A 40,448-nucleotide genomic window follows, 5' to 3' on the forward strand; every position below is an offset into this window, starting at 1 on the left:
GCGTAATACTTTCATCGCTTTTTCTTTATTCTTAATTTGTGATTTCTCATCCTGACACGATACAACTACACCAGTCGGTAAATGCGTTAAACGTACCGCTGACATCGTTGTATTAACACTTTGTCCACCAGGACCACTAGAAGCAAACGTATCTACACGAACATCTTTTTCATGAATACTAATCTCTACTTCTTCTGCCTCTGGTAATACAGCTACAGTTGCTGTAGATGTATGAATACGTCCACCAGATTCCGTTTCAGGAACACGTTGTACACGGTGAGCACCATTCTCGAATTTTAGCTTCGCGAACGCACCTTTACCGTTAATCATAAAGATAATCTCTTTATATCCACCTAACTCTGTATAGCTCGCTTCGATAATTTCAGTTCTCCAACCTTGTACCTCAGCATAACGGCTATACATACGATATAAATCACCAGCAAATAAAGCTGCCTCATCACCACCAGCAGCACCACGAACCTCAACGATAACGTTTTTATCATCATTAGGGTCTTTTGGAACAAGTAAAATTTTCAGACGCTCTGACAATTCTTTATCTTGTCCTTCTAATTCAGAAACCTCTTCTTTTACCATTTCACGCATATCAGCGTCTAACTTATCTTCTAACATTGCTTTTGCATCTCTTAATTGCTCACGAACATCTTTATACTCACGGTACACCTCTACCGTTTCCTGCATATCAGATTGTTCTTTTGAATACTCACGAAGCTTATTCGTATCACTAATAACCTCTGGGTCACTTAACAATTCATTTAACTTCTCATAACGATCTTCTACAGCTTGCAAACGATCTAACACACCATTCACCTCTACATCCTAGTATCTAATACAAATAGTATATGGTACTTAATAAAAAAAACGCAAATTATATTTAAAAGTGGAGGTGGCTCGCTCAGCTCTGACTGCCTAACGTTCTTAGCTGTACGAAGAGCCGACCACCAATCTTCATCTATTTTGAAAAAAACCCGCTCTACATAGCGAGTTTCATTTATCTTTGTTTTGTAGGTACTGCATGACAATGACGACAACGTGGTTCATACGATTCTGAAGCCCCAACTAAAATAATCGGATCATCAAATGCCGCTGGTTCTCCATCGATTAAACGTTGCGTACGACTTGCAGGAGATCCACATGCAGAACAAACTGCCTGCAATTTAGTTACATGTTCAGCAATCGCCATCAGCTGAGGAACTTGTCCAAATGGTAGACCACGGAAATCTTGGTCTAATCCAGCTACAATGACACGATAGCCACGATTTGCCAATACTTGCACCACTTCCACAATGTCCCCATCAAAAAATTGTACCTCATCGATTGCAATAACATCCATTTCTTCTGTTACATGGCTAAATATATCTTTTGACGCTGAAACAGGAACTGCTTTAACCTTTAATCCATTATGTGATACAACATCTTCTTCACTATAACGATTATCAATACACGGTTTAAATACAATCGCATGTTGCTTCGCAAATTGCGTACGGCGTATACGGCGGATGAGCTCTTCTGATTTCCCAGAAAACATACTCCCGCAAATCACTTCAATCCAACCATTTTGATTCATTAAGTACATTGAGCTCTCCTTTCATCTACTTTCCTAATCCAAAGTAGGGTAAAGGTTTAATATTTTTGCAAAAAAAACAGACAAGCGAATACATACACTTGCCTGTTTTATGTTCTTTATTACTTGATACCGTACTTCTTATTGAAGCGGTCAACACGTCCGTCTGCAGTAGCAAACTTCTGACGTCCAGTGTAGAATGGGTGAGAATCAGAACTGATCTCAATTTTTAGTAATGGATAAGTGTTACCATCTTCCCACTCAACAGTTTCGCTAGAGCCTTTAGTAGACCCGCTTAAGAATTTGAAGCCTGTGTTCGTGTCCATAAATACAACTTTATTGTAATTTGGATGGATTCCTGCTTTCATTCTTTTCATCTCCTTCCGCCCTGAATCATTTTCGAAACAGAGTTTTTCATCTTCAGCTGCTTACACAACTATATTGATGAAACACATATGATGAAATTATAACAAGGCTAACTCCATTTTGCAACTACCTGTTTTTGTCTTTTTGAATTTAAAAGCAAAAGCGGCTCGTTTAGAATCGCAGGACATTGGAACTCTCGACCTTGAAGCGCTTTTTGCTTCGAGTGAGAGAGTGAAATGACCGGAGATTCTAGCCGCTGGAGCTGGATATAATTTAAAGCGCAAGCGGCTCGCTCAGAATGGGAGGAGGATGGAGCTTCTGACAAAGAGGCGCTTTTTGCCTCGTAGGAAGACGCGAAGCCACCGACCATTCTAGCCGCTGGAGCTGGATCACCACCTTGCAGTGAAGGCGGCTCGCTCAGAATCGCAGAACACTTCAAGCTCTCGACCCAAATATGATTTTTATCTCAAAAAACAAAATTTTTTCCATATATTGCTCTCTCTAATATTCCCTTAAAAAACATAAAAAACTCGCTTACTACGAAATAAGCGAGTCCCAATCTTTTCCCTTTACTTAGTTGTTACATATCGTTTCGAATCTGCAACAATGTTTTGTAAAAATTCTTCATTTGTCTTTGTTTGACGAAGTTTACGTAAGAAACCTTCAACAAAGTCTGGTGTATCGCGCATTGTTTTGCGAATACCCCATAGCTTGTCTAAATGTTCTTTCGGAATTAATAGATCTTCTTTACGTGTACCAGAACGGCGAATATCAATTGCCGGGAAGATACGACGCTCAGCTAATGAACGATCTAAATGAAGTTCCATATTTCCAGTTCCTTTAAATTCTTCGTAAATTACATCGTCCATACGAGATCCTGTATCAACCAGCGCTGTTGCTAAAATCGTTAAGCTACCGCCTTCTTCAATATTACGTGCAGCTCCAAAGAAACGCTTCGGTCTATGGAAGGCAGCTGGGTCGATACCACCCGATAATGTTCTACCACTTGGCGGAATAACAAGGTTGTAAGCTCGCGCTAAACGGGTAATACTATCCATTAAAATGATAACATCTTTTTTGTGCTCTACAAGACGCATTGCACGTTCTAACACAAGTTCCGCTACTTTAATATGATTTTCTGGTACTTCATCAAAAGTAGAGCTTACAACATCACCCTTAACAGAACGTTCAATGTCTGTTACTTCCTCTGGACGCTCATCAATTAAAAGTACAATTAATTCAGCTTCCGGATGATTTGTTGTAACACTGTGTGCGATTTCTTTTAATAGACTAGTTTTACCAGCCTTTGGAGGCGCGACAATTAAACCACGTTGTCCAAATCCAACTGGTGCGATTAAATCCATGATGCGTGTCGGTAACTTTTTCGGTTCCGTTTCCAATTTCATTTGGCGATCTGGGTATAATGGTGTTAATGCAGGGAAATGCACACGCTCTTTTGCTGACTCTGGATCATCTCCGTTTACAGCTTCAACTTGTAATAATCCAAAATAGCGTTCATTTTCTTTCGGAGGTCGTACTTTACCAGAAACCTTGTCTCCATTACGTAAATCGAAACGACGAATTTGCGAAGCTGAGATATAAATATCTTCTGAGCTTGGAGAATAGTTGATAGGACGTAGGAATCCAAATCCTTCTGATTGAATAATTTCTAATACGCCTTCCATGAAGAAGAAACCTTCTTTTTCTGCTCGAGCTTTTAGGATAGCGAAGATTAACTCTTTTTTCGTTAATTTGCTATAATACGAAATCTTAAATTCTTTCGCAAGCTCGTATAACTCTTTTAATTTCATGTTTTCTAATGCTGCAATTGACAAATTCATTCAGACACCACACTTTAACGTTATTCTCTTTTCACATGGGTAAAGGGAAAAAATACGGAAGGCAAATAATTAATAATGAAAGGCAATAAGTTCAAGTAGGGTAATATTCACTATTGTAACCCTTTTATCTAGTTTTAATCAATACGTTGAAACACAAATACAAGAAGCGAAGACAAGAAAATTTGTCTTCGCTTTTATTTAACCTAGTTCCAGTAGCCAGAATGGCCGAGAGCTCCAATGCCCTGCGATTCTGAACGAGCTGCTTACGCTTTTTATTTAATCCAGTTCCAGCGGCTAGAATCTCCGGTCATTTCACTCTCTCGCTCGAAGCAAAAAGCGCTTCAAGGTCGAGAGTTCCAATGCCCTGCGATTCTGAACGAGCCGCTTGCACTTTTTATTTAATCCAGCTCCAGCAGCTAGAATGGTCGGTGGCTTCACTTCTTCCTGCGAGGCAAAAAGCGCCTCTACGTCAGAAGCTCCATCCCCCTCCCATTCTGAACGAGCTGCTTACGCTTTTTATTTAATAACCAAGTTCGGTTTTTTATTCAAGCTATGACGTCCGTCTACGAAGCGTACTGTGCCTGATTTTGCACGCATAACAAGGGATTGAGTTGTTCCTACGCTGCCTTTAAATTGAACGCCGCGTAATAGTTCTCCGTCTGTTACGCCTGTTGCTGCAAAGATTGCATCGTCACCTTTTACTAAGTCTTCCATGCGAAGGATACGATTTATATCTTCAATGCCCATTTTTTTACAACGAGCTAATTCAGCTTCATTTTGAGGCAGAAGCTTTCCGTGGATTTCTCCACCTAAGCATTTTAATGCAACTGCTGCTAATACACCCTCAGGTGCTCCACCAGAGCCGAATAAAATGTCTACACCTGTACGATCGAATGCAGTATTAATTGCTCCAGCCACATCTCCATCGTTAATTAATTTAATACGAGCTCCAGCTTTACGAATTTCTTCGATAATCGCTTGATGACGTGGACGATTTAAAACTGTCGCTACAACATCTTCAATATCTTTATTTTTCGCTTTCGCAACCGCACGTAAGTTATCGATAATAGGCGCATCAATATCGACCGCCCCAACCGCTTCTGGGCCAACCGCGATTTTATCCATGTACATGTCAGGAGCATGTAACAAATTACCATGATCTGCAATTGCAATAACAGCAAGAGCATTCCATCCACCAGCTGCTACAATGTTTGTCCCTTCTAAAGGATCAACTGCAACGTCTACACGTGGTCCATATCCCGTACCTAATTTCTCTCCGATATACAACATTGGTGCTTCGTCCATCTCACCTTCACCAATGACAACTGTACCTTTCATCGGGATTGTATCAAATACGTCACGCATAGCTGATGTTGCTGCACCGTCTGCCTCATCCTTTTTCCCGCGCCCCATCCAACGCGCTGATGATAATGCTGCAGCCTCTGTTACACGTACTAACTCCATAGATAAACTTCTTTCCACGATAATCCCTCTCCTTTAAGTCTTTATATATTCTGCCGTATTTTGTGAACCGTGTTTCTCTACAAAGTATACTTCCGCAAGTAGTGATGCTTCGCTTCCCCCTTGCGGAAGTATCACTTATGCGTTCTTCATCTCTTCAATTTCTTGACTTGTCATTTGTTCTCGCCAAATGTTTGCGCCAAGACCTTTAAGCTTGTCTACTATATTTTCATACCCTCGATCAATATGCTCAAGTCCGGTTACTTCTGTAATTCCATCCGCCATTAATCCTGCAATAACAAGGGCCGCTCCAGCTCGCAAATCACTCGCTTTCACTTTTGCACCTTGCAATAAAACAGGACCAGTTACAATTGCCGAACGACCTTCTACTTTAATTTGTGCATTCATACGACGTAACTCATCAATGTGTTTAAAGCGTGCGCCGTAAATCGTATCCGTTACAACACCTGTTCCGTGTGCCTTTGTTAAAAGTGTCGTAAATGGTTGTTGTAAATCTGTTGGGAATCCTGGATATACAAGCGTTTTTATATCAACTACTTTTAACCTTCTATTACCGTTCACTGTAATTTGGTCATCGTTCGTTTCAACTTGGACACCAGCTTCTCTTAACTTCGCTGTAACTGACTCTAAATGTTGAGGAATAACATTATCAACCGTTACTTCTCCTCCTGATGCAGCTCCTAAAATCATATACGTACCCGCTTCAATACGATCCGGAATGATCGTGTGATGACAACCGTGCAGTGAATCCACACCATCAATCCGGATTACATCTGTGCCAGCACCTTTAATACGTGCACCCATGCTTGTTAACAATGTAGCTACATCAATAATCTCTGGTTCTTTCGCTGCATTTTCAATAACAGTTCTACCCTTCGCTCGCACAGCTGCCAGCATAATATTAATCGTAGCTCCTACACTAACAACATCTAAATAAATACGTGCACCACGCAATTCATCTGCTCTTAAATAAATCGCACCCTGTTCATTCGTAACATGTGCACCTAACGCTTCAAATCCTTTAATATGCTGATCAATCGGCCTCGGTCCTAAATGGCATCCACCTGGAAGCCCAATAACAGCTTTTTTAAAACGGCCAAGCATCGCACCCATTAAATAATAAGAAGCACGCAATTTTTTCACTTTTCCATTTGGTAAAGGCATTGCAACCATGTTAGAAGGATCGACTACCATCTCTTCCTCCTGTCCATAAGTTACCCTTCCTCCAATTTCCTCTAGCAAGTCTCCTAACATTTTCACGTCCGAAATATTAGGGACACCACCAATAGTTACTGGAGTATCTGCTAAAATTGTCGCTGGAATTAGTGCAACGGCGCTGTTCTTTGCACCACTCACTCGAATTGTTCCATTTAAAGCTCTTCCGCCTTCAATTAGCAATTTTTCCATATTGAGCTCCCTTCTTGTGAATGTACTTACTTTCTATATCTTTATAGAAAGCTCCCCTTAAGAATCTCAATCACTCTTTCCACCCTAACACTCAATAAATAGGAAACCATTATCTTCATTTCTCCTGTAGTACGACTAGATAAAGATTAACTATTCATCGAATTTACTTTATCAATTTAGATACGTTATCACATTTATTTAATAGGACTATGCACATTATTTTCTACTTCAAAAACAAAATGATAAAAATCTTTAGACTTGTTCACGCTTTCATTATACAACGAAAGGAAACCGTCTAAAAGACTAGACGGTTTCCAAAACGGAATTTTATTCTTACGCTTTACCGTTAGAACCGAATTCACGCATTTTACCAGCAACAGTTGCTTTAATAGCGTCGCGGCCAGGTCCAATAAATTTACGAGGATCGTAAACTTCTTGGTCTTTGCTTAATACTTCACGAACAGCTTTTGTAAACTCGATTTGGTTCTCAGTGTTTACGTTAATTTTTGAAGTACCTAAAGAGATAGCTTTTACGATATCAGCAGTTGGGATACCAGTACCACCGTGTAATACTAAAGGTACGCCAGTGAAGTCACGAACTTGTTCCATTTCAGCGAATCCTAAGTTAGGCTCACCTTTGTAAGGACCGTGTACAGAACCTAAAGCTGGAGCTAGGCAATCGATACCTGTTGCTTCAACAAGGTGCTTACACTCTGCTGGGTCAGCGTAAATTACGCCTTCAGCGATGATGTCGTCTTCTTGTCCGCCAACTGTTCCAAGCTCAGCTTCAACAGATACGTTACGAGCGTGTGCGTATTCTACTACTTTTTTAGTAGTTTCAACGTTTTCTTCGAATGGGTGGTGAGAAGCGTCGATCATTACAGATGTGAAACCTGCATCGATTGCTTCTTTACATTTTTCGAAGCTTGAACCATGGTCAAGGTGAATCGCTACAGGAACAGTGATGTTCATTTCTTCGATTAAAGCTTTAACCATAGCTACAACTGTTTTGAAACCAGTCATATGACGAGCTGCACCCTCAGATACACCTAGGATTACAGGAGATTTTTCTTCTTCCGCAGCAGCTAAGATAGCTTGAGTCCACTCTAAGTTGTTCATGTTGAATTGACCAACTGCGTATTTTCCTTCTAGTGCTGTGTTTAGCATTTCTTTCATAGAAACTAAAGGCATGGTGAATCCTCCTAAAAAACGTTTTTTGTATCCGATAAGTTCTTATCGCTGGTAGTATGACCAGAATAAGGTAAAATATGTATATTTACATACCGGACTTTTTTCTACACTCAATAGGATAACAACTTGTACTCAAAAACTCAACCGTATTCACCTGCTCAATAGTCCATGTAAACGCTTTTTTCCATATTTTTTATAAAAAATTCATTTTTTACGCCTCTACAGCAAGCTGATCTCTTACTGCTTGACGAATTTCATCAATATCAAACGGTTTAGCAAAGTGCATTAAAGCTCCTAAATCTTTTGCTTCTTGGATCATATCAAGCTCTCCATAAGCAGTCATTAAAATTACTTTAATACTCTCATCAATTTCCTTTACATGTTTTAAAATCTCTATACCATCCATACCTGGAATTTTCATATCTAACACTACTAAATCTGGATTATCTTTTTTCACGATATCTAAAGCTTGAAATCCATTTGCTGCTTGGAATGTCTGATAACCTTCTTTTTGGAACACTTCATGTAATAACACACGAATGCCATATTGATCATCAACGATTAAAATTTTCCCTTCCATAACTCCCAACCTTTCTGTGTAAGTACAAGATTTAAAGCTTCTTATATCTTAACGATTAATTTTCGCTATTCTTTGGCAAATTCCTTCCTATTCTTTCTTATTTTACCGTTTCCTATTTTGTTACGCCACCTTCGATTTCACCTTTCTAAAAAAATACACTATAATGAAAGCCGGTAAACACGTACGAAGGGAGTAACATTATGTTAAAAATTTTTTCAACTCAATTAAGTGGTTATTTCTCCAGGGTTTCTCAAAAAGAGGAAATGAATATAGAAGATAGCGCCCGTCTACTTGCTCAAGCATTAGTTGGCGATGGTTTCATTTATTTACATGGTACAAATGAAATGGAGGGCGTTGTTGCCGAAGCTTTATCCGGTGCTGAACCAATGAAGCAAGCAAAACGATTATTTGAAAATGGTAAAGAAGTAGAAGTAACTTCTGCAGATCGTGTACTTCTTATTAGCCGTTTTTCAACAGATGAAGAAGTTGTCGCAATGGCAAAAAAACTTCAAGCAAATGGACACTCTATTGTCGGTATCTCTGCTATTCAAGAAGGTACTGAATCGCTAGAACAATATACAGATGTACATATTGATACAAAGCTGTTAAAAGGTCTTATTCCAGATGATGAAGGCAATCGCTACGGATTCCCAAGTTTAATGATAGCTTTATTTGCATATCATGGGATCAAATTTACAATCGATGAAATGTTAAATGAATATTAAAAAAAGCGCCCTATTTCAGGCGCTTTTTTTTATTACTTGCTCTCTTTATTCGTAATAGAAGCTCTTACGAAGTCATGGAACAATGGTTGTGGACGGTTTGGACGAGAAACTAGTTCTGGGTGGAACTGTGCTGCCACGAACCAAGGGTGATCTTTTAATTCAATGATTTCAACTAGACGGCCGTCTGGGCTTGTACCAGAGAATACAAATCCTTCTTTTTCCATATCCGGACGGAATTGATTGTTGAACTCATAACGATGACGATGACGCTCATATACAACCGGCTCATTGTAAGCACTGTAAGCATTTGTTTCTTCAGCAAGCTTACATGGGTATAGGCCAAGACGAAGTGTACCACCTAAGTCTTCTACATCTTTTTGTTCTGGTAATAAGTCAATGATTGCATAAGGTGTGTCAGGATTAATTTCAGAAGAGTTAGCTCCCTCTAATCCTAATACGTTACGTGCAAATTCGATTGATGCAAGTTGCATACCTAAGCAAATTCCTAAGAATGGTACTTTGTTTTCACGAGCATATTGAATTGCAACGATTTTACCTTCTACACCACGATCTCCGAATCCACCAGGTACAAGGATACCATCTGTGTCGCCAACTAATTCTTGTACGTTCTCTGGTGTTACGTGTTCAGCATTTACCCATTTCACTTCTACATCTGTGTCGAATGAATAACCCGCATGACGAAGTGCTTCTACAACAGAAATGTATGCATCTTGAAGCTCTACGTATTTACCAACAAGAGCAATTTTTGTTTTCTTAGAAAGGTTACGTACTTTATCAACTAGCGCAGTCCACTCTGTCATATCTGCAGCTGGATTGTCTAATTTTAAGTGATCGCAAACGATTTGATCCATATTTTGCTCTTGAAGAGATAATGGAACCGCATATAAAGTATCTGCATCGCGTGCTTCGATAACTGCTTTTGTATCAATGTCACAGAATAATGCAAGCTTGTCTTTCATATCTTGAGAAACAGGCAATTCTGTACGAACAACGATAATATTTGGTTGAATACCTAAGCTACGAAGCTCTTTAACGCTATGTTGCGTTGGTTTTGTTTTCATTTCACCCGCTGCTTTTAAGTACGGGATTAACGTACAGTGAATGTACATTACATTGTCACGACCGATGTCGCTCTTAATTTGACGGATTGCTTCTAAGAATGGTAGAGACTCGATGTCACCAACAGTTCCACCAATTTCTGTAATAACAACGTCCGCGTTTGTTTCGCGACCAGAACGGTATACACGCTCTTTAATTTCGTTAGTAATGTGAGGAATAACTTGAACTGTTCCTCCTAGGTATTCACCACGACGCTCTTTTTGAAGAACTGAAGAGTAAATTTTACCTGTTGTTACGTTGCTGTATTTGTTTAAGTTGATGTCGATGAAACGCTCATAGTGACCAAGGTCTAAGTCAGTTTCTGCACCATCATCTGTTACGAATACCTCACCGTGTTGGTATGGGCTCATAGTCCCTGGGTCTACGTTAATGTATGGATCAAACTTTTGAATCGTTACGTTTAAACCACGATTTTTTAAAAGTCTTCCTAGAGATGCTGCTGTAATACCTTTTCCTAAAGACGATACTACACCGCCTGTTACAAAAATATACTTAGTCATGAAAAAGCTCCCTCCTATTTTGCTGTTATATAATCACCGTTGCAAAGCGCAACGTATGTAGATAACACTGTATCCATCTTATTGTTAGACTCTTTTTATTTTCTAAACAAAAAACAAAAAAGAAAATTGCTCCCCTCATCACAAAAAGTAATAAGTAGGGAGCAATTTTCTTTTATATTTACACTTTAAAAGTATTATCGTCCTTTTTTAAAGAGCCCAAAAATGATTCTACATGGACGATAATGAAAAGTCAAGAACTACAGTTCTTCCTCTTCTTCTTCTTCAGTTTCATCGTACTCAAGTTCTTCTTCGGCGAAGTCATCGTCATCATCTTCATCTAAATCATCAAGATCTTCGTCATCTCCGTCTTCTTCTTCAAGAACCTTGTCCAAATCTTCTACCTCTTCGTCTTCTTCATTTCCGTCTGCATCGTCGAAGTCTTCATCTTCTTCAATGTAGTCGTCAAAACCGTCTTCTTCAACTTTACGTTTCTTCTTCGGTTTTGGTTGAGGCAAGATTTCTTCATCAATTTGCTCATATGGGTACCAGCTGCGTAGCCCCCAACGATTTTCTCCTAAATTAATGAAACGTCCATCGATGTTTAAATCTGTATAAAATTGTGCGAGTTTCGCATTAACTTGCTCTTGAGATAGTCCCAGCACTTGAGCGATTTCTTGAACCAACTCGTTGAATGTCGTTGCTTGTCTTTTATCCCCTAAAACGCTATGTACAACTTCAATCATTGAACATTCTTTTAGCTCTTCTGGTGAATATTGCTTAAAATTCACTTATGCGGCACTTCCTTTCTTCAAATATAACCTTATATATAACGGTCTGCTTAAAAAAATCCATACTATTCATTATAAACAAAAGTCGCACAAATATGCTACAAAAAAAACGGGAAACTTTAATATGGTAATAAAATTATAATTTGTCTATTCTTTATTTCGGAAACATATGCGCTCCTTGCAGTACATACCTAATTTGCATTTCTGTATATTCTTCAAGCGTATACAGTTTTTGCAGGGCCCAACGTCTAAATCCCCACATTTGTCCTTGTATGAAAATGTTATGTGCAAGAAGCTGTATCTCTTTTTTATTTAATGTAAATGTCCCATTTTCTGTACACTGCTCTAAAATATTCTCAAACATTCCGACCATTTGAAACTCTTTTTCTAATACGTACGGGAGTGATTCTTTCGGTAAAAAACGTACCTCTTGATACATTATTAATACTTCTTCCTGCAATTCGTCCATCACTTTAAAGTAATTCGTTATTGCTATCTTTAAACTTTCTATACTCCCTTTTTCTGTACACACTACTTCCTCTAATCTTTCTTTTACATGCTCATAAATACTATCACAAACTAAATATAAAACATCATCTTTTGTACGAATGTACTCATAAAGTGTTCCAATACTAAACCCAGCCGCCTTCGCAATCTCTCTCGTTGTTGTACGTGGGAACCCTTTTTGCTTAAATAATTGCACCGCACCTTTAATCATTTGTTCACGTCTTAACGCAACTAATTTTTCATCTTTCACGGACGCATGCACATTATGTTTAACCATCCCCTTCACCTCTCTCTATTATTTTTTGGAAGGAAAAAGCGTAGGAAAATACCTACGCTTTCGTTCCTACTTCGTTAACATACGAGAAATTACAAGCCTTTGGATTTCTTGTGTTCCCTCATATATTTGTGTAATCTTTGCATCGCGCATATAACGCTCTACTGGATAATCTTTCGTATAACCGTAACCACCAAATACTTGTACCGCTTCAGTCGTCACCTTCATCGCTGTATCGCCTGCAAATACTTTTGACATCGCTGACTCTTTCCCGTACGGAAGCCCTTCCGATTCAAGCCAAGCCGCTTGGTATGTTAGAAGACGCGCCGCCTCCACATCCGTTGCCATATCTGCAAGTTTAAAACCAATTCCTTGCTGCGCCGCAATTGGTTTCCCAAACTGATGACGCTCTCTTGCATATTCTACAGAAGCATCTAAAGCCCCTTGCGCAATACCGACTGCTTGCGCGGCAATACCATTACGGCCGCCATCTAATGTTTGCATCGCAACTTTAAATCCTTGGCCCTCTTCCCCTAGTAAATTCTCTACAGGAATACGGCAATCTTCGAACATAATTTCAGTTGTTGGTGAAGAGCGAATCCCTAACTTGCTTTCCTTCTTCCCAACTGAAAATCCTGGTGTATCACTTTCCACAATAAACGCGCTCGTACCACGCTGCTTCGATTCAGGATCAGTTAACGCAAAAACAACATAAATATCAGCAATACCGCCATTTGTAATAAAGATTTTCGATCCATTTAAAATGTAATGGTCTCCATCTCGTTTCGCAGTTGTCCTCATTCCGCCAGCATCCGAACCGGAACTTGGCTCTGTTAAGCCGTATGCACCAATTTTCGTTCCTTCAGCCATCGGTCGTAAAAACTTTTGCTTTTGTTCTTCCGTTCCAAATTTAAAAATTGGCCAACCAGCAAGTGAAGTGTGTGCAGACAGTGTTACACCTGTTGAAGCACAAACACGAGATAATTCTTCAATAGCAATTACATACGCTAAGTAATCGCTTCCAATTCCGCCGTATTCTTCAGGCCATGGAATGCCGGTTAAACCAAGCTCTGCCATTTGATCAAATAGCGCGCGATCAAATCTCTCTTCTTCATCGCGCTCAGCTGCAGTCGGTGCTACTTCGTTCTTAGCAAAATCCCGAACCATTTTTCTTATCATTTCATGTTCTTCTGATAGTTTAAAATGCATGCCCGTCTCCCCCTTGTCCTTTTATAAAGCTCGACTAATAACAAGCTTCTGTATCTCACTCGTTCCTTCATATATTTGCGTGATTTTCGCATCACGGAAAAATCGTTCTACTGGATAGTCTTTCGTATAACCGTAACCACCAAATACTTGCACCGCTTCAATCGCAACTTCAACAGCCGTCTTAGAAGCGAATAATTTCGCAATAGATGCCTCTTTACCACATGGTAATCCTTGTGCTCTTAGCGATGCCGCTCTATATACGAGTAATCGCGCTGCCTCTACACTAGTTGCCATATCTGCAAGTTTGAATCCGATTCCTTGCTGCGCCGCAATTGGCTTTCCGAATTGCTCACGTTCTTTCGCGTAATCAATTGCACATGCAAGCGCTGCTTCCGCAATTCCTAAAGCCTGTGCACCAATTCCAATTCGTCCAACATCTAAATTCGCCATCGCTACCTTAAATCCTTGTCCTTCTTCACCAAGTAAATTCTCAGCCGGCACTTTCATATCTTCGAACGTAAGTTGTACTGTGCGAGAACCGAGAAGTCCCATTTTGTGCTCATCTTTTCCAATAATTAAGCCCGGTGTATCTTTCTCTACTATAAATGCAGAAATCCCACTTTTTCCTGCCTCTGGATTTGTAGAAGCGAATACAATGTATGTACTTGCTTCACCACCATTTGTAATAAATACTTTCGATCCGTTAATAATGTAGTGATCGTCTTTCTTTACAGCTCTTGATTTCAAACTCCCTGCATCTGATCCTGCATTTGGTTCTGTTAATGCAAATGCACCTAAATACTCACCAGTCGCAAGTTTAGAAACATATTTCTGCTTCTGGTCTTCTGTTCCGAAGTATAAAATCGGATTCATTCCAACTGACGTATGTACAGCTAAAATTACACCAACCGTTGCACTTACCTTTGAAATTTCCTCAATTGCTAAAATGTAAGAAATAAAATCCATTTCTGCCCCGCCATATTTTGCAGGCGCTGGAATACCCATTAGTCCAAGCTCACCCATCTTTTGCAAAATCTCTTTCGGGAACACCCCTTGTTCCATACTAGGAACAAAGGGAGCTATTTCCTTCTGCGCAAAATCTCGAACCATTTTCCTCATCATTTGTTGCTCTTCAGTAAAATGAAAATTCATGTACTTCGCCTCCGTTTGCTATATATCTTTTTAACAATTTGGTAAGACCACTATTTTAATAAAGGGAGGAGTTTATTCGTAAACGTAGAAGCCACGACCCGTTTTACGTCCTAACCATCCTGCATTCACATACTTGCGTAATAATGGACATGGGCGATATTTACTATCACCTAAACCTTCATGCAACACTTCCATAATGTATAAACATGTATCTAAACCGATAAAATCAGCGAGCGTTAAAGGCCCCATCGGATGATTCATACCGAGTTTCATTACTTCATCAATCGCTTCTTTCGTCGCTACACCTTCATATAACGTATAGATTGCTTCGTTAATCATCGGTAATAAAATACGGTTCGATACAAACCCTGGGAAATCATTTACTTCAACTGGTACTTTCCCAATTTTCTTCGTAATATCTTCAATCGTTTCATAGACTGCATCATCTGTAGCCAATCCACGAATAATTTCAACAAGCTTCATAACCGGAACTGGATTCATAAAGTGCATACCAATTACTTTCTCCGGACGTTTCGTTACCGCTGCAATTTCTGTAATTGGTAGAGATGACGTATTCGTCGCTAAAATTGCGTGTTCCGGAGCGATTTCATCTAGATTCGCAAAGATTTTCTTTTTAATATCCATTTTCTCAACAGCTGCTTCAATAATAAGATCCGCTTCCTTCACACAATCTAAATCAAGCGTTACTGTAAGACGATTTAGCGCAGCTTCCTTCTCTTCTTCCTTCATGCGCCCTTTTTCTACTTGGCGTGCTAAGTTTTTCGTAATAATAGCCAATCCTCTGTCTAATTGCTCTTGTTTTAAATCTTGTACCTTCACATCATATCCTGCCATTGCACATACTTGTGCAATTCCCGATCCCATTTGTCCCGCACCAATTACAACTATTTTTTGTACACCCATTCTTTTTTCCCCCTTAATATAAATTGTTAATAAATCAAAAATCACCTACACATAAATTAACGAACTTCAATCATAATTGCGTCACCTTGACCGCCACCACTACAAATCGAAGCAATTCCAATTCCGCCGCCGCGCTGCTTCAGTGCGTGAATAAGTGTAACGATAATTCGCGCTCCACTTGCTCCAATCGGATGTCCCATTGCCACTGCGCCGCCATTTACATTCAATTTGTCTGGGTCAATTCCTGCAATCTCTGTACTTGCAATTGCTACCGCTGCAAATGCTTCATTAATCTCGAATAAATCGATATCTTCAATTGTCTTGCCTGTTTTTTTCAACAATTCGTTAATTGCATAACCTGGCGTTCTTGGGAAATCTTTAGACTCCACTGCAATTGCCGTATGTGCCAAAATTGTCGCTAATGGCTTTCTTCCTTCTTGCTTCGCTCTGTCTTCGCTCATTAGTACAAGTGCAGCACCACCATCATTTAGTCCTGGTGCATTACCCGCTGTCACTGCTGACGTCTTATCAAATACAGGTTTTAATTTCGCTAATTTTTCAATCGTTGTATCCGCGCGTGGCGCCTCATCTTTTGCAACGACAATAGGATCGCCTTTTCTTTGCTGAATCGTTACTGGTACGATTTCCTCTTCAAAACGTCCTTCTTTATGCGCTGAAACCGCACGTTGATGGCTACGGTACGCCCATTCATCTTGCGCTTCACGAGAGATTCCATCTTCCTTCGCAACTTCTCCACCATAAACACCCATGTGTATACCTGAAAATGCGCATGTTAAACCGTCAGCAACGTTTAAATCTATCACTTCGTTGTTGCCCATTCTGTATCCCCATCTTGCTCCGCGTAAAATGTAAGGACTATTACTCATCGACTCCATACCGCCAGCTACAATAAGTGATTGATCACCAGTACGAATAATTTGATCCGCTAATGTAACCGCACGAAGCCCTGATGCACAAACTTTATTCACCGTTTCCGTCTGCACTTCCCAAGGGATTCCAGCAGCCCTCGCAGCTTGGCGTGATGGAATTTGTCCCTGTCCACCTTGAATAACTGTTCCGAATATAACTTCTTCCACATCATTAGCAGAAACATTTGCTCTTTCAAGCGCTGCTTTAATTGCAATTCCCCCAAGTTCTGTTGCTTTCACGTCTTTTAAAGATCCTCCAAATTTCCCAACCGGTGTTCTTGCAGCACTTAAAATAACTGTTTTACTCATATCTATTTCCCCCATCTCTTTTTTTAGCACCGAGCGCTCGCTCGGTGTTCTTACGTTGAGAAGAGGTGCAATGATTGCACCTCTCTCTAAAGTTGTATTCATTCCTATAAATTAAATCGCTTCTTTCTTCTGTCCGATAACAGAGCGTTCTAAAATCTCTGTTACATCAAGAGTTTGAACATTCTCTTCTACTTCTTTCGCTTTCGTCCCATCACTAATCATGGTTAAGCAATATGGACAACCTGTACCGATAATAGATGGCTCTACAGCTAGTGCTTGTTCTGTACGAGCAACGTTAATACGTGAACCTGCTGTTTCTTCCATCCACATTAGGCCACCACCTGCGCCACAACACATTCCTGTTTCACGGTTTCGTGCCATTTCTACAAGGTTCACACCAGGAATTGCTTTCAAAATGTCGCGCGGTGCTTCATATACTTCGTTGTATCTTCCTAAATAACAGGAATCATGGTACGTAACTGTTTCCTCAATAGCGTGAACAGGTTTTAATCGTCCTTCTTTCACCCACTGAGCTAACAATTCTGTATGATGATAGACTTCTGCTTGCAAGCCAAAGTCTGGATACTCATTTTTAAATGTGTTATAAGCGTGAGGATCAATCGTAACGATTTTCTTCACTCCTGCTTTTTCAAATTCCTCGATATTCTTTGTCGCCATCTCTTGGAAGACAAATTCATTTCCAAGACGTCGCGGTGTATCCCCAGAATTCTTTTCTTTATTACCAAGTATCGCGAATGAAATGCCTGCTTCGTTCATTAACTTCGCAAATGATATTGCAATCTTCTGACTACGATTATCATATGATCCCATTGAACCAACCCAGAATAAATATTCGAACTCCTCGCCAGCTTTCGATTTTTCTTTTACAGTTGGAACCGTTACTTCATCATCACCTTGGCGCCAAGTTTCACGCTCTTTACGGTTCAGTCCCCATGGATTCCCTTGACGCTCGATGTTTGTCATCGCACGCTGCGCTTCCGCGTCCATCTTTCCTTCTGTTAAAACGAGATAGCGGCGTAAATCAATAATTTTGTCAACGTGCTCATTCATAACCGGACACTGGTCTTCACAGTTACGGCACGTTGTACAAGCCCAAATCTCTTCCTCTGTAATAACATCTCCGATTAAACTCGGATCGTAAGCTAGCGTTGTAGCTGCTGATTCTTGTTGCCCTTTCCCAGCTGCCATCATCGCTAACTGATTTCCTTGTGTATTATTAAAAGCCACTACTGGAACCCACGGTGCCTTTGATGTCACTGCTGCTCCTTTATCAGTTAAATGATCGCGAAGTTTTAAAATTAAATCCATCGGCGATAACATTTTCCCTGTTCCAGTTGCTGGGCACATATTTGTACAGCGACCACACTCTACGCAAGCGTATAAATCAATAAGCTGATTTTGTCTAAAGTCTTCGATTTTACCAACACCAAATGTTTCTTGCGTTTCATCTTCAAAGTCAATCTTTTCAAGTTTCCCTGGATTTGAAAGACGACCGAAGAAAACGTTGGCTGGTCCCGCAATTAAATGCGCGTGTTTTGATTGTGGAACATACACTAAAAACGTTAACAAAATTAGTAGATGCACCCACCAAGAGAAATAGAACACAGAAATGGCTACGGTTTCATTTATTCCCGAGAAAACGTAAGCGATTGCAGAAGCGATTGGTTCACTCCATGAAAGCTCCTCGCCGTGCCATATAATTCCCATCCCATTACCGAGTAGCACAGAAACCATTAAGCCACCAATAAAGATAAGAACAAGGCCTGATTTGAAATTACGTTTTAAACGAACTAGCTTCTCAACATAACGTCTATGAAAAGCCCAAAAGACTGCAATTAAAATAACAAGTGTGACAATTTCCTGGAAGAATGTAAATGCAGGGTATAGTGGTCCAAGTGGAAGATGTGATCCTGGTGCGAGTCCTTTCCAAACGAAGTCAATTGCTCCAAATTGGACAAGAATAAATCCGTAAAAGAACATAACGTGAATAATGCCGCTCTTCTTATCTTTCAGCAGCTTTTTCTGACCGAAAACATTGACCTTAAGGAGGTCCCAACGCTCTTTAAAACGACGGTCAAATTCAATCTTTTTTCCTAACTGTATGTAGGCCATCCTCGTTCGTATAAGATACACAAACAAATATCCCGCATAAGCAATAACAGCAATGGCAGCCAGCCAATTCATGATCAGTAAGCTATTCATTTTTATGCTACCCCTCTCTTTGTAAGCCCTCTTTCTTTTTTAGAATCTTCAAAAACATATAATTTTCTGAATTTTTCCCCTATCTTCATTATATAATGAGTGAGCATTCAGTCAACAGTTTTTTGTTATACAACAACATATTTTTTCATAAAGCTGTTTATTTCGGTGAAACTATAAAGTGAAACTTTAATCAGTAGAGAGCTGTTTATTCCCTACTGACTATTAGCCTCACCAATCGGGCTTTACCAGGTAACCAGCAAAATGAAGGTGAAAAGAATGCAAAGGAGGGAATTCACTTATGTTCTTCTTATCTCTCTTGTTACTATGCGTTACTCTTTGGATCACAATTGACCTTTTATATGGGAGAATTCTTCATTTAAAGCGTGTGCGCTCTCGTACCTTCCCTTTACGTCAAAGTAATTTTCACCTTTATACATACGGGCAAGATTTATATGATGCTTTATTTACTGATATACAACAAGCACGGCACCATGTGCACGTTTTATTCTTCATTGTAAAAAACGATAAAATCAGTCGTGAATTTTTAAATTTACTTATCGATAAAGCACAGGAAGGAATTGAAGTAAGACTTTTACTCGATCGATTGGGAAGCCATCATTTATCAAACGAGGCAATTCGCTCCCTACAAAAACATGGTGTCTCTTTTTCATTTTGTCACAAAGTAAAATTTCCTTTTCTTTTCTTTTCTGCCAATCAAAGAAACCATAGAAAAATTACAGTTATTGACGGGAAAATTGGTTATATTGGTGGATTTAATATTGGAGAAGAATATTTAGGGCATAATCAAAAATTAGGATTATGGCGCGATTATCATTTACGTCTTACAGGCGAAGGTGTACAAGATTTACAAAAACAATTTTTACATGACTGGTTTGATGATACAAACCAAAACTTATTGGATACTTCTCTTTATTTTCCAAAACTGCAACCTGGTACCATCCAACATCAATTTATTCCGACAGATGGGGCCTATTTACAACATACTTTTTTACACTTAATTGAAAATACGGAAAAAGAACTCTTTATCGGTACACCATATTTCATTCCTGGAAAAAAAATTATGAACGCATTATTAAGAGCACGAAAACGTGGGGTTCAAATCACGATTCTCGTTCCAGAAAAGGCAGATCATGCCCTTGTTCGAGAAGCAAAATTTCCATATTGCCGAAAGTTAATACAAGCTGGATGCAATATTTACGCATTTCAACAAGGTTTTTTTCACGCTAAAGTTATTATAGCGGACGATTATATTTGTGATATTGGAACTGCAAACTTTGATATGAGAAGTTTATATATTAATCATGAAATCAACTGCCTTTTATATGATAAACATTTTATACAAATAGTAAAAAACAAATTCCATGAAGATCTAAAAAATGCGTCCTTACTTTCCTTTAAAGATGTTAGCCCGCATTCCCTTATTGATAGGGGAAAAGAATGGATAGGAACGATATTTGCTTTCTTCTTATAGGAAAGATAATGAGTAAAAAGAGGTGTATCACATATGATTATGCGGTTTGGATATGTCTCACATGCAATGGCACTGTGGGACTGTTCTCCTGCCAAAACGATGACATTTACAAGCTTTCAAAAGCTCAGTAAACAAGAACGAGAAGATAAATTGTACGATGTTACAAGACAAAATCTTGAGCATACAATACGTATTCTTCATTACAATATAGCGCATGAAATTCCTTTATATCGTTTATCCTCTTCCATCGTCCCACTTGCAACACATCCTGAAGTCGAGTTTGATTATATCGGGGCATTTACACCGCTTTGGCGTAAAATTGGGGCATTAATTAAAGAACACAATTTACGAGTAAGTTTTCATCCAAATCAATTTACGCTATTTACAAGTGACAAGCCACATATTACAACTAACGCTATTACAGATATGACCTATCATTATAAAGTATTAGATGCAATAGGCGTTGCAGATTCTTCCTATATTAATATCCATGTAGGTGGTGCCTATGGAAATAAAGAAAAAGCGGTTGAGCGTTTCCATGAAAATATAAAAAAACTTCCTACACATATAAAAAAGCAAATGACGCTTGAAAATGATGATAAAACATATACAACTGCTGAAACTTTATCGATTTGCCAAAAAGAAAAGATTCCATTCGTATTTGATTATCATCATCACATAGCAAACCTTTGCGAGGAACCGCTAGAAGTGTTACTTCCTGCAATTTTTGAAACTTGGTCACATACAAATATCCCTCCTAAAGTTCATATTTCCTCCCCTAAATCCAAAAAAGAATTTAGGGCCCATGCTGAATATATTGATTTAGAGTTTACCAAGCCTTTCTTACACATTGCAAAAAAAATCAATCATAATTTCGATATTATGATTGAAAGTAAACAGAAAGATTTAGCGATGCTGCAATTCATACATGAATTATCCTCTATAAGAGGGATAAAAAGAATAAATGGCTCAACATTACAATGGTAAATTGTAATGTTGAGCTATTTTTTTCAAAAAAAGTAATTTTTTTAGTAAAAAACACCCTATTTTATATGCTATGATTGGAATTAGCATTTTCCACCTGTGATTCAACTTTATTGAAACGGAGTCATAATATGATTAATCAAAAAAAATATGTACACTTTGTCACGATGTATATAACTATATTTTCTCTTTGGATATTTCTTATCCCTAAGGACTTGAATATAAAAGAAACTGGAATTCTCTTCTTATTTTGTTTTGCTGCACTCTTTTCTTGCTATTGCTTATATAAAGCTATTAAGAAAATGAAGCGTAGTGATAAATTATTTTGGGTTTTATTACTATGCACTTGCATATGCGGACTAACTATGGAAATAACTTTATTTCTTCATTCACTTTCTATATATGATCAAGTCATATTCTCATATAAAGCACTACCTTTTTTCATCATACAATATATTTTGCTCTTTTCTGGATTTGCTATCAAATTCATAAAACATTACTCTATTAGAGGCCTTGCTCAATTTTCATTTGATAGCATTTTTATTGTTATTATGAATATTTATTTTACCTTAACTTTTATTTTGGACCTTTCAAGCTTTCGCATGTTAACAACCGATAACTGGGTTTTAATTGGGTACTTTATTGCACAGGCATTAGTAATTTACGCCGTTATTAGCCTATATAGACGAGAACAATATTCTGCTAGCAGAATTTCATTAATTATCGGCTTTACTATCATACTTGTGTACGGATATATACATCTGTTCCAACTAAACGCGGGGATGAAAACTTCTTCTGAAGTCTCTTACTTAATACATACTGCTTCGATTTTATTAATTGGTTTGTCGTCCATACTATACATTTTGGATAAACCAATGCAGCATGAAACGAAAGCAAAATATTATCGATTTGACTATGTTCGCTTTATATTACCTTATTTTAGTATAATCATTACCTTTTCCTTTATTATTATTCAACCATGGGATGATAAGTTCATGTTAGTCGGTCTAGTATTATCACTCATCTTATTATTCCTACGACAACTTTATATGTGGAAAGATAATCAAGCACTAATCGATACATACGAACAGTTGACTACACAACTAGAAGACAAAGTAGAAGAAGGTGCGTCTGCGTTATCAAAGAGTGAACAACGCTATAAATCATTATTCGAAGATCATCCTGATGCCGTTTTCTCTTTAAATATGGATGGTATTTTCCAAAAATCTAATACAGCTTGTGAAAGCTTATTTACTGCCTACTATTGTGAAGTAGAAAGCTATTCTCTTCTACACTTTATTGACTCAAAAGACCATGATCTACTAAAGAAAGCTTTACAAATGACACAAGAAGGTAGACCACAAACTTTAGAAGTTCGCACAAAAGAAAAAGAAGGCTATTACTATTACCTTCACATTACACTCATCCCTACTTTCATAAACAAAGAAGTTGTTGGGATGTTCGGCATAGCACGTGATATTACAACTTTATATGAAAAGCAAAAACAAGTAGAACATTTAGCCTTTCATGATGCGCTTACTGGATTACCAAATCGCCGAAAGTTTGAAAAAGATTTGAAAAAGATTTTAAATACAGCTCAAACCAGTGCGAATGATGTTGCCGTCATGTTCCTTGATTTAGATCGATTCAAAAAAATAAACGATAGACTTGGTCACGATGTCGGAGATCTATTATTAATTGAAGTAGCAAAAAGGTTACGCAGTTGCTTGCGTTCAAAGGATGTCGTCGCTCGCCAAGGCGGAGATGAGTTTACAATTCTATTACCAGATATGTACTCAGAGAAAAGTGCGGCTTTTATAGCTGAACAGATTTTAACCATTTTAAATAAACCATTCTTCATTAAAGAAGAAGAACTATCTATTACACCAAGTATCGGTATTGCCATGTACCCTGATTATGGAACAGATGTAACAGAATTAATGAAAAATGCTGATATGGCTATGTATCGCGCGAAAGCAAATGGAAAAAACAGATTTGTTTTCTTCTCAAAAGAAATGAGTATCGCCCAAAATGAAATCCAATTCTTAGAAGGCGAACTCGCAAAAGCATTACAACAAAATGAATTTTTCCTTGAATATCAGCCACAAGTAAGCACAGCAACAAAACAAATTATCGGTTTTGAAGCACTAATCCGTTGGAAGCATCCAAAACTCGGCATCGTATCTCCTGCCCAATTCATTCCTCTAGCGGAGGAAACCGGATTTATTATTGAACTTGGAAATTGGATTTTACATACCGCTTGCTTAGAAGCAAAAAGATGGCATAATCAAGGTTTTTCTCACTTGAAAGTTGGTGTGAATTTATCTGTTGTTCAATTTAACCATGCAGATTTAATCCCAACTATTTCAAAGGTTTTAGAAGAAACAGAACTAAAACCGGAAGCACTAGATATTGAAATTACGGAAAGTATTGCAATTAATCAAAATCAATCTGTAGTTACAAAACTAGAACAGCTTCAAAATCTCGGTATTCAAATTTCAATCGATGACTTTGGAACTGGTTATAGTTCTTTAGCTTATTTAACAAAATATCCAATCAACACATTAAAAATTGCTCGAGAGTTTATTTGCGGCATTACAAATAGCCCTTTAGAGGAAGCGATTATCTCTTCTATCATTACACTATCTAAAGAACTAAATTTAGAAGTTATTGCAGAAGGTGTAGAGACGGAAGAACAATGGAAGTTTTTATATGAACAAAACTGTGACCATATTCAAGGATTCTTTATTAGCAAGCCTGTTTCTAGTAAAGATGTTTGGAGGTTACTCCACAAAAAAACAACCGTCTAAGTAAGACGGTTGTTTTTTTAATATTCAAAAGGTAGGTCCGAAGCTAATTGTACCTCTTGATCATTATGAGAAATTACTTGGCTTTTCTCTAAAGCTGTATCTGTTAATGAAATACCCCATGCCATTGCTAACGTTAATAAACTACCAATAAGTAATTTTTTCATATTCCATCACCCACATTTTTTTCTTTTAATATATCATGAAAATTTATCCATACCATATGCAATTATGCATATCCATTTTTTAGGGTTATTCATTGATTGATTTTATTTACGATCGCTTCTTTATATGCATGCATTTCTAATATATCAAAAAAGAAACTTGCTTTCTTGTATGTATCTTCAATCTCTGCCTCATCATACTCCAACTTTTCTAGACATTCACCTCTTTGATAGTACAGCTGTCCAATTAATGCCATACTATTAATTCGGCATGATATTTCAATTGCTTTATTTACTTGATAAAGTGACCCTTCATATTGCTCGTCTAAATATAATGCTTTTGCATGATTATATCTTACCTTCACGTCAAATTCTTCATTATCATGCAATGACTCTAATTGTTTTAATATATCTTCAAATAATTCAATACTTTTCTTAAAATAATTATTTTCGGCATAAATATTTGCAATTGCATTCTCTATATAGAGATTTTGGTATACGTCTATTCCAGCTAATTGTTGGTTTAATAATTTTTTTAATTCTAAAATACAATATTCGTAATCGATTTTCTTCAATATGTAAGCTGCTACATGATATTGCCATTGAAGAAACTGCTGGAATTCGGGATGATATTCTTCCTTTTTCAGCTCATTCCATACTCTATTATAAATCTCTTTATATTTTTTTTGCTTACAAAGCATAATGACTTGATCTTTAAACTGTTTTTTTCTCTCAATATCCGAATAAATGAGTACCTCATAAAAATGAATAATGGGAACTTGTAACTTTGCTGCAATACCTTGCAATATATCCATACTTGGGTATACTGCGCCTGATTCAATTCGGCTCACTTCCGATTGATGACATATGTTCTCGGATAACTGTTTTTGCGTTAATCCCCTCATTACCCTAATTTTCTTAATTTCACTTCCTAATTTTTCTGCGTGCATACTTACTCACCATCCCATTGTAACAATTTAATTTGTTAAGTTGTCATACCACTACAATAATGTGAATTCGACAATTTTTGATATGAAATAATGCATAATATATATAAAATTCGGCAAATTTTTCATACAATCCATCTCATATAATAGACTAGTAATTTTATAGATAAATTATAGAAAATTTGCCCATGCTTTCGTTACATTCGGTTTTCTTTATCCTTTATCAGCAGAAGCTATTCACACCCAAGAACTAGATAGAAATGAAGTAAAAGTTGAAATCGCTCAGCCTAGTTTAACGATTTAAAAATTAACACAACCTCAAAATGATACAAAAATATATGGCGAAAAAGTATTTAAAGGGTGAGATAAACGAGGCTAAAGCTCAACAAGAGTGAGTGACAACTGAAATGAATGTAGATTCCCAACCTACAAATAAAAAAACAAAAGAAAATCAAACCGAAGTTCACCTTGTACAAACTTACAAAAATTACAAAGTATATTGCCAAGATCTTATTGTAAAAGTAGATAAAAATGGAGTAATTACAACTGTTAGTGGTAAAGTTGTCCAAAATTTAGACCAACAACCTAATCTTACTATAACAAATTTTTTGTCGAAAAATGAAGTAAAATCTAAATTACGCGATATACTTCAAATTCTGAGCGATGCGACTGCGACGAAACCCTCTATTGGAATACTTGTTTATAAGAAAAAAGAAGTTTACCATTCATAGGTAAACTTCTTTTCATATCCATCCCTTTTCTTCCGCAATTGTAATTGCCTCAATTCTATTTTTCGCATCGAGCTTCGTTAATACTTCAGAAATGTAATTACGTACTGTTCCAGGTGAAAGATAAAGTGCCTTCGCAATTTCATTTGCCGTCTTACCTTCTTTCGCAAGTAACAATACTTCTTTTTCACGATCTGATAACGGATTTTGCTCCTGCCATAAGCCGAACATTAAATCTTGAGAAATCTCTCGCTTTCCTTTCATTACATTACGAATCGATGCAGCTAAATCTTCACTTGGGCTATCTTTTAATAAATATCCGTGCACGCCAGCTTTCATAGCTCGTTCAAAATATCCAGGGCGTGCAAATGTTGTTAAAATCATTACCTTACATGCTGATTTTTCTTTCTTTAACGTTTCTGCAACATCTAATCCACTCTGAATCGGCATTTCAATATCCATAATACTTACATCAGGTTGTAGCGATTCGATTAATTTTAGCGCCTCTTCCCCGTTCGCAGCTTGCCCAATTACTTCAATATCATCTTCTAGATCAAGCAGGGCGCCCAATGCACCACGAAGCATCCGCTGATCTTCTGCAATAATAATTCGAATCATGCCCTCACCTCATCTTTTCCTGTTCGAATAACAACTGGAACTTTTACTGTTAATAGTGTCCCTGGATTGATTGTACCCAGTTCAACAAATCCATCAATAAGAGCGATGCGCTCCTTCATACCACGAATGCCATTCCCATCGTGGCTTTGACCTGCTAAACCGATTCCGTTATCTTCTACTGTCAAAATCAATTCACCTTGTGATTCTCGTACAGAAACTGTGCAACACGTCGCCTTACTATGCTTTACAACATTCGTCACAGCCTCACGTAAACACATTCCTAAAATATTTTGTTCAATTGGTGATAACGAACTCGAACTTGCTTCCTGCTTCACTTCTAATTCGATATTAGCCGCTTGTAAGATCGCTCTTATTTGCTCCAGCTCTTCTTCTACTGTAATCATACGCATATCAGAAATTAGTTCCCTTAGCTGCTTTAAAGCGGTACGAGATGTTTGCGTAATTTCCTTTGCTTCCGCACTTGCACGCTCCGGATTTTTTACAATTAACTTCTCCACGAGCTGACTCTTTAACGTAATAAGAGATAGCGTATGCCCTAACGTATCATGAAGATCTCTTGCAATTCGCTGCCTTTCTTCACGTTTTACTAAGTCTTTAATTTGTTCATTTGCTTCGTTTAATTGATTTCTTAATATCTTTTTTTGATTAAAATTGCGCATACCAAAAGGCGCAACAAGCATCAAAATAAGCATCGGGACAGTATTTATAAAGCTTGTAAATGAAAAACCCGCACCATATACAAATGTTATAAGCGTTACAACTAATAAGCCCAATAATATACGGAATATTTTTTTCGTAGGTGCGAATGCTATGGCATTTGATGTGAAGAAACATAAAAAAATAAGATACGGACTATAGAAAAAGCTAAATACCAAGGCTATAACCAGTTGCATACAAGCCCACATTGCGAACATTTTTGTAACAAAATATAACTGCCGGTATGCTAATACAAAAAGAATTAGCATGCCAGCCCCAAACATTAACCTTGAGCCCTCCTCTTGTACAAGTGCATAAATCGGAAACGCTAAATACACAAGCCACATATACGGGAAAAAACCCATGTGTTTCGGAAAAATCTCAACCCTTTTCTTCTCTATCATTTATACCGCTTCCTGTCTTTTTCTTATATATATTGATACTACAACAAATATAAGGAAATAACCTCCTAATACCGTGATATTTTCCCAACCAACTGATTTCCCAGCTACAATATCCCATGCACCGCTTCCGAAATGATATGTCGGTGTCCATTCACCGATAGATCTTAATATTTTCGGGAATACTTCAATCGGCATCCATAGACCACCAAGAATTGCTAAACACATATTTAAAATGTTTGCTAATCCTGCTGCCGCATCAACTTTTTTAATAGAACCAACTATCGATCCAAGTGCTAAAAATGGTGTTACACCTAATAATAGCCATAAACCAGCGCCCATCCATTGACCAAATGTTAACTGAACATCATTAATTAAAATACCTGCTATAAAAATAACTACGATTGAAAAAACATTTACTACTGTTTGCGAAACAATTTTTGCAGAAATGTATGCTCCCTCTGGCAGAGGTGTAATTCTCAAAAGTTGTGCCCATCCTTTTTGTCTTTCCTCGGAAAGGCGCACACCGAAGCTAAAAAGTGCTGTTCCAATAATACTAAATGAAGTCATAGAAATTAAATAATGAGCTTTCCATTCATTTCCGTTCTGTGGCACTTGAATAACATTTGTGAAAATATAGTAAAACATAACCGGCATTAATAGTGAGAAAAAGATAAATAGTTTATTGCGAAACGTACGTAATATTTCCATCTTACATTGCATCAAAAACGCTCTCATGCGATTTCCTCCTCCTGATTTGCGACAAACTGTTCAAATGCTTCATCAAGACTTCCACGTTCAACAGACACATCTGTTACAGGTAAGTTCTTTTGATAAATTGCTTTTAAAGTTTCATCTGTATCTTCAGTTGTTAAAGTGAAGTGCCCATCGTTTGACTGTACTTCGGTTACGTTTGGTAATTCTTTTAGTAATTTTGCAGGAATACTTTCCTTCGAGTAAAACGTGATTGTTTTTCGTGAAATCGTCGCCTTCATCTCATCTGGTGTACCATCTGCGATAATCTTTCCATTCGCAAACAATAAAATACGATTCGCTAATGCATCCGCTTCTTCTAAATAGTGCGTCGTTAAAATAATTGTTTTCCCTTCACTTGCTAACTTTCGAATTGTTTCCCAAAACGTTCTTCGAGACGTAATATCCATCCCAACGGTCGGCTCATCTAAAAATAGTAAATCTGGATTTCCTGCAAGTGCAAGTGCAAAGTTTAATCTTCTTTTTTGCCCACCTGATAATTTCTCACATCTTTGCTTTCGCTCCGATTCTAAATTTGATAACTGTAGTAACGTTTCTTTCGCTACCGGATTCGTATAATAACTACGGAATAACTCGATTGCCTCTTCTACTGTAATGCTATCAATGACACTTACTTCTTGTAGCATCGCACCAAGGCTATTACGAACATCTCTACGCTTTGGATTCTTTCCAAATATAGAAACAGTTCCTTCCGTCGGATCCTTTAATCCAAGCATCATCGACATCGTCGTCGTTTTCCCTGCACCATTCGGTCCAAGTAGTGCTACGATTTCTCCTTTATTCACATGAAATGAAACGTTATTTACTGCTTTTTTATGTTTAAATGTTTTAGAAACACCATTTACTTCTATAATCTTTTCCATCTCTCCACCCCCGCTGTTTCTTATATTTACATTGTACGTTTTGGAAAACTTAGGAAACAGTATGATGCGTCATGACATCGATATGACAATTGTCATGTATTCTTTATGAGAGGAATCAACCCACATACCGCAAGCGAGTAGCAGGACGAAAATAAACATGATACAATCGGGTAAGATATATATTCGAGGAAGGACAGTGGTTTTCATGATTATTCGTAATGAACAAGATTTAGAAGGCTTACGAAAAATCGGCCGCATCGTTGCACTTGCACGTGAAGAAATGAAAAAAGAAGCGAAGCCAGGTATGACAACGAAAGAGCTTGATTTGATCGGTAAAAAAGTATTAGATGAGCATGGTGCGATTTCTGCACCTGAAAAAGAATATGATTTCCCAGGTGTAACTTGCATCAGTGTAAACGAAGAAGTTGCTCACGGTATTCCAGGAGATCGCGTATTAAAAGAAGGCGACTTAGTAAATGTCGACGTATCAGCTGCACTTGATGGCTATTATGCAGATACAGGTATTTCATTTGTACTTGGAGAAGATGAAGCGAAAGAAAAGCTTTGCCAAGCAGCTGTTGATGCATTTTGGGCAGCAATGAAAAAGGTAAAAGCTGGTTCAAAACAAAACCAAATTGGTCGTGCTGTTTCAAACTTTGCACATAAAAATGGATACAATGTGATTCAAAACTTAACTGGTCACGGTATTGGTCTTAGCTTACATGAAGCACCAAACCACATTTTAAGCTACTTTGACCCAATGGATAATGCGCTTCTAAAAGACGGTCTTGTTATCGCTGTAGAACCATTCATTTCTATGAAAGCTGATCACATTATCGAACGCGGTGACGATGGTTGGACATTCGTTACACCTGATAAAAGCCTTGTTGCACAATGTGAACATACCGTTGTCGTAACACGCGGCGAACCGATAATTTTAACAGAAATATAAAAAGAACCGCTTCTTAGTAGGAAGCGGTTCTTTTTTATGTACTTTTTTGAAAAGAAGCAATACGGTTGAACTCTTTTTCATTTACGTATATAATTTTTAACGAAGGTTATTGATGATTATCTCTCATAAAAGATGATCAAGGGAGTACCTTCTTTTTTTATTTCATAGCACCGATTAAAGTAATGCGTTCTATTTATTATAAAACGCTGTCTTCGCTTTAATCTACGAATTGTATACTCTTTTAGACAGTACATATTTTCTTCATCCTGACCAAATTCAAGCTACATTTTATTACTACCTCAATACGAAAGAACTTTTTACAATAGGATACATTATTTTGGTTAGCATGTATCGTAAAACTTACCTTTATAACGATTCTTTACACATTGCAAGAATACAAATCAATATAAAATAGTTTAAGCATTGCACTGCATATTTTTTGCATGTACCTATTTTATAAAGAACCACGTAACAAGTCACATCCTATAAAGGTCTGATATCATTCCTTATCAGTATTTCATTCGACACTTTTTGTCGAAATTTGTATATTCGCTCCCTATATTATTAAAATATACATTTTGTTTTACGTTACAAAGCATCGAATATGAATACTTTCCCTAAAGAGTATACGTAGTAAAGGAGGCATCACGTAAGTCCTATTGATCCATGACAAATAATCCCTTCACAAAGCATTTTTATACAATAGAAGGATTCATAAAGGAGGCACAATGAAAAAACTTTTCAATATATGTTTAATTGTATTCGTACTATTTTCACAGCTTGCTAGTTTTCCATACAATCAAGTAAGAGCGGAAACATTAACAGGCAATTCATTATTTGACACTGTTGAAATGAAAGATGCAACGAATCATATTATTGACGAAGCATTAAATCCTAAAAACTTAATACAAGTAGGATCAACCATTCACCTAGAATATGCTTGGTCAATAAAAGATCATCAGACAGACTCAGCAGTGCTCCAAATACCTAACGCATTAAAAGTTAAAAGTAATCAACAAGGAAATCTGACGGCGGATCAGCAAATTATTGGTCAATATTTTGTTACTGCAAACGATAACAAAATGAAACTAGTATTTAACGATCAAGTAAAAGATTCCAAAGGTGCTAGCGGAAAAATCAATTTTGATACAGTATTCAATCCTGATTTAAAACCTGGTGCAAAATCTGTTCAACTCTCGTTCCCTCTAGGTACAACAGCTAAGTCTATTTCAGTTCCTGTTCAAGTAGATAACCCAGCTTCACCTACTACTGATAAGGATACTGCTCAGCAACCTGCGGAGGAGCAAAAGAATGGCGATGCTCAGCAACCAACCTACGGAAGAGCAAAAGAACGGCGATGCTCAGCAACCTGCGGATAAACAAAAGAACGGTGATGCTCAGCAACCTGCGGAGGAGCAAAAGAACGGTGATTCTCAGCAACCTGCGGAGGAGCAAAAGAACGGTGATTCTCAGCAACCTGCGGAGGAGCAAAAGAACGGTGATTCTCAGCAACCTGCGGAAGAGCAAAAGAACGGTGATGCTCAGCAACCTGCGGAAGAGCAAAAGAACGGTGATGCTCAGCAACCTGCGGAAGAGCAAAAAAATGGTGATGCTCAGCAACCTACGGAAAATCCTGGTGATAACACAACAGAACAACCTGTTGAGAATCCAGATCCATCACCTAAGCAAATTACAGAAAACATTTTAACGGGTGTCACATTAACAGATAAAGACGGTAAACCATTTAACAATACGGATAATCGTCCAAATCCAAATTCTATTACCCAAATCGATTTTACATGGGAAGTTTTAAAATCGCTAAACGTCAAAAAAGATGATTATTTTACTTTCCAACTCCCAGAATACTTTATTGTCCACAATACGATTACACAGGATTTAATAGATGGAAAAGGACATACGATTGGGTCATTCGTTGTTACGCCTGATGGCAAAGTAACGATGACTTTTAACGAATATGTTGAAGATCATCCTGATATAGCTGGACATTTAAACATTCGTACGGAGTTTAATGAAGTAAAAATTACAGGGACTACAGAAAAACAAATCCCATTCCCTATTAAAGAAAAAGACGTTATTATTGAGCTCGATTTTAAACCTAAAGTAAAACAATCTATAGATAAAAAAGGTGTACCTGATAGACCAACTAATACGAATCAAATTAATTGGACAGTAGAAATGAACAAGACAAAAGATACACTGACAAATGCTGTCTTCCAAGATAACATTCCAAACGGAGCAAGTCTCAATGAAGATTCTATTAAGGTTTATTATTTAGAGGTAGATATTAACGGGAAGACAACTCGTGGAGCAGAAGTTCCTAAGGAAGAATATGAACTTACTTCATCCTCTGATAAATTAAATATCGCTTTTAAAAACGAAACGAATAAAGCTTATCAAATTGAATATGCGACAAAGATTACAGATGAAAGTGTTACTAGTTTCAAAAATGAAGCAAAGGTATCAAGCAAGAATCAAAAAGATGTATCTGCAAATGCAACTGTAACTGTAAAACGAGGTACGCATCTAGAAAAAACTAGCAAGTACAATCCAAAAACACAAACAATCGAATGGACGATCACTTACAACGGTGACCAAAGAAAAATTGAAAAAGAGGCTGCTCTTTTAAAAGATATTCTAGATAAGGATCATAAAATTGATCTAAGTTCTATTGTTGTAAAAAATGCTTCTTATAATGATAGTGGGCAAATTGTCACTGGTGACAATGCTACAAACTTCACAGTAAAAGAAACGACTGAGGGATTTGATTTACAGTTTACTACTGATATTGATAGTGCCTACGTAATTACTTACACATCAAAAGCCGCGGGTGATGTCATCACAGATGGTGAAATCGAAAATAAAATTATCGCAGATGGTGGTTCAAGTAAGACAAACAAGGTTACATTACAACAACAAAACATCATAAAGAAACATAATAAAAATGCAGGCGATACAGATTACAATGCGAAAACAACAAAATGGACAATTATTGTAAATGATAACAACTACGTGTTAAACGATGCTGTTATCAAGGATACGTTTGACTTTGGTGGTCTAACGTTACAGAAAGATAGTTTCAAAATTACAGATGGATCGAGAACGCTTGATCCAGAGTTTGATTACACACTTGATGTAACAGATAAAGGATTTGAAGTGAAACTAGCTGGTGATTATAAGTCTAATATGAATAAAACTTTAACTATCACATACACAACAGACTTTAATTACGAGAATCTATCCAAAGAGAAAGATAATAAATCATTCAAAAATACAGCAAATTTATCATGGATAGACATAAATGATCAAAAGAACAATAGTTCATCTGATGATACATTTGATCCTGATTACTACACAAAAGGAAACGGATTTAAATACGGCTCTTACAATGCCCAAACGAAAGAAATTAAATGGGACATAGGTTTTAACTATAATAATATGACGATTAAGGACCCTTCTATCGTTGACGTATTAAGGGATAACCAAAAATTAATACCGGAATCTATTGAAGTTCGACATATGAAATTAACTGGTGGTGCACATGGATTTGAAGTAGGTGATCCTGTTCCATCTAGCGAATATACGATAGAAGCTCCAACAACAGATAATAACAATACATTAACGATTCATTTTAAAAACGAAATTAATTCTGCATATTATATTAGCTTTAAAACTTCACTTGCAGGTGAACAAATTAATAAGCGCTACGATAATTATGCCGATTTAAAAGATGGGTCGAAAACTGTTACTACTATCCATGGTGCATTTGAGATTACAAACGGTGGTAGCGGTGTTACGAAAACAGCAAAGCAAAATGACAAGTATATTGATTGGAGTGTTTCTATTAATGCAAGTCAATCAACTATCGAAAATGCTGTCGTAACAGACGAACCGACAGATAATCAAGTGCTTGATGAGAAGTCCTTCCATCTATATCCGACAACGGTAGCCGTAGATGGAACTTTAACAAAAGATACAGCAAATGAATTAAAAGAAGGAACAGACTATAAACTCAAAGTAATAACAGACAACGATACAGGGAAACAACAGTTTAAAGTTGAATTTCTTCATACCATTGAGCGAGCTTATATTTTAGAATACCGCTCACTCATTAATGCAGATCATAATGAAAAGGTAAGTAATAAAGCGACGATTACTGGTCACCGTTTAACATTAACGAAAGTAGAAGATGTTAAGTTCGTTGAAGTTAAAGTATCTACTGGATCTGGAGGTGGTTCTGCTAGTAAAGGACGCGGGAGCCTTCAAATTATAAAGGTTGATGACAAAGATAGAAAAGTAGCATTAGCCGGAGCAGTATTTACTTTATATGATCAAACAGGTACAACCGCTATTCGAACAATTACAACAGGTGATGACGGTGTCGCTAAGTTTAACAACTTACGACGTGATAAATATATGATTAAAGAAACGAAAGCACCTGAGGGTTATGTAATTAGTAAAAAATTAAGAGAAGGTATACTTGTTGAGCTAAGTTCTGAAGAAGTTACAACTTACCCCCTTACAAATGAGAAATTTGTCGGGAAAGTAGTACTTACAAAAATTGATGCTCACAGTAAGGAAAAACTTAAACATGCTGTTTTCTCTTTACTGGATGAAAAAAAACAAGTTATTCCTGAACATAAAGAATTAACAACAGATGATAAAGGTCAAATTGCTGTAGATAATTTAAAACCAGGAACGTACTACTTACAAGAAACAACGGCTCCTGAGCATTATAAATTAAACAGTACACCTACTAAATTTACAGTCAAAGAAGATCAAACGACTGTAGTATACCGAACTGCGACAAATAGTTTGATTCCAGGATCGGCCATTTTAACAAAAGTCGATAAAGATGGGAAAACTTTATCAGGCGCGGAGTTCAGTGTACGTGATCGACATAACAATGTAATTCGCGGATACGAAAAATTAACGACAAATGATCAAGGTCAAATTGAAGCAAAAGATTTACGCCCTGGAGACTATCAATTTGTCGAAGAAAAAGCACCTAAAGATTACGACATAGATAAAAAACCAATTGAGTTTACAATTGTAAAAAGTCAAAAGGAAGCATTTACTGTTACCGCAACGAATCATCTCATTAAAGGTGGCGTCACTTTAACAAAAGCTGATGACGTTGATGGCACTACACTTGAAGGTGCTGTATTTAAAATTGTTGACGCAAATGATGAAAAGAAAGTCATTCGTGAAAATGTAACAACTGGCGCAGATGGGAAAGTAACTGTTAAAGACTTAGAGCCTGGCATGTATAAATTTATTGAAACGGAAGCTCCAAAAGATTATACGTTAAACAAAGACCCGATTCCGTTTACAATTGACAAAAGTCAACAGTCTTTCGCTATTGCCAAAGCAACAAACAGCTTAAAAACAGGAGAAGTGGAATTATTAAAAGTTGATGAGTTTGGTGAGAAAAAGCCGCTAAAAGGTGCAGTATTCAAACTTGTCGATGCAAATAATAATGAAGTTCACACTAACTTAACCACTGATAAAGAAGGAAAACTTACAGTTAGTAATTTACGTCCTGGTACGTATAGATTTATTGAAACAGCTGCTCCTGAACATTACGTTTTACGAGCAGAACCTATTGAATTTAAAATCGATAGAAGTCAGAAAGAAACTCTACTTGTGAAAGCTGAAAATGCTTTAAAACCAGGAGATGTTGAATTAACGAAAGTTGATGATATCGATGGTACAACTCTTGCAGGTGCTGTATTTAAAATTGTTGATGCAAATGATGAAAAGAAAGTCATTCGTACAGGCTTAAAAACGAATTCAGACGGGAAAGTTACCGCTACTGGCTTACGCCCTGGCAATTATAAATTTATCGAAGTAACAGCACCGAAGTATTACGATAAAAATACAAAACCTATCAAGTTCACGATTAAAGAAAGTCAAGGAACTTCACCAATTACCGTTACTGCTAAAAATAGCTTAACAAAAGGCGGTATTGAATTAACAAAAGTGAATGCTGCAGATGAAAAGGAAACACTCGAAGGTGCAGTATTTAAAATCGTTAATAGAGATACGAATGAAGATGTTCGTACGAACCTTGTTACGGATAGTAAAGGAATGCTAGTTGTAGATGACTTACGTCCTGGTAACTATAAACTTATCGAAACAAAGGCTCCAACTTATTACGATGTAAATGTAGAACCAATTGAATTTACAATTGAAAAAGGGCAACAAAAACCCCTTCCACTTACATTTAAAAATAGTTTAACGAAAGGAAAAGTTAAACTTATTAAAGAAGATGATGTGGAAAGTAGTATTGCTCTTGCTGGCGCTGTATTCAAACTACAAGACGCGACTGGCAAAGAAATTGCAAAAGATTTAAAAACAGATGATTATGGAGTACTAGTTATTCCTGATTTAGCACCAGGAGATTATCAATTTATTGAAACATCAGCTCCTGAACATTATAAATTAGATCAAACACCGATTAAGTTCACGATTAAAAAAGGTAGCAAGGAAGATCTTCCTATCCCTGTCACTGTAAAAAATAGTTTACTTACAGGTGGCGTTACTTTAACAAAAGTTGATGACGTTGATGGCACTACACTTGAAGGTGCAGAATTTAAAATTGTTGATGCTCATGATACTAAAAAGGTAGTTCGTAAGGGGTTAACGACTGATAAACAAGGTATCGTTACCGCTTCTGACTTGCGTCCGGGAGATTATCAATTTATTGAAGTAAAGGCTCCAAAAGACTATGACCTAAGCAAAAACCCGATTCCGTTCACTATCAAAAAAAGCCAACAAGAAAACATTACCGTTACTGCTACTAACAGCTTAACGAAAGGCGGCGTCATTTTAACAAAAATTGATGACATCGATCGTACAATGCTGAAAGATGCAGTATTTAAAATTGTTGATATGGACGGGACAGAAGTTCGTACAAACCTTGTTACAGATGAAAATGGTGAAATTTCTGTTTCTAATTTACGTCCAGGAGACTATCAGTTTATTGAAACAGCTGCTCCTGAACATTATGTGTTAGATGAGACACCAATTCCATTTAAAATTGAACGAAACCAAACGAAAAAGATTCCTGTTGCAGGGAAAAACACGTTGAAAAAAGGTAGCGTTGAATTAACAAAGATTGACGATATTGATACTGATACGAAGCTCGCTCATGCTGTATTTAATTTATTAGATGCAGACGGAGAGATAGTTGAAGAAGGCTTAAAAACAAATGCTGAAGGAAAAATTGTTGTTGAAAACCTACGTCCTGGTACGTATAAATTTATTGAAACAGCTGCTCCTGAACATTACGATTTAAATAAAACACCGATCGAATTTACAATTAAGAAAAGCCAAACTGAAACTCTTCATGTTACGGCCAAAAACGCTCTAACAAAAGGTGCAGTAGAACTTTCTAAAGTAGATGACATCGATGGTACTAAACTTGAAGGCGCAGTATTTAACATTGTTGATATGAAGGGTACTGTAATTCATAAAGGTCTTGTTACAAATGGTAAAGGGAAAATTGAAATTAACGACCTACGTCCTGGTGATTATCAATTCATCGAAACAGAAGCTCCTAAGCATTACGTTTTAGATGAAACACCAATCAATTTCACTATTGAAAAAGGACAGAAAGAGACTATTTCTTTAACCGCTAAAAATAGTTTAAAACAAGGTAGTATCGAATTAATTAAAGTGGATGATTTAAACGATCAAACAAAACTTGCCGATGCCGTGTTTAATTTACTAGATCAAAACGGTAAAGTACTTAAAACGGATTTAAAAACAAACGGTGAAGGAAAAATCATTGTTGAAAACTTACGTCCTGGTACGTATCAATTTGTCGAAACTACGGCTCCGAAACATTATGATTTAGACAAAAAGCCAATGGTAGTTACAGTTGAAAAAAGCCAGAAAAATATTGCTACTGTTACTATGAAAAATAGTTTAACTAAAGGCGGCGTTGAACTTATTAAAGTGGACGACGTCGATGGTACTACTCTTGAAGGCGCAGTATTTAACATTGTTGATATGAAGGGTACTGTAATTCGCGAGAATCTTACTACCAATTCACAAGGTAAAATTAGCGTTTCTAACTTACGTCCTGGTGATTATCAATTCGTCGAGACGAAAGCTCCGAAACACTACGATTTAAATAAAGAACCGATTCCTTTCACAATTGAAAAAGGACAAGCCGAACCGCTTTCTGTTATTGCTAAAAATAGTTTAACTAAAGGTGCGGTAGAGCTTTCTAAAGTGGATGACGTCGATGGCACTGCCCTTAAAGGCGCAGTATTTAACATCATTGATTTAAGTAATGGCAATGATGTTCACATTAATCTTACGACAGATGCAGATGGAAAAATCTCTGTTCCAGATTTACGTCCTGGAGACTATCAGTTTGTTGAAACGAAAGCTCCTGAACACTACAAATTAGACAGTACACCGCTTAAATTTACAATTAAGAAAAGCCAAGCAGAGAAGCTACAAGTCACTGCTACTAACAGCTTAATTGAAGGTGCTGTTGAATTAATTAAAGTGGATGATATAAATCCAGATACAAAACTTTCTGATGCAGTATTTAACATCATTGATGCGAAAGGTAAAGTTGTTCGCACGAATTTAACTACTGATAAAGACGGGAAAGTCTCTGCTTCTAATTTACGACCAGGAGATTATCAATTCGTTGAAACGAAGGCTCCTAAAGATTATGATTTAAATAAAACACCGATTCCTTTCACTATCGAGAAAAGCCAATCAACTCACGTTTCTGTTACTGCTAAAAATGGCTTAACTAAAGGTGGCGTAGAATTAACGAAAGTTGACTCTCTAGATGTGAAAGAAATGCTAGAAGGTGCGGTATTTAAAATTACTGATATGAACGGTAACGACATTCGTACGAATTTAGTTACCGATAAAGACGGCAAAATTGTCGCTAAAGACTTACAACCTGGAGACTATCAATTTATTGAAACGAAAGCTCCGAAACATTATGACTTAAATGAAACACCTATTAAGTTCACAATTGAAAGAAGTCAAACAAAACATGTCTTCGTTACAGCTACGAACAGCTTAACGAAAGGTAGTGTGGAGTTAATTAAAGTGGATGATGTTGAAGAAAACACAACACTTGAGGGTGCGGTATTTAAAATTGTTAATAAGGATGGACACGACGTCCGTACTGATTTAACTACTGATAAAAACGGCCGTTTAGTTGTGGATGAATTACCACCAGGAGACTATGAGTTTATCGAAACAAAAGCTCCTACTCATTATGACTTAAACGAAACACCTATTAAGTTCACAGTTAAAAAAGGGCAAGAAAAAATCGCTTCCGTTACAGCTACGAATAGCTTAACGAAAGGTGCTGTGGAACTTTCTAAAGTAGATGATGTCGACGGTACTACCCTTAAAGGCGCTGTATTTAAAATCGTTGATATGAACGGGCACGACGTTCGTTCTAATTTAACTACTGATAAAGATGGTAAAATTTCTGTTTCTGATTTACGTCCGGGAGACTACCAATTCGTTGAAACGAAAGCTCCTACTCATTACGACTTAAATCAAAATCCTATCAAGTTTACTGTTGAAAAGAGTCAAACGGCTACAGCTTCTGTTACCGCTACAAATAGCTTAACGAAGGGCGCTGTTGAATTAATTAAGCTTGACGACGTTGACAACTCTACTCTTGAAGGGGCGGTATTTAAAATTGTTGATATGAACGGCAATGATGTTCGTTCTAATTTAACTACTGATAAAGATGGTAAAATCTCTGTTTCTGATTTACGTCCGGGAGACTATCAGTTCGTTGAAACGAAGGCTCCTATTCATTACGACTTAAATCAAAATCCTATCAAGTTTACTGTTGA

The 40,448-nt window shown here is 37.2% G+C and carries 30 protein-coding genes (1 of these 30 running past the window's edge); 8 read left to right on the plus strand and 22 right to left on the minus strand.

The genetic code is table 11. From position 1 onward, the window contains the following. The 8 genes from prfA to spo0F all read right to left on the minus strand — a co-directional run. On the minus strand, positions 1–819 hold the 5' portion of the coding sequence (gene prfA, locus FOT98_RS17570; protein ID WP_063262427.1) for a peptide chain release factor 1. 249 nt of this gene lie to the left of the window's left edge; the window shows 819 of its 1,068 coding nt (coding positions 1–819); the start codon lies at positions 817–819; its stop codon lies off the left edge, out of view. Between the two features lie 190 nt (positions 820–1,009). Next, the gene (locus FOT98_RS17575; RefSeq protein WP_048560276.1) at positions 1,010–1,594 is read right to left on the minus strand and encodes a thymidine kinase; all 585 of its coding nucleotides are present in this window, start codon (positions 1,592–1,594) and stop codon (positions 1,010–1,012) included. Positions 1,595–1,704: 110 nt separating this feature from the next. Next, complete coding sequence (locus FOT98_RS17580) at positions 1,705–1,950, minus strand: type B 50S ribosomal protein L31 (protein ID WP_000643447.1); 246 nt, start codon at positions 1,948–1,950, stop codon at positions 1,705–1,707. A 567-nt stretch (positions 1,951–2,517) separates the two neighbouring features. Beyond that, the gene (rho, locus tag FOT98_RS17585) at positions 2,518–3,789 is read right to left on the minus strand and encodes a transcription termination factor Rho (RefSeq protein WP_001053898.1); all 1,272 of its coding nucleotides are present in this window, start codon (positions 3,787–3,789) and stop codon (positions 2,518–2,520) included. A 516-nt stretch (positions 3,790–4,305) separates the two neighbouring features. Next, entirely contained in the window at positions 4,306–5,271 is a 966-nt protein-coding gene (gene glpX / locus FOT98_RS17590; RefSeq protein ID WP_000442336.1) for a class II fructose-bisphosphatase, read from the minus strand. Positions 5,272–5,388: 117 nt separating this feature from the next. Then, entirely contained in the window at positions 5,389–6,678 is a 1,290-nt protein-coding gene (gene murA / locus FOT98_RS17595) for a UDP-N-acetylglucosamine 1-carboxyvinyltransferase (protein WP_000413265.1), read from the minus strand. A 333-nt stretch (positions 6,679–7,011) separates the two neighbouring features. Continuing rightward, positions 7,012–7,869, minus strand: a complete 858-nt coding sequence (locus tag FOT98_RS17600; RefSeq protein WP_063262339.1) for a class II fructose-bisphosphate aldolase — start codon at positions 7,867–7,869, stop codon at positions 7,012–7,014. 211 nt (positions 7,870–8,080) lie between these two features. Beyond that, positions 8,081–8,449, minus strand: a complete 369-nt coding sequence (spo0F, locus tag FOT98_RS17605) for a sporulation initiation phosphotransferase Spo0F (RefSeq protein ID WP_000398592.1) — start codon at positions 8,447–8,449, stop codon at positions 8,081–8,083. A 200-nt stretch (positions 8,450–8,649) separates the two neighbouring features. Here spo0F and FOT98_RS17610 point away from each other — a divergent pair, with 200 nt between their 5' ends. Further along, positions 8,650–9,174 carry a DUF2529 domain-containing protein gene (locus FOT98_RS17610; RefSeq protein WP_061680030.1) on the plus strand — a complete coding sequence of 175 codons (525 nt, stop codon included), beginning with the start codon at positions 8,650–8,652 and terminating at the stop codon, positions 9,172–9,174. 32 nt (positions 9,175–9,206) lie between these two features. Here FOT98_RS17610 and pyrG read toward each other — a convergent pair whose 3' ends face one another. From pyrG to FOT98_RS17650, 8 genes are all read right to left on the minus strand, one after another. Continuing rightward, entirely contained in the window at positions 9,207–10,814 is a 1,608-nt protein-coding gene (gene pyrG, locus FOT98_RS17615; RefSeq protein WP_000170443.1) for a CTP synthase, read from the minus strand. 257 nt (positions 10,815–11,071) lie between these two features. Beyond that, entirely contained in the window at positions 11,072–11,602 is a 531-nt protein-coding gene (gene rpoE, locus FOT98_RS17620) for a DNA-directed RNA polymerase subunit delta (protein ID WP_061680031.1), read from the minus strand. Positions 11,603–11,756: 154 nt separating this feature from the next. Continuing rightward, positions 11,757–12,386, minus strand: a complete 630-nt coding sequence (locus FOT98_RS17625) for a TetR/AcrR family transcriptional regulator (protein ID WP_000238598.1) — start codon at positions 12,384–12,386, stop codon at positions 11,757–11,759. A gap of 66 nt (positions 12,387–12,452) precedes the next feature. Then, entirely contained in the window at positions 12,453–13,592 is a 1,140-nt protein-coding gene (gene acdA, locus FOT98_RS17630) for an acyl-CoA dehydrogenase AcdA (RefSeq protein ID WP_000545531.1), read from the minus strand. Positions 13,593–13,613: 21 nt separating this feature from the next. Beyond that, positions 13,614–14,744, minus strand: coding sequence for an acyl-CoA dehydrogenase (locus FOT98_RS17635; RefSeq protein WP_063262340.1), 1,131 nt, complete (start codon positions 14,742–14,744; stop codon positions 13,614–13,616). Between the two features lie 72 nt (positions 14,745–14,816). Continuing rightward, positions 14,817–15,668, minus strand: a complete 852-nt coding sequence (locus FOT98_RS17640; protein ID WP_063262341.1) for a 3-hydroxybutyryl-CoA dehydrogenase — start codon at positions 15,666–15,668, stop codon at positions 14,817–14,819. Between the two features lie 56 nt (positions 15,669–15,724). Further along, positions 15,725–17,008: an acetyl-CoA C-acetyltransferase gene (locus FOT98_RS17645; protein ID WP_144291096.1), complete on the minus strand. Its 1,284-nt coding sequence runs from the start codon at positions 17,006–17,008 to the stop codon at positions 15,725–15,727. A gap of 9 nt (positions 17,009–17,017) precedes the next feature. Beyond that, on the minus strand, positions 17,018–19,129 hold the full coding sequence (locus FOT98_RS17650) for a (Fe-S)-binding protein (protein WP_063262343.1): 2,112 nt from the start codon (positions 19,127–19,129) through the stop codon (positions 17,018–17,020). 298 nt (positions 19,130–19,427) lie between these two features. Here FOT98_RS17650 and cls point away from each other — a divergent pair, with 298 nt between their 5' ends. The 3 genes from cls (at position 19,428) to FOT98_RS17665 (ending at position 24,415) form a co-directional block, all read left to right on the plus strand. Beyond that, complete coding sequence (gene cls, locus FOT98_RS17655) at positions 19,428–20,621, plus strand: cardiolipin synthase (protein WP_063262344.1); 1,194 nt, start codon at positions 19,428–19,430, stop codon at positions 20,619–20,621. A 33-nt stretch (positions 20,622–20,654) separates the two neighbouring features. Continuing rightward, positions 20,655–21,608 (plus strand): UV DNA damage repair endonuclease UvsE, encoded by a 954-nt coding sequence (gene uvsE / locus FOT98_RS17660; protein ID WP_063262345.1) that lies wholly within the window; start codon positions 20,655–20,657, stop codon positions 21,606–21,608. Between the two features lie 128 nt (positions 21,609–21,736). Next, on the plus strand, positions 21,737–24,415 hold the full coding sequence (locus FOT98_RS17665; RefSeq protein WP_063262346.1) for a DUF4084 domain-containing protein: 2,679 nt from the start codon (positions 21,737–21,739) through the stop codon (positions 24,413–24,415). Between the two features lie 17 nt (positions 24,416–24,432). On the opposite strand, the gene papR is transcribed toward FOT98_RS17665, so the two are convergent. Both papR and plcR read right to left on the minus strand, forming a co-directional pair. After that, positions 24,433–24,579, minus strand: a complete 147-nt coding sequence (papR, locus tag FOT98_RS17670; RefSeq protein WP_000734741.1) for a quorum-sensing peptide PapR — start codon at positions 24,577–24,579, stop codon at positions 24,433–24,435. Positions 24,580–24,668: 89 nt separating this feature from the next. Beyond that, entirely contained in the window at positions 24,669–25,526 is an 858-nt protein-coding gene (gene plcR / locus FOT98_RS17675) for a transcriptional regulator PlcR (RefSeq protein WP_063262347.1), read from the minus strand. Positions 25,527–25,930: 404 nt separating this feature from the next. Between plcR and FOT98_RS17685 the strand changes: the two genes are divergently transcribed. After that, complete coding sequence (locus tag FOT98_RS17685) at positions 25,931–26,254, plus strand: bacillolysin (RefSeq protein ID WP_063262348.1); 324 nt, start codon at positions 25,931–25,933, stop codon at positions 26,252–26,254. A gap of 12 nt (positions 26,255–26,266) precedes the next feature. On the opposite strand, the gene FOT98_RS17690 is transcribed toward FOT98_RS17685, so the two are convergent. The 4 genes from FOT98_RS17690 to FOT98_RS17705 are packed head-to-tail and all read right to left on the minus strand — an operon-like array spanning position 26,267 to position 29,624. After that, positions 26,267–26,869, minus strand: coding sequence for a response regulator transcription factor (locus FOT98_RS17690; protein WP_000619264.1), 603 nt, complete (start codon positions 26,867–26,869; stop codon positions 26,267–26,269). Beyond that, a complete protein-coding gene (locus FOT98_RS17695) occupies positions 26,866–27,990 on the minus strand; it encodes a sensor histidine kinase (RefSeq protein ID WP_063262349.1) in 1,125 nt (374 codons plus the stop codon). Before FOT98_RS17695 ends, FOT98_RS17690 begins: the two co-directional genes overlap by 4 nt. Then, on the minus strand, positions 27,991–28,725 hold the full coding sequence (locus FOT98_RS17700) for an ABC transporter permease (RefSeq protein WP_063262350.1): 735 nt from the start codon (positions 28,723–28,725) through the stop codon (positions 27,991–27,993). Next, positions 28,722–29,624, minus strand: a complete 903-nt coding sequence (locus FOT98_RS17705) for an ABC transporter ATP-binding protein (protein ID WP_063262351.1) — start codon at positions 29,622–29,624, stop codon at positions 28,722–28,724. The genes FOT98_RS17700 and FOT98_RS17705 overlap by 4 nt, the downstream gene beginning before the upstream one ends. A gap of 157 nt (positions 29,625–29,781) precedes the next feature. Between FOT98_RS17705 and map the strand changes: the two genes are divergently transcribed. The 3 genes from map to FOT98_RS17715 form a co-directional block, all read left to right on the plus strand. Beyond that, on the plus strand, positions 29,782–30,576 hold the full coding sequence (gene map, locus FOT98_RS17710) for a type I methionyl aminopeptidase (RefSeq protein ID WP_002096176.1): 795 nt from the start codon (positions 29,782–29,784) through the stop codon (positions 30,574–30,576). A 728-nt stretch (positions 30,577–31,304) separates the two neighbouring features. Then, the gene (locus tag FOT98_RS33450) at positions 31,305–31,955 is read left to right on the plus strand and encodes an Ig-like domain-containing protein (RefSeq protein WP_395940769.1); all 651 of its coding nucleotides are present in this window, start codon (positions 31,305–31,307) and stop codon (positions 31,953–31,955) included. Then, a partial coding sequence (locus FOT98_RS17715) for a SpaA isopeptide-forming pilin-related protein (protein WP_483861239.1) occupies positions 31,888–40,448 on the plus strand: 8,561 nt, incomplete at its 3' end. The genes FOT98_RS33450 and FOT98_RS17715, both read left to right, overlap by 68 nt.

It is taken from the genome of Bacillus sp. HY001 (assembly GCF_007558965.1).
Lineage (GTDB): Bacteria > Bacillota > Bacilli > Bacillales > Bacillaceae_G > Bacillus_A > Bacillus_A mobilis.

Excerpts from the sequence above, each read along its gene's own strand:
- rho (WP_001053898.1), bottom strand. The coding sequence starts at position 3,789 with ATGAATTTGTCAATTGCAGCATTAGAAAACATGAAATTAAAAGAGTTA.
- murA (WP_000413265.1), bottom strand. The coding sequence starts at position 6,678 with ATGGAAAAATTGCTAATTGAAGGCGGAAGAGCTTTAAATGGAACAATT.
- plcR (WP_063262347.1), bottom strand. The coding sequence starts at position 25,526 with ATGCACGCAGAAAAATTAGGAAGTGAAATTAAGAAAATTAGGGTAATG.
- map (WP_002096176.1), top strand. The coding sequence starts at position 29,782 with ATGATACAATCGGGTAAGATATATATTCGAGGAAGGACAGTGGTTTTC.
- FOT98_RS17600 (WP_063262339.1), bottom strand. The coding sequence starts at position 7,869 with ATGCCTTTAGTTTCTATGAAAGAAATGCTAAACACAGCACTAGAAGGA.
- FOT98_RS17700 (WP_063262350.1), bottom strand. The coding sequence starts at position 28,725 with ATGAGAGCGTTTTTGATGCAATGTAAGATGGAAATATTACGTACGTTT.
- FOT98_RS17640 (WP_063262341.1), bottom strand. The coding sequence starts at position 15,668 with ATGGGTGTACAAAAAATAGTTGTAATTGGTGCGGGACAAATGGGATCG.
- papR (WP_000734741.1), bottom strand. The coding sequence starts at position 24,579 with ATGAAAAAATTACTTATTGGTAGTTTATTAACGTTAGCAATGGCATGG.
- FOT98_RS17685 (WP_063262348.1), top strand. The coding sequence starts at position 25,931 with ATGAATGTAGATTCCCAACCTACAAATAAAAAAACAAAAGAAAATCAA.
- FOT98_RS17705 (WP_063262351.1), bottom strand. The coding sequence starts at position 29,624 with ATGGAAAAGATTATAGAAGTAAATGGTGTTTCTAAAACATTTAAACAT.
- cls (WP_063262344.1), top strand. The coding sequence starts at position 19,428 with ATGTTCTTCTTATCTCTCTTGTTACTATGCGTTACTCTTTGGATCACA.
- FOT98_RS33450 (WP_395940769.1), top strand. The coding sequence starts at position 31,305 with ATGAAAAAACTTTTCAATATATGTTTAATTGTATTCGTACTATTTTCA.
- FOT98_RS17635 (WP_063262340.1), bottom strand. The coding sequence starts at position 14,744 with ATGAATTTTCATTTTACTGAAGAGCAACAAATGATGAGGAAAATGGTT.
- FOT98_RS17690 (WP_000619264.1), bottom strand. The coding sequence starts at position 26,869 with ATGATTCGAATTATTATTGCAGAAGATCAGCGGATGCTTCGTGGTGCA.
- spo0F (WP_000398592.1), bottom strand. The coding sequence starts at position 8,449 with ATGGAAGGGAAAATTTTAATCGTTGATGATCAATATGGCATTCGTGTG.
- FOT98_RS17575 (WP_048560276.1), bottom strand. The coding sequence starts at position 1,594 with ATGTACTTAATGAATCAAAATGGTTGGATTGAAGTGATTTGCGGGAGT.
- FOT98_RS17695 (WP_063262349.1), bottom strand. The coding sequence starts at position 27,990 with ATGATAGAGAAGAAAAGGGTTGAGATTTTTCCGAAACACATGGGTTTT.
- FOT98_RS17625 (WP_000238598.1), bottom strand. The coding sequence starts at position 12,386 with ATGGTTAAACATAATGTGCATGCGTCCGTGAAAGATGAAAAATTAGTT.
- FOT98_RS17610 (WP_061680030.1), top strand. The coding sequence starts at position 8,650 with ATGTTAAAAATTTTTTCAACTCAATTAAGTGGTTATTTCTCCAGGGTT.
- FOT98_RS17650 (WP_063262343.1), bottom strand. The coding sequence starts at position 19,129 with ATGAATAGCTTACTGATCATGAATTGGCTGGCTGCCATTGCTGTTATT.
- FOT98_RS17580 (WP_000643447.1), bottom strand. The coding sequence starts at position 1,950 with ATGAAAGCAGGAATCCATCCAAATTACAATAAAGTTGTATTTATGGAC.
- pyrG (WP_000170443.1), bottom strand. The coding sequence starts at position 10,814 with ATGACTAAGTATATTTTTGTAACAGGCGGTGTAGTATCGTCTTTAGGA.
- FOT98_RS17665 (WP_063262346.1), top strand. The coding sequence starts at position 21,737 with ATGATTAATCAAAAAAAATATGTACACTTTGTCACGATGTATATAACT.
- uvsE (WP_063262345.1), top strand. The coding sequence starts at position 20,655 with ATGATTATGCGGTTTGGATATGTCTCACATGCAATGGCACTGTGGGAC.
- acdA (WP_000545531.1), bottom strand. The coding sequence starts at position 13,592 with ATGCATTTTAAACTATCAGAAGAACATGAAATGATAAGAAAAATGGTT.
- FOT98_RS17645 (WP_144291096.1), bottom strand. The coding sequence starts at position 17,008 with ATGAATACAACTTTAGAGAGAGGTGCAATCATTGCACCTCTTCTCAAC.